The sequence below is a fragment of the Dehalococcoidia bacterium genome (genome assembly GCA_025054935.1).
Taxonomy (GTDB): Bacteria; Chloroflexota; Dehalococcoidia; order SpSt-223; family SpSt-223; genus JANWZD01.
On the sequence record JANWZD010000018.1, the window covers coordinates 1 to 52,882 of the forward strand.

At 66.2% G+C, this 52,882-nt stretch carries 51 protein-coding genes and 1 CRISPR repeat array; of the genes, 28 read left to right on the plus strand and 23 right to left on the minus strand.

Annotation, left to right across the window (positions count from 1 at the left end):
- Positions 1 to 10 precede the first annotated feature (10 nt).
- A CRISPR array of direct repeats spans positions 11 to 330; the repeat unit is 36 nt; unit sequence GTTGCACCTATCTTCGTGATAGGTGAGGATTGAAAC.
- A 73-nt stretch (positions 331 to 403) separates the two neighbouring features.
- Both NZ773_15065 and NZ773_15070 read right to left on the minus strand, forming a co-directional pair.
- Positions 404 to 1,036 (minus strand): TIGR03936 family radical SAM-associated protein, encoded by a 633-nt coding sequence (locus NZ773_15065; GenBank protein ID MCS6803245.1) that lies wholly within the window; start codon positions 1,034 to 1,036, stop codon positions 404 to 406.
- 59 nt (positions 1,037 to 1,095) lie between these two features.
- Positions 1,096 to 3,015 (minus strand): TIGR03960 family B12-binding radical SAM protein, encoded by a 1,920-nt coding sequence (locus NZ773_15070; protein MCS6803246.1) that lies wholly within the window; start codon positions 3,013 to 3,015, stop codon positions 1,096 to 1,098.
- Between the two features lie 58 nt (positions 3,016 to 3,073).
- Here NZ773_15070 and NZ773_15075 point away from each other — a divergent pair, with 58 nt between their 5' ends.
- Positions 3,074 to 4,150 (plus strand): hypothetical protein, encoded by a 1,077-nt coding sequence (locus tag NZ773_15075; GenBank protein ID MCS6803247.1) that lies wholly within the window; start codon positions 3,074 to 3,076, stop codon positions 4,148 to 4,150.
- 72 nt (positions 4,151 to 4,222) lie between these two features.
- Here NZ773_15075 and NZ773_15080 read toward each other — a convergent pair whose 3' ends face one another.
- Entirely contained in the window at positions 4,223 to 4,759 is a 537-nt protein-coding gene (locus tag NZ773_15080; protein MCS6803248.1) for a DoxX family membrane protein, read from the minus strand.
- A gap of 85 nt (positions 4,760 to 4,844) precedes the next feature.
- Here NZ773_15080 and NZ773_15085 point away from each other — a divergent pair, with 85 nt between their 5' ends.
- Positions 4,845 to 5,594 carry a TlpA family protein disulfide reductase gene (locus NZ773_15085; GenBank protein ID MCS6803249.1) on the plus strand — a complete coding sequence of 250 codons (750 nt, stop codon included), beginning with the start codon at positions 4,845 to 4,847 and terminating at the stop codon, positions 5,592 to 5,594.
- A gap of 63 nt (positions 5,595 to 5,657) precedes the next feature.
- Here NZ773_15085 and NZ773_15090 read toward each other — a convergent pair whose 3' ends face one another.
- Both NZ773_15090 and NZ773_15095 read right to left on the minus strand, forming a co-directional pair.
- Complete coding sequence (locus NZ773_15090; GenBank protein MCS6803250.1) at positions 5,658 to 6,827, minus strand: radical SAM protein; 1,170 nt, start codon at positions 6,825 to 6,827, stop codon at positions 5,658 to 5,660.
- The gene (locus NZ773_15095; GenBank protein MCS6803251.1) at positions 6,812 to 7,711 is read right to left on the minus strand and encodes a glycosyltransferase; all 900 of its coding nucleotides are present in this window, start codon (positions 7,709 to 7,711) and stop codon (positions 6,812 to 6,814) included. Before NZ773_15095 ends, NZ773_15090 begins: the two co-directional genes overlap by 16 nt.
- A gap of 77 nt (positions 7,712 to 7,788) precedes the next feature.
- Between NZ773_15095 and NZ773_15100 the strand changes: the two genes are divergently transcribed.
- On the plus strand, positions 7,789 to 8,766 hold the full coding sequence (locus NZ773_15100) for a methyltransferase domain-containing protein (GenBank protein ID MCS6803252.1): 978 nt from the start codon (positions 7,789 to 7,791) through the stop codon (positions 8,764 to 8,766).
- On the opposite strand, the gene NZ773_15105 is transcribed toward NZ773_15100, so the two are convergent.
- The gene (locus tag NZ773_15105; protein MCS6803253.1) at positions 8,699 to 9,352 is read right to left on the minus strand and encodes an NIPSNAP family protein; all 654 of its coding nucleotides are present in this window, start codon (positions 9,350 to 9,352) and stop codon (positions 8,699 to 8,701) included. The two genes, NZ773_15100 and NZ773_15105, sit on opposite strands and share 68 nt — an antisense overlap.
- Before the next feature lie 753 nt (positions 9,353 to 10,105).
- Here NZ773_15105 and NZ773_15110 point away from each other — a divergent pair.
- The 3 genes from NZ773_15110 to NZ773_15120 all read left to right on the plus strand — a co-directional run bounded on the left by NZ773_15110 (position 10,106) and on the right by NZ773_15120 (position 14,365).
- Positions 10,106 to 10,903, plus strand: a complete 798-nt coding sequence (locus NZ773_15110) for a tetratricopeptide repeat protein (protein MCS6803254.1) — start codon at positions 10,106 to 10,108, stop codon at positions 10,901 to 10,903.
- A gap of 46 nt (positions 10,904 to 10,949) precedes the next feature.
- Positions 10,950 to 13,001 carry a prolyl oligopeptidase family serine peptidase gene (locus tag NZ773_15115; protein ID MCS6803255.1) on the plus strand — a complete coding sequence of 684 codons (2,052 nt, stop codon included), beginning with the start codon at positions 10,950 to 10,952 and terminating at the stop codon, positions 12,999 to 13,001.
- Positions 13,002 to 13,291: 290 nt separating this feature from the next.
- A complete protein-coding gene (locus tag NZ773_15120; protein ID MCS6803256.1) occupies positions 13,292 to 14,365 on the plus strand; it encodes a 2-hydroxyacid dehydrogenase in 1,074 nt (357 codons plus the stop codon).
- A gap of 192 nt (positions 14,366 to 14,557) precedes the next feature.
- Here the strand turns inward: NZ773_15120 and NZ773_15125 are convergent, their stop codons facing one another.
- Positions 14,558 to 15,175, minus strand: a complete 618-nt coding sequence (locus NZ773_15125) for a transcriptional regulator (protein MCS6803257.1) — start codon at positions 15,173 to 15,175, stop codon at positions 14,558 to 14,560.
- Positions 15,176 to 15,325: 150 nt separating this feature from the next.
- Between NZ773_15125 and sufC the strand changes: the two genes are divergently transcribed.
- The 14 genes from sufC to NZ773_15195 all read left to right on the plus strand — a co-directional run bounded on the left by sufC (position 15,326) and on the right by NZ773_15195 (position 27,479).
- Positions 15,326 to 16,102 (plus strand): Fe-S cluster assembly ATPase SufC, encoded by a 777-nt coding sequence (gene sufC / locus NZ773_15130; GenBank protein ID MCS6803258.1) that lies wholly within the window; start codon positions 15,326 to 15,328, stop codon positions 16,100 to 16,102.
- Positions 16,099 to 17,523: a Fe-S cluster assembly protein SufB gene (gene sufB / locus NZ773_15135; GenBank protein ID MCS6803259.1), complete on the plus strand. Its 1,425-nt coding sequence runs from the start codon at positions 16,099 to 16,101 to the stop codon at positions 17,521 to 17,523. Before sufC ends, sufB begins: the two co-directional genes overlap by 4 nt.
- 76 nt (positions 17,524 to 17,599) lie before the next feature.
- Complete coding sequence (sufD, locus tag NZ773_15140) at positions 17,600 to 18,934, plus strand: Fe-S cluster assembly protein SufD (protein MCS6803260.1); 1,335 nt, start codon at positions 17,600 to 17,602, stop codon at positions 18,932 to 18,934.
- A complete protein-coding gene (locus NZ773_15145; GenBank protein ID MCS6803261.1) occupies positions 18,931 to 19,239 on the plus strand; it encodes a non-heme iron oxygenase ferredoxin subunit in 309 nt (102 codons plus the stop codon). The genes sufD and NZ773_15145 overlap by 4 nt, the downstream gene beginning before the upstream one ends.
- Positions 19,240 to 19,256: 17 nt before the next feature.
- Entirely contained in the window at positions 19,257 to 20,483 is a 1,227-nt protein-coding gene (locus NZ773_15150; protein MCS6803262.1) for a SufS family cysteine desulfurase, read from the plus strand.
- Positions 20,476 to 20,904, plus strand: coding sequence for an SUF system NifU family Fe-S cluster assembly protein (locus tag NZ773_15155; GenBank protein MCS6803263.1), 429 nt, complete (start codon positions 20,476 to 20,478; stop codon positions 20,902 to 20,904). Before NZ773_15150 ends, NZ773_15155 begins: the two co-directional genes overlap by 8 nt.
- Positions 20,905 to 21,092: 188 nt before the next feature.
- Entirely contained in the window at positions 21,093 to 21,233 is a 141-nt protein-coding gene (rpmH, locus tag NZ773_15160) for a 50S ribosomal protein L34 (GenBank protein MCS6803264.1), read from the plus strand.
- A 9-nt stretch (positions 21,234 to 21,242) separates the two neighbouring features.
- The gene (gene rnpA, locus NZ773_15165) at positions 21,243 to 21,611 is read left to right on the plus strand and encodes a ribonuclease P protein component (GenBank protein ID MCS6803265.1); all 369 of its coding nucleotides are present in this window, start codon (positions 21,243 to 21,245) and stop codon (positions 21,609 to 21,611) included.
- Positions 21,608 to 21,814, plus strand: coding sequence for a membrane protein insertion efficiency factor YidD (yidD, locus tag NZ773_15170; protein MCS6803266.1), 207 nt, complete (start codon positions 21,608 to 21,610; stop codon positions 21,812 to 21,814). Before rnpA ends, yidD begins: the two co-directional genes overlap by 4 nt.
- Positions 21,801 to 22,949 carry a PQQ-binding-like beta-propeller repeat protein gene (locus NZ773_15175; protein MCS6803267.1) on the plus strand — a complete coding sequence of 383 codons (1,149 nt, stop codon included), beginning with the start codon at positions 21,801 to 21,803 and terminating at the stop codon, positions 22,947 to 22,949. The genes yidD and NZ773_15175 overlap by 14 nt, the downstream gene beginning before the upstream one ends.
- An 11-nt stretch (positions 22,950 to 22,960) precedes the next feature.
- Complete coding sequence (locus tag NZ773_15180; protein ID MCS6803268.1) at positions 22,961 to 23,893, plus strand: YidC/Oxa1 family membrane protein insertase; 933 nt, start codon at positions 22,961 to 22,963, stop codon at positions 23,891 to 23,893.
- Positions 23,894 to 23,947: 54 nt separating this feature from the next.
- The gene (locus NZ773_15185; protein ID MCS6803269.1) at positions 23,948 to 24,613 is read left to right on the plus strand and encodes a protein jag; all 666 of its coding nucleotides are present in this window, start codon (positions 23,948 to 23,950) and stop codon (positions 24,611 to 24,613) included.
- Between the two features lie 166 nt (positions 24,614 to 24,779).
- On the plus strand, positions 24,780 to 26,420 hold the full coding sequence (locus NZ773_15190; protein ID MCS6803270.1) for a glycosyltransferase family 39 protein: 1,641 nt from the start codon (positions 24,780 to 24,782) through the stop codon (positions 26,418 to 26,420).
- Positions 26,421 to 26,540: 120 nt separating this feature from the next.
- Positions 26,541 to 27,479, plus strand: a complete 939-nt coding sequence (locus NZ773_15195; protein MCS6803271.1) for a LysR family transcriptional regulator — start codon at positions 26,541 to 26,543, stop codon at positions 27,477 to 27,479.
- A gap of 607 nt (positions 27,480 to 28,086) precedes the next feature.
- On the opposite strand, the gene NZ773_15200 is transcribed toward NZ773_15195, so the two are convergent.
- Complete coding sequence (locus NZ773_15200) at positions 28,087 to 28,242, minus strand: hypothetical protein (protein MCS6803272.1); 156 nt, start codon at positions 28,240 to 28,242, stop codon at positions 28,087 to 28,089.
- Between the two features lie 301 nt (positions 28,243 to 28,543).
- Between NZ773_15200 and NZ773_15205 the strand changes: the two genes are divergently transcribed.
- Together NZ773_15205 and NZ773_15210 are read left to right on the plus strand one after the other, a co-directional pair.
- Positions 28,544 to 28,975 (plus strand): hypothetical protein, encoded by a 432-nt coding sequence (locus NZ773_15205; GenBank protein MCS6803273.1) that lies wholly within the window; start codon positions 28,544 to 28,546, stop codon positions 28,973 to 28,975.
- 109 nt (positions 28,976 to 29,084) lie between these two features.
- Entirely contained in the window at positions 29,085 to 29,873 is a 789-nt protein-coding gene (locus NZ773_15210) for an alpha/beta hydrolase (GenBank protein ID MCS6803274.1), read from the plus strand.
- 78 nt (positions 29,874 to 29,951) lie between these two features.
- On the opposite strand, the gene NZ773_15215 is transcribed toward NZ773_15210, so the two are convergent.
- Genes NZ773_15215 through NZ773_15230 form a run of 4 tightly spaced genes read right to left on the minus strand, consistent with a single transcriptional unit; the run spans position 29,952 to position 33,280 of the window.
- Positions 29,952 to 30,791 carry a glycosyltransferase family 2 protein gene (locus NZ773_15215; protein MCS6803275.1) on the minus strand — a complete coding sequence of 280 codons (840 nt, stop codon included), beginning with the start codon at positions 30,789 to 30,791 and terminating at the stop codon, positions 29,952 to 29,954.
- A gap of 58 nt (positions 30,792 to 30,849) precedes the next feature.
- Entirely contained in the window at positions 30,850 to 31,695 is an 846-nt protein-coding gene (locus NZ773_15220) for a ParB/RepB/Spo0J family partition protein (protein ID MCS6803276.1), read from the minus strand.
- Complete coding sequence (locus NZ773_15225) at positions 31,692 to 32,471, minus strand: ParA family protein (protein ID MCS6803277.1); 780 nt, start codon at positions 32,469 to 32,471, stop codon at positions 31,692 to 31,694. The genes NZ773_15220 and NZ773_15225 overlap by 4 nt, the downstream gene beginning before the upstream one ends.
- Positions 32,468 to 33,280, minus strand: coding sequence for a PfkB family carbohydrate kinase (locus NZ773_15230; GenBank protein MCS6803278.1), 813 nt, complete (start codon positions 33,278 to 33,280; stop codon positions 32,468 to 32,470). Before NZ773_15230 ends, NZ773_15225 begins: the two co-directional genes overlap by 4 nt.
- Positions 33,281 to 33,398: 118 nt before the next feature.
- Here NZ773_15230 and NZ773_15235 point away from each other — a divergent pair, with 118 nt between their 5' ends.
- Entirely contained in the window at positions 33,399 to 33,995 is a 597-nt protein-coding gene (locus NZ773_15235; protein ID MCS6803279.1) for a DinB family protein, read from the plus strand.
- A gap of 18 nt (positions 33,996 to 34,013) precedes the next feature.
- Here NZ773_15235 and NZ773_15240 read toward each other — a convergent pair whose 3' ends face one another.
- The 5 genes from NZ773_15240 to NZ773_15260 all read right to left on the minus strand — a co-directional run bounded on the left by NZ773_15240 (position 34,014) and on the right by NZ773_15260 (position 39,326).
- The gene (locus NZ773_15240) at positions 34,014 to 34,472 is read right to left on the minus strand and encodes a RidA family protein (GenBank protein ID MCS6803280.1); all 459 of its coding nucleotides are present in this window, start codon (positions 34,470 to 34,472) and stop codon (positions 34,014 to 34,016) included.
- Positions 34,473 to 34,503: 31 nt separating this feature from the next.
- A complete protein-coding gene (locus tag NZ773_15245) occupies positions 34,504 to 35,223 on the minus strand; it encodes an ABC transporter ATP-binding protein (GenBank protein MCS6803281.1) in 720 nt (239 codons plus the stop codon).
- Positions 35,220 to 37,067: a branched-chain amino acid ABC transporter ATP-binding protein/permease gene (locus tag NZ773_15250; protein MCS6803282.1), complete on the minus strand. Its 1,848-nt coding sequence runs from the start codon at positions 37,065 to 37,067 to the stop codon at positions 35,220 to 35,222. Before NZ773_15250 ends, NZ773_15245 begins: the two co-directional genes overlap by 4 nt.
- A gap of 12 nt (positions 37,068 to 37,079) precedes the next feature.
- Complete coding sequence (locus tag NZ773_15255) at positions 37,080 to 37,967, minus strand: branched-chain amino acid ABC transporter permease (GenBank protein MCS6803283.1); 888 nt, start codon at positions 37,965 to 37,967, stop codon at positions 37,080 to 37,082.
- Positions 37,968 to 38,072: 105 nt separating this feature from the next.
- Positions 38,073 to 39,326 (minus strand): ABC transporter substrate-binding protein, encoded by a 1,254-nt coding sequence (locus NZ773_15260; GenBank protein ID MCS6803284.1) that lies wholly within the window; start codon positions 39,324 to 39,326, stop codon positions 38,073 to 38,075.
- 163 nt (positions 39,327 to 39,489) lie between these two features.
- On the opposite strand from NZ773_15260, the gene NZ773_15265 reads away from it, so the two are divergent.
- Positions 39,490 to 40,380, plus strand: a complete 891-nt coding sequence (locus NZ773_15265) for a hypothetical protein (GenBank protein ID MCS6803285.1) — start codon at positions 39,490 to 39,492, stop codon at positions 40,378 to 40,380.
- Positions 40,381 to 40,613: 233 nt separating this feature from the next.
- Entirely contained in the window at positions 40,614 to 41,744 is a 1,131-nt protein-coding gene (locus NZ773_15270; protein ID MCS6803286.1) for an LLM class flavin-dependent oxidoreductase, read from the plus strand.
- On the opposite strand, the gene NZ773_15275 is transcribed toward NZ773_15270, so the two are convergent.
- From NZ773_15275 to ald, 4 genes are all read right to left on the minus strand, one after another.
- On the minus strand, positions 41,684 to 42,253 hold the full coding sequence (locus NZ773_15275) for a GNAT family N-acetyltransferase (GenBank protein MCS6803287.1): 570 nt from the start codon (positions 42,251 to 42,253) through the stop codon (positions 41,684 to 41,686). The two genes, NZ773_15270 and NZ773_15275, sit on opposite strands and share 61 nt — an antisense overlap.
- A gap of 69 nt (positions 42,254 to 42,322) precedes the next feature.
- Entirely contained in the window at positions 42,323 to 43,399 is a 1,077-nt protein-coding gene (gcvT, locus tag NZ773_15280; GenBank protein MCS6803288.1) for a glycine cleavage system aminomethyltransferase GcvT, read from the minus strand.
- Positions 43,392 to 43,862: an NUDIX hydrolase gene (locus tag NZ773_15285; GenBank protein MCS6803289.1), complete on the minus strand. Its 471-nt coding sequence runs from the start codon at positions 43,860 to 43,862 to the stop codon at positions 43,392 to 43,394. The genes gcvT and NZ773_15285 overlap by 8 nt, the downstream gene beginning before the upstream one ends.
- Positions 43,859 to 44,971 carry an alanine dehydrogenase gene (gene ald, locus NZ773_15290; GenBank protein ID MCS6803290.1) on the minus strand — a complete coding sequence of 371 codons (1,113 nt, stop codon included), beginning with the start codon at positions 44,969 to 44,971 and terminating at the stop codon, positions 43,859 to 43,861. The genes NZ773_15285 and ald overlap by 4 nt, the downstream gene beginning before the upstream one ends.
- Positions 44,972 to 45,098: 127 nt before the next feature.
- Between ald and NZ773_15295 the strand changes: the two genes are divergently transcribed.
- Positions 45,099 to 47,459: a YfhO family protein gene (locus tag NZ773_15295; GenBank protein ID MCS6803291.1), complete on the plus strand. Its 2,361-nt coding sequence runs from the start codon at positions 45,099 to 45,101 to the stop codon at positions 47,457 to 47,459.
- Positions 47,460 to 47,560: 101 nt separating this feature from the next.
- Complete coding sequence (gene groL / locus NZ773_15300; protein MCS6803292.1) at positions 47,561 to 49,207, plus strand: chaperonin GroEL; 1,647 nt, start codon at positions 47,561 to 47,563, stop codon at positions 49,205 to 49,207.
- 529 nt (positions 49,208 to 49,736) lie between these two features.
- Here groL and NZ773_15305 read toward each other — a convergent pair.
- Positions 49,737 to 50,216: a DinB family protein gene (locus NZ773_15305; protein ID MCS6803293.1), complete on the minus strand. Its 480-nt coding sequence runs from the start codon at positions 50,214 to 50,216 to the stop codon at positions 49,737 to 49,739.
- 133 nt (positions 50,217 to 50,349) lie between these two features.
- On the opposite strand from NZ773_15305, the gene NZ773_15310 reads away from it, so the two are divergent.
- Positions 50,350 to 50,988 (plus strand): MBL fold metallo-hydrolase, encoded by a 639-nt coding sequence (locus tag NZ773_15310; protein MCS6803294.1) that lies wholly within the window; start codon positions 50,350 to 50,352, stop codon positions 50,986 to 50,988.
- Here the strand turns inward: NZ773_15310 and NZ773_15315 are convergent.
- Positions 50,985 to 52,673 carry a hypothetical protein gene (locus NZ773_15315; GenBank protein ID MCS6803295.1) on the minus strand — a complete coding sequence of 563 codons (1,689 nt, stop codon included), beginning with the start codon at positions 52,671 to 52,673 and terminating at the stop codon, positions 50,985 to 50,987. The genes NZ773_15310 and NZ773_15315 overlap by 4 nt on opposite strands.
- Between the last annotated feature and the right edge of the window lie 209 nt (positions 52,674 to 52,882).

Here is a 52,882-nt window from a genome sequence, read left to right on the forward strand (position 1 = left end):
AGCACACCCGGTTGCACCTATCTTCGTGAAAGGTGAGGATTGAAACGGCGGCCAAATCCGTCGCTCGTCGGCACACTCCAGTTGCACCTATCTTCGTGATAGGTGAGGATTGAAACCCCCACCCAGCGCCAACAACGCTGCCAGCCACAACGTTGCACCTATCTTCGTGATAGGTGAGGATTGAAACGTCCAGGAACAGCACTCCCGTGCCGTTCCTGAACAGTTGCACCTATCTTCGTGATAGGTGAGGATTGAAACTCCGCCGGGTTCCCCGCCAGGACGATCGATACACGCGTTGCACCTATCTTCGTGATAGGTAAGTGTTGAGGCACGATGAGAGACGACTCAGATCGCGGAGAGAGGGGGGGCACCTGTCTGGGGGAGAGGGATGAGGAGGAACGGCTCAGCGAATTGGCTCGCGAAAGTGAAGCGCAACTCGGCGATAGCGTGCAGGCGTATCCTCGATGCCGAGCGCGGCAAGCACATCATCAGGGCGACCAGCCCGTCCCTGCTCTGCCACAAGGCGCATCCTGATCTCCGCTTCTCCCTCCTGCCAGTTGCTCAGCTCCAGCGATAGGATCAGCGGGCGGAGATCGAAAGAGCGCCTCTTTCCGCCCCGATCCCGTTCGATCGGGATCGCCTCACGCGCGAGCAGCGCTCCGATCTGCTCCTCCAGTTCGGCTCGAGAACGCGTCGTCTCGAAGCAGACGACATAGTCAGCAGCAACGATCAGTCGCGCCAACGGCTTGCCGCTTGCCGGCCACGCTTCAAGCACTTCCACATCCGGCGGCAGCTGCGGCCGAAGCGCCGCGACCACTTCATCCGCTGACACCGCTTCGCGGAAGCCCAGCTCAACTAGCTCCTGCTCGCCCACAACCCCAACCGCAAGCGGCAGCGCAAACGAGATCGCCGGGCTCGGTGAAAAGCCTCCTGAATAAGCAAGCGGCAGCCCGGCGCGTCGACAGGCGCGCACAAACAGCCGCATCAGATCAAGATGCGAGATATATTTCACCGCCTCGCCGCGCCGAAACAGCAAGCGCAGCCGGCTCTTCGGCGGGGCACCGGCTGGCCCCTGGGGGGGTGCGCCTTTGTCCGTCAGCCGCGCCCCCGGCCGGCCGCCAGCGCCGCTTTCCGCACCGCTACCCGCTCCTCAAGCGTCGCGTTGAACAGCGTCGTGCATGGCTCAAACGTCTTATGCAGCCCACACGCCGAGCACACATCATAGTGACAGTCAGGCGTCGTCTCTTCACGGACACTCCGCCGGTAATCCCAGCGCAAAAAGGCCTCGCTCACCCCAGTATCAATGTGACTCCACGGCAAGGTCTCATCGAGCGGCCGGCGCCGATAGGCATACCACGACAGATCAAGCCCGCACTCAGCCGCAGCCTCATCCCAGATCGCCGGCTTGAAATGTTCACCCCAGGCGTCGAACCGTGCCCCTTTCCGATAGGCACGCTCTATAACCTCCCCAAGGCGCCGATCCCCGCGCGAAAGTGCCGCCTCAAGCCGGCTCTCTCCTGCATCATGCCAAGAGAGCTTCACGCCCGGAATGCGCAGCCCATCCTGCACAATCTTAATCCTTCGCGCGATCTCCTCCGGCTCAGCTTGGGCTGCCCATTGAAACGGCGTATGCGGCTTGGGAACAAATGTCGAGATCGTCACCCGCACCTCCGCGCGCGCGCCGCGGTATTGCCTGCCCAGCGCGTGCACCTTGCGGATGAGCGTCACAATCCCCCGCACGTCATCGTCCGTCTCCGTCGGCAGGCCGATCATGAAATACAGCTTGATCCCGTCCCAGCCGCGCTGAAACGCCAGCTCCACCGAGCGCATCAAGTCCTCTTCCGTCAGCGGCTTGTTGATCACATCGCGCAGCCGCTGCGTCCCCGCCTCAGGAGCAAACGTCAGCCCCGCTTTCTTCCCTTTCGCCACCGCATCGGCAAGCTTTACCGAAAAGCTATCCACCCGCAGACTGCTCAGCGAGATCTGGATATGGTCCTCGGCGTAGCGTTCCGCCAGCCGCGTCGCCACCTCATCAATCGTGCTGTGATCGCTCGTCGAAAGCGAGAGGAGCGTCACTTCGTCATAGCCAGTATTGCGCAGCAGCTCCTCAACCGTCGCAAGGATCTCCTCAGTCGAGCGCTCTCGCACCGGACGGGTCACCATCCCCGGCTGACAGAACCGGCAGCCTCGCGTGCAGCCGCGCATCACCTCAACCGCAACGCGATCATGCACCGTCTCCAGATACGGCACGATCGGTTTGGTCGGCAGCGGCGGCAGCTGCCGAACAATCGCTCGCCGCACCTTCGGCGGTGCTGCCGGGTCGGTCGGCACAATCGCCGCCACCGTCCCGTCCGGGTGATATGTCACCGCATAAAACTGCGGCACATAGACACCGCGCAGCCGTGCCGCCCGCCGCAGGAATTCCACCTTCTCTCGCCCGCCCGCAGCGCGCCACTCCTGATAGAGCGCAAGAAGCTCGGGCAGCGCTTCCTCAGCATCGCCGATCAGAAAGAGGTCAACAAAGAGCGACATCGGCTCAGGGTTGACGGTAGAAGGACCGCCCGCAAGCACGATCGGCGCAGCATCATCCCGCTCCGCTGCGCGCAGCGGCAGGCCGGCAAGGTCAAGGATCGTCAGCGCATTCGTGAAGCACTGCTCGTAGGCGAACGAAAAGCAGATCAGGTCGAAGTCCGCAAGCGGCCGGCGCGACTCAAGCGCATAGAGCGGCAAGCCAACCCGCCGCAGCTCTGCCTCCATATCCGGCCAGGGGGCATACACCCGCTCCGCCAGCCATTCCTCGCGGGCATTGATCAGGTGATAAATAATGCCGAGGCCGAGATTGCTCATCCCAACCTCGTATACGTCCGGAAAGGCAAGCGCAACCTTAACAGCAGCGCGGCTCCAGTCCTTAACGATGCTGTTAAACTCGCCGCCGGTATAGCGCGCCGGTTTCTGGACGCGCGGCAGAATGCGATCCAGTTGCTGAAGCATCGTGGGGTCCCATCTGCGGGGCATGGCCGCCCTCCTTCGGATTATATTGGCGGTGAAACGTGGTCGCCAAAAGGGGGCTCTCATGTCGTTACCCCTCCTTGCCACCCAACTCGTCGGAAGCTACACCAAGCCCCGCTGGCTCTACCGTCGCGAGGCGCTCCTCGGCGGCGAGCCGCACAAAATCTGGGTTCCCCCGCCTGACGTCCTGACCGAAGCGAAACAGGATGCGATCCGTCTCGCCATTCTCGACCAAGAGCGCGCCGGCTTGGATGTGATCACCGACGGCGAACAAGGGCGCGAGAGCTTTGCCAGCTATTTCTACCGACTGGACGGCATCGACCATGAAACTCTCGGCCCGCCCCAACGGGACGGGATCGACCTCTCCTTCGTTTCCGTCAGCACAGAATCACAAATCCAGCGGCCGAACGTTCTCGTGCCGCGCATTGTCGGGCCGCTGCGGTGGCGCGAGCCGATGGCACTGGAGGACCTGCGCTTTCTCAAACAGCACACCGCCAAGCCCGTCAAAATGACCGTGATCGGCCCGATCACGGCGGCCGCCCGCCTTTCCGACGCCTACTACGGCGACCTGCGCTCCGCAGCCCTCGGCATGGCCGAGGCGCTCAATCACGAACTGCGCGCGCTCGACGAAGAGGGGGTCGACCTCCTGCAGATCGACGAGCCGGACGTCCATTTCCTCAGCCGCGTCACCAACCCGTTCGTCGCAGAAGTAATCGACCGCGTGCTGGAGGGCGTCCGCGCCCGCACCATCATCCATATCTGCTACGGCTACTCAATCGCGATGAAGAACAAGCGCGTCGACGCGCGGTTTGGCGAGGTGCTGGAAGCGGTCTCACGCTCGCGGGTCGACTACATCAACATCGAGTACGAAGAACCGGGCCATCAACCCGACCTCCTGACTCACGCCGGAGACCGCGGGATCGTCCTCGGCGTACTCAATCTCGGCGACGAGCGTGTCGCCTCTCCCGAGTATCTCGCGCAGCGGATACGCGCCGCCCTTGCCGTCGTCCCGGCCGAACGGCTGATGCTGTCGCCGGACTGCGGCATGTGGTTCCTGCCGCGGTCTGTCGCCTATGCCAAGATCCGCGCGATGGCGCTTGCCGCCGCAATCGTCCGGGCCGAACTGCAGCCGATGCGCTGAGCCGAGCGCGCTGCCTCCGCCCGCGCGCACCGCTCCCCAGCAGGGACGCGCCGCCTCCCGGGCCGGCAGAAGTCACTCTGCGTCACCGGCCTGACGCTCCCGCCACGCGTCGAGCGAGAGCACGCTGCGCTCCCGCACTGCCACCGGCAGCGCAATGAGGGCGTAGATCAGGTCGCGGACAACATCATGCCAGCCGACAGAACGGCCCCCGAGGATGAGGCTGAGCGCCGGTACCGCCTCAGTGATGCCGCCAAAGCAGCCGCAGTCCTCAAGCGACAACCCCCGCAGCAGCGCCTGGGCGATCAGCGCGCTGAACAGCAGCAAAAGGCCGATCGCTGTCCACGCCGCGGCGCGGGTGAAGGTCCCGCTCAGCAGCAGCAGCCCAAGCAGCACCTCGCCCCACGGGAAGAGGAGCGAGACCCAGTAGACCATCCCGACCGGCAGGATCGCGTAGGCGACGAGCGCCGCTGAGAAAGAACCGGGCTCGGCAAGTTTTGCTCCGCCCGCCAGCAGGAACAGGGCGCCTATTGCCAGCCGACAGGCGACAGTCAGCCAGTCAGACAGGCCGATCGCCGCTGCCGCCTCCCGCTCGCGAAAAACATTTGCCATCAAGGAAACCATCACCGTAGAGTTCGACGTACCGAATCGTAGCGCGCATCATCATGGTGTTCATCACCCACTCTGGAGGACCGCTTTGGCGAAGTCGAAAACCCGGTCGGCAGCGCGCTCCCAAGCGCCAGCGGCCGCACTCTCATCCGTCGCTCCCGCACCGAATACGCCGAAGGTAAGCTCTGCCAAGAGCGCTCCTCGCCGCCCCCGCACCGCGCGCCGGCCAGTCGGGCGTCGCCTCGATTGGCGCTGGATCGCGGTCGGCGCCGTCGCCCTGCTCTTTGCCGCGATCATCACCGCGAATATCGTTGGCAACCGCGGAAGCGGCAGCACCACCGTCGGCGAAATTACCGGGCCGAGCATCGGACCGCTCCAGCGCGCGGCGTCCCCCCTTCCCATTGGAACGCCCGCTCCAAACCTGACCTGGACAATCAACGGACAGGCGGGCTCCCTCGAAGCTTTGCGCGGGCAGCCGGTCCTCCTCGAGTTTTTCGCGACGTGGTGTCCCCACTGCCAGTCCGAGACAGCCGTGCTCCGCTCCCTCCAGAATCGGTACGGCGACCGCGTCCACATCCTCGCTGTCAGCGCCAGCCCAAACGGCATGGATCAGCGTTCTCCCTCCTCCATCGCCGACATCGAGCGCTTCCAGAGCCGGTTTAACACCAACTACCCTCACTATTTCGACCGCGATCTCATCGGTGCCCGGCTCTACGGCGTGACGAGCTTCCCGACGCTCTATCTCATCGATCGCAACGGCGTCATCCGCTATGTCGCCGAAGGCGCGGCGCCAGAGTCGATCCTTGCGGCGGAGATCGACAAGGTGCTCACCAGCTAAGGCGTCAGGAGGGCCTTCCGGCGACCGACCCCCGCGCGGCGTCCCAGAACGGCTGCCGCGCTCCTAGGGCTTCGGCGCCGGCAACACCGTGATGGCGTCCTCGAAGGTTGCGGGACGGTTCGGGAGCGGACGGAGGTGGTCCGGAGGCGGCAGCGTGAACGTGCCGGTGATGAGATAGCGCACGATGTGTGGCCAGAGGCGGGGGTTGGCATAGACATTTTTCTGCTGGAAGCAGGAATGGACGCACCAGCACTCCCCTCGCCTGATGCTCGCCCGGATCTGCTCGGCCTTCTCCGATCGCCACAGCTGCGCGAACGATGCGTCGCGGAGATTGCCGATCGGCTCGCGAATCTCGCAGAAATAGAGATTGGCGCTCGCGTCCACGACCGCGCTCATTGTTCCCGCATAGCACGGAATCAGCTGCTTCTGCTGGCGCATTATCTCGATGTACAGCGTAAAGATGTACCGCTTCAATCCGAGCGCAAGCCACGACTGGAAAGGAGCGTTCTTCCCGTAGAACGCGTAGCGATCCCAGGCCCGGAAGATATGAGGCTTGACCGCTTCGAGTTGCGCGACCGATGGCGCGCCCAGCTGATCGTCAGGGCCGCTGCCGCGCATGATTTCGAAGTTGTGGAAGTCGATCTCAGGAAGCTCGGCCTGCACCCACTCGATCAGCGCCGGGACCTGCTCGATATTCCAGTTGCAGAGAACAGTGCCGACCTTCAGGATTGGCGGCCGGTCAGGGTAGGCGCGCTTGAGGGCGACGAGCGCCTCATAGGTCTCCTTGACCTTCTGGAAATTGCCCGGCACGCCCCGAATCCGGTCATGCAGTTCCCCCAGCCCATCGAGCGAGAGCAGGATCGCAACGCGCGTCTCGCGATGCTGTTCAATCATGGCGCGGACGAGGTCGCGGACCCGCTTCGGCATCAGCCCATTTGTCGGCACCGTGAAATCGGTCAGCCCGCGTTCGGCGAAGAGACCAAAGACCTGCGCTAGATCCTTACGGAGGAACGGCTCCCCGCCGGAGATGCCAACCGAGAGGAGCGCGCCGAGCTCGGCGGCGAGCCGCTCAATCTCCTCAAGTGTCAGCCCCTCTTCGCCTTGGTTGAGCGCTCGCCAGTTGAAGCAGTGCCCGCAGCGAGCGTTGCAGGCATCAGTGATGAAGAGGTTCAACTGGACCGGTCGGTCGAGCGTTTCCTTGCGGGAAAGCGCGAACTTCAGTTGCTCGAGCATGCGCCTCCTGCCAGCCGGCGAGCTGCGCCGACACACCACGCCAGCTTCGCCAGCCAGACGATCGGTGCGGCCTTAATGTAGCGGATCGCGCCCGGGTTGCGGAGGTAGATGGCGGCAGTCGTCGCGGTTGCGATCAGCGGCGCTGCCGCCGCGGTCGCCCACCAGTGGCGCAGCACCCACGGCGTGCCGAGCTCAAGCGCATAGCGTGTCCGGTTGCGGGCCGCATGATAGCCCCACTCGTAGCCGTGGGCGATCACGGCAGCCGGGCTGCGGCGCATCGTGTTGTGCCAGACCACGGCCCGGGGCTCGAAAAGGAGGCGGACGCCGGCGCGGCGGGCGCGCATCGTCCAATCGGTATCCTCGCCGATCCGCAGCCGCTCGTCGAAGGGGCCGATTTCCTCAAACAGCGCGCGGCGCGCCGACAGGTTCGCTGCCGGGACCTGGACCACCGGCCCCGCCGGACGCGACGGCAGGTAGCGGTTGAAGCTGGCAAGATTGTCGGCCAGCGCCCACAGGTTCGCACTCTCGACGCAGATCCCGCCCCCGACCACAACCCGCTCGCCGTGCGTTTCGTGGGCGGCAACTAGGGCAGCAATCCAGTGCGGGCTGGGGACGCAATCGGCATCGAGTGAAGCGATAAGTTCGCCAGAGGCCTCGCGGATCCCGCGGTTGCGCGCTGCTGCCGGCCAGAGCGGGCGGTCGGTTTCGATAAAACGAACCCAGGGGAAGCGCTGCAGGCAGTTGGGGGCATCGCGTCCTACCACGATCGTCTCCACGGCGATCTCTGCCGGCAGCTGCTGCCGGCAGAGCGCTGCCAGCCCCTGGTCGAGAACCGGGCAGTTCAGGTTCGCGATGACGACAGAAACCGAGCGAATGGCCGCCATGCTGCGCCGTCCCCCGGTGCAAGGATAGCAGTCCCGGTTGTGGAACGGGGGGGCAGGCTGTCGCGTATCCTTTCAGCATGACACCACTCCCGCCCGGCCGGACCGGCCGACACCGCATCGGCGCCGTCATCCGCTCCACCCTTCGCGGCGATCGCGACGATCCGACCACCCTCTACTCCTACCTCGGCGGCGGCGCGCTGCTCGCCGCAGATACGGATTATCTCAACCTCGGCTATTGGCAAGAGCAGCCGCGCAGCTACCGCGAGGCGGGCGATGCCCTCGCAGCCGAGCTCGCCCGGTTCGCCGGCTTTGCCGAGCGCCGAGAGGGCCGCCGGCGCGCGCCGAAGATGATCGTCGATGTCGGATTTGGCTTCGGGGAACAGGATGTCCTCTGGGCGCGCCGCTTCGGCCTGACGATCCTCGGGCTCAACCTGACGCCCGCCCAGATTGCGCGTGCCTCAGCGCGCCGCTTGGCCGAGCGCCTCGCCGACCGCATTCACTACGCCCGCGCTACCGCAACCGCGCTCCCCGTTGCCGCAGGCTCCGTCGACGGCGTGCTCGCTCTCGAGAGCGCGTTTCACTTTCGGCTGCGTGACGACTTCTTCCGAGAGGCGTTTCGCGTCTTGAAGCCGGGCGGCGTCCTTGCCGCCGCAGATATCGTAGCGCTGCGGCCGCTCGCGGGATGGTCGCCGGACGACCTGGCGCGGCGGCTGATGATTGGGCTCGGCCGACGCTTCTGGCACATTCCCGCCGAGAACCTCTACGGCCCTGAGGAATATCGCGCGCGGCTCGCCGCGGCGGGCTTCCAGCAGGTGGCGATCCGCTCGATTGGCGCGGCAGTCTTCCCTGGGATCCGCGCGCTGATGCGCCAGCCAGCGACGCTCGCGCGCTTCCCGTGGCGGGAACGGCCGCTCGTCTGGCTAGCTGGCGATGCCTTCTGGCTTCCGTATCGCGCAGGATGGATCGACTACGTGCTCGTGCGGGGAGTTAAGCCGAAGCCGGCCCGAGCGGGGAGAAATCGCACGGCTCAAGCACGCGCGCCCGTGCTCCCGTGAGCACGCCGTCCAGCCGGCGCCTAATCTCGGCATAGCGCGGGTTGGCCAGCAAGCGCGCCAGCTTCTCCTTCCGCTCTTGGTCATTGCGAAAGCCGAGCAGCCAGAGCAAACTCTCTTGTCCGTTCGAGCGGCTGTGCCAGACGCCGACGAGGTCCATGCCGAGCTCCCGCAGCAGCGGCACGGTGTGGTCGCGGCCGATTGCCTCGGCGGCAGGCGCCCCGCCCGGCTGCAGGATCTGCTCGTCAACGACGTAGACGCGATACGGGAGCGGCTGGACGCGTCCTCCCTGAAGACGGGCGCCGAGCGGCGAGAAGTCGAGTTCGGTCAGAATGTGGGAGGCATCCATCGTCCCGAGGCCGCGGTGGCGACCGAGCAGCGCCGGCCAGTCTTCTGCCAAGGCGTCGTCGGTTGGGCGCAGGGCACAGCTGGTCAGCCAGAGGAACCGGTCGTGCCCTTCCGTCCAGCAGCCTGCGATGCAGGGACCATGGCGCTCGGCGAGAGGGAGAAGCCGCGTTCGCCAGAGGTCGAGAAACTGGTCGCGCTGCCCCGGCGCGATCCGAAATTCATGCAGTTGCCACGGGATCATCGTTGACCTCCCCGGTCGCCTCCCCGTCGTTAGTACACTGCAGGCGGGGCACTGTCAAGCGTGAAAATGACAAACGCCGTGGAGCCCCACGGCGTCTCGGCGCTGTGCAGGGAGGCTCAGTTTGTTGCGGAAGGAGTGGCGCGGCGTGACCAGCGGCGAATAATCTCGGGATGCGGCTCGTTCTTAAACTCGTGGCACTTCTGACACTCGTGATGCAGGAGTTTCTCCCCGTCGATGACAATAGGGGTGATAACCCAATGGTGTGGCGGACAGGCACTCACCGAGTTGCTCACTCTTCGCTCGCTTTCTGGCCGGGTGGCCCCGGGATTAAGAATTTCCCTGCGAGTAACTGCAGAAGCCGCGGCCCTCGTTGGAATACCTATAGTATACCACATGCAGCACCACACGGCTACTCCTGCCACCATCCATGGCCGTTCCTGCAGCCGCGATGCGGCGGCGCGCTCCGGTCGCCTGCGGTGGCAGAGCGCTGGTGCGGCGGCGGTACCATGAGAAGGGGGCGACGGGAAAGACCCAGGAAGCCGCGCGCCGGCGGAGGGCGCAGAGGTCGAGAGAGGAGCGGCGCGCCTCCCCCATCCTGCCGCTGCCGCAGAAGGCGTTACGCTGGAAGCGCTGCGCCTGATCGAGGAGCAGGGCGCTTCCCTGCTCTCTTGACGGGCTGCCGAGCAGAGCGCAGCGGCGCAATGGGACGGGAAAGAAGCAAGGCGGCTGTTGGTTGATGGAGGAGGGGCGGTGATGCTGCATGGAACTGCGGAACCGGCGGGCATCCGCTTCTGCGAGCTCGAACCGGACGTGGCGGCGCACTGGCGACTGCCGCGTCGCGTTCCCCTCCTCGCGGCCGAGGCCGACGGCGTGACAGAGGCGAGCCCGGAAGCGATTGTGCGCGGCATCCGGGCGCTGCTGCTCGCTCAACCCGACCATCCCGATGCCGCCGCGTATCTTCGGTTCGCTCAAAAGACGGAGCGCGGGCTGTGGGATGCGGTCGCCGAAGCACGCGCGCGCGGCGACTGGCGGGCGCTGATCCGGGCGTGCGAACTGCTGACTGCCATCGACCCCGACGATGCGCGCGCGCTGTGTGACCTCGCCTTCGCCTATCGCCGGAGCGCTCCCGCGCGGGGGCGCCGGGCCGAGGAATTTTTCCGCCTCGCCGAGGCAACCTATCGGCGGGCGATTGCGCTCGCCCCCGAACTCCCCCAAGCCCAGACCGGGCTCGGCGGGCTCCTCGTCGAGCGCGGACGCCCTGAAGAAGCGGTCCCCTTCCTCGAGCACAGCTTGAAGGTCCGCGCCGACCAGCCGAGCGCCCATCTCTACCTCGGCCGAGCGTATGGCGCGCTTGGCGATGACCGCCGGGCGCGCGACCATCTGCAAGCCGCGATTGCCGCCGCGCCGGATGACCCGCGTCCGCATTTCTACCTCTCGGTGGCGCTGGCTCGTCTCGGAGACCGTGCTGGTGCGGCGGCCGCGCTCGAACGAGCGATGGCGCTCAACCCCGACGTCGTCCAAGCGCTGCTGGCAGCGCACCGCGGGGAATGACGCGTCCTCTCTTCGCTATCCTTTCGGCAGGCGTTCGGAGTTTTCGATGATCCCTACCCGAACCGTCCCAGTGGTTGACCGCTATTACGGCGTCGAGGTCGCCGACCCGTACCGGTGGCTGGAGGAGACGGAGAGCGAGGAAGTCAGCGCCTGGGTCGAGGCGCAGAACCGCGAGACGGAGAGGTGGCTCGCCGGCCCTACCCGCGACGCGCTGCGCGACGAACTGAGGCAGACTTGGAACTATCCGCGCTGGTCGGTCCCGTGGCGCGATGGCGGCCGGACCTTCTTTTTTAAGAACGACGGCCTGCAGAACCACGCCGTTCTCTACGTCCAAGACCGCCCCGATGCTGCGCCCCGGGTCCTTCTCGACCCGAACCTGCTGAGCGACGACGGCACGGTCGCCGTGGTCAATGTCGCCACGAGCCGGGACGGCACGCTCCTCGCCTATGGGCTCTCCCGCAGCGGCAGTGACTGGCAGGAGATCCGGGTCCGGCGCGTCGACAGCGGCGAGGACCTGCCTGAGACGATCCAGTGGGTGCGCTTCAGCAGCATCGCTTGGCGTCCCGATGGCGCGGGCTTCTTCTACAGCCGCTATCCCGAGCCGGGAAGCGTCTCTCCCGAGGATGCATCCCACTACAACCGCGTCTACTGGCACGCTGTCGGCACGCCCCAAGCCCAGGATGTCCTCATCTACGAGCGGCCGGACGACAAGGAGCTCGGTTTCGACCCAGCGGTGACCGACGACGGGCGCTATCTCGTACTGCACGTCTGGCGCGGCACAGACCCGAAGAACCGGGTCGCCTACCAGGACCTCGCGGCGGGTGGGCCGGTCGTTCCGCTGCTCGACGAGGAAGACGCGCGCTACACCGTTATCGATTCTGTCGGCCGGACGTTCTATGTCCACACTGACCGCGGCGCGCCTCGCGGCCGGATTGTCGCTATCGACCTCGACCGGCCGGAGCCGGCACACTGGCGCGAGATTGTCGCCGAGGCTGCCGACGTCATTGAAGCAGCGGCCATCATCGCCGACCGCCTCGTCGTCGTCTATCTCCACGATGCTCACCACGTCGTGCGTCTCTTCTCGCTCGAGGGTGCGCCGGCGGGCGAGATCCCCTTGCCGACGATCGGCTCAGTCGGCGGCGTCTCGGGCCGACGGGAGGATCGCGACGCTTTCCTCGCCTTCACCTCGTTCCTCTTTCCGACCACGATCTTCCGGTACGATTTTCCGAGCGGGGAGCTGACCCCTCTCTTCTCTGCCGCGATCCCGTTCGACCCCGACCAGTTTGAGACGCGCCAAATCGTCACCACCTCAAAGGACGGGACGCGCATTCCGGTGTTTGTCACGCATCGCCGCGGGCTGCCGCTTGACGGCTCGGCGCCGCTCCTGCTCTCCGGCTACGGCGGCTTCAACGTCAGCCTGACGCCGGCCTTCTCGGTGTCGGCGCTCACCTGGCTGCGTCACGGCGGGGTGTACGCCGTCGCAACGCTGCGCGGCGGCGGTGAGTATGGCGAGGAGTGGCACCAGGCGGGCGTCCGGATGCGCAAGCAGAACGTCTTCGACGACTTCATCGCCGCGGCCGAAGGGCTGATCGCCCTCGGCTACACCCGGCCGGAGCGGCTGGCGATCCGGGGGGGCTCGAACGGCGGCTTGCTGGTCGCGGCCTGCGTCGTCCAGCGTCCTGACCTCTTCGGCGCAGTCGTCGCTCAGGTGCCGGTCGCCGACATGCTGCGCTACCACCGCGCCGACATCGCCCGGGAGCCGCACGCCGGCCAGTTCTGGACGCCGGAATACGGCACCCCCGAGGAGAGCGAGGAGATGTTTCGCGCCTTGCTCGCCTATTCGCCCTACCACAACGTCCGGCCAGGGACGCGCTATCCCCCTATTTTGATCACTACCGCCGATCACGACGACCGGGTCGTCCCCGCGCATGCGCTGAAGCTCGCCGCCGCCCTTCAAGCCGCAAACGCGGGCGACACGCCCATCTTGCTGCGCGTCGAGACCAAGGCGGGCCACGGCATGGGCAAGCCGATCTGGAAGACGATTGAGGAAGAGGCGGATGTGCTCGCCTTTCTCTTCCGCGCCGTTCGGATGGGGTGAGGGGATGGCGGCGCTCCGGGCAGGCGTTCAGGAAGCGCGAGCTGCGCGCTGCCCCGCGGCGCAGCACGGTGGAGGGGATGTCTGCGCCCTCGGCGCAGTCGCGCGCGGTGAGGGGGGAGGCGTGACGACCTCGGCCGCCTCGTCGCGCGCCGCGGCAGCGAGATCCTGCGCGCGCTCGCCGCGCTCCCGCACAAACAACTTTGAAGATCTGCGCGGCAAGCAGGGGGCGGCGCTGGCAGGAGCGCTCAGTCCTTGCTCGCCGCGCGCCTCTCGGAGGAGGCGATACCGCGATGAAAATCGCTGTGTTCAGCACCAAGCCCTATGACCGGGCGAGTTTCGAGCGGCACAACGCCGCCTTTGGGCATGAACTGCATTTCTTCGAGGCGCGGCTGCGGCCGGATACGGCGGCGCTCGCCGATGGGTTTCCGGGGGTCTGCGTCTTCGTCAACGACCGCGTCGACTGTGAGGTGATCGCCCGCCTCGCGGCGGGGGGCGTCCGCATCATTGCGACGCGCAGCGCCGGCTACAACCAGATCGATCTCGAAGCAGCCGATCGCCACGGCATCGTGGTCGCTCGCGTCCCTGCCTATTCGCCGAATGCCGTCTCCGAGTTCACGGTTGGCCTTATCCTCACCCTCGGCCGCCAGATCCACCGCGCCTACAACCGCGTCCGCGAGCACAACTTCGAGCTGACTGGCCTCGTCGGCTTTGAGCTGCGCGACAAAACAATCGGGATCATCGGCACCGGCCGGATCGGCACAGCGACCCTGCGCAACCTGAGCGGCTTCGGGGCGCGGCTCCTTGCCTACGACGTGGTCCGCAACGCCGAGGCGGCAGCGTTGGCGGAATACGTCGATGATGTGCTCGACCTCGCCCGTCAGAGCGACATCATCTCCTTGCACGTGCCGCTGACGCCCCAGACCTATCACCTCGTCGATGAGCACTTCCTGCGTCATGTCAAACCGGGCGTCTTTCTTGTCAATACCAGCCGGGGCGCTCTCCTCGAGACGCGCGCCGTCATCGAGGCGCTCAAAGCGGGCACAATCGGCTTCTTGGCGATCGATGTGTACGAAGAGGAGGAAGACCTCTTCTACCAGGATCTTTCAAACCACGTCATCGCCGACGACGTCTTTGCCCGCCTGCTCACGTTCCCGAATGTTCTCGTGACCGGCCATCAAGCCTTTCTCACCGATCACGCACTCCGCGCGATCGCCGAGACGACGCTCGAGAACTTTCGCGAGTTCGAGCAGACCGGCCGCTGCACCAACGCGGTGACGGTTGACGTCATGCGAGGAGGCGAGCCGCCGGTGCAGCGTGTCCTCGAAATCGACGAACTCCTCGAAATCCTCGGCGACGACAGTTGACCTCGTGCGAGGAGACGGGTCGCCGGTCGGAGGGCAGTCATCGTCGGAGCAGCAGACCCCCGACCGCGACCGAGCGGGCCGAAGCTGACGGCGGCTTTCTTAGGCTGCTCTCTTGATCCGTCGAGCAGGGCCGGCGGAGGATGGGCTCCCCGCGCGCCGGCGAAGCGGGAGAACCGTCCCTTCGGGCGCGCGCTACTTCGGAACGCGGTAGGTGCAGCTTTCGTCGCCTTCGACGATCGAGCCTTCCCGGACGACAGGCTTGTTGACGACGGCGGTAAAGAGGTCGGCTTCGCACTGGCAGGCGACGGGGAAGCGCGAGGCGACCTCGTAGATCGGGCAGTTATGTTCGCGGATCACGTAGCTGTCCGGCTGCTCCTCCACGCTCGCCATGTAGCCGTCTTCATTGCGGAGACGGACCAACTCCTGAACGCGCTGAGCGGGGTCGTCGAGCGGCGCGACACGCTCCTGCAGGACGCGGGCGTTGCGGGCGCGCAGGAGCTGTTCCAGCTTCTCTTCGCCATCGAGCGCGACGAGGTCGGCAATGAGGTCGAGCGAGAGCTGGCGATAGCCTTGCGGAAATAGGGCATCAGCGGCGGGGGTGAGCTGGTAGAGGAGCGCCGGCCGTCCCCGCGGCTGCTTCACGGTCGAGACGCGGACGAGCCCCTCCGCTTCCAGCGCTTCAAGATGCTTCCGGACAGCCACCGGCGTGATGCCGAGTGCGTCGGCAAGCGCTTGGGCTGTCTGCCGGCCTCGCAGCTTCAAGGTGCGCAGGATCGCCTCTCGGCCTCGCGGACGATCAGTCGGGTGCATCGGTCGCCCTCGCTCCGAGTATATCGAGGCGTCGTTCCTCCGTCAACATTCTCTAACTCTCTGGTTTTTCAAAACCACTGAGTTGCGAAAAGCGCGCAGATGTGCTAGGGTACAGGGCGAAAAGGAACGAGAAAACGCGAGGGAGCGCGCATGACCGAGGAGAGCGGTCTTGTCATCAACGACCTCCACGTGGCCGTTGATGGCAAGGAGATTGTCAAGGGGCTGTCGCTCACGATCCGGAAGGGCGAAATCCACGCGCTGATGGGCCCGAACGGCTCGGGGAAGAGCACGCTGGCGAACACCCTGATGGGCCATCCCGGCTACGAGGTGACGCAGGGCGAGATTGTGCTCGACGGAGCGAACATTGTCGATGAGCCGCCGGACGAGCGGGCGCGGCGCGGGCTGTTTCTCGCTTTCCAGTATCCGACGTCGGTTCCGGGCGTCAGCATGGGCAACTTCCTCCGCTTAGCGATGAAGGCGGTCCAAGGGCGCGATATCCCCCCGATGGAGTTTCGCCGCACCGTCCAAGAGAAGATGAAGCTGCTCAAGATGGATAGCTCGTTCCTTTCGCGCTACCTGAATGAGGGGTTCTCCGGGGGCGAGAAGAAACGAGCGGAGATCTTGCAGATGGCGCTCTTGCGGCCGAAATACGCAATCCTCGACGAGACCGACTCCGGACTCGACATCGACGCGCTCCGCATCGTCTCGGAAGGGGTGAACGCCCTCGCCGGCCCGGACCTAGGCATCTTGGTGATTACGCACTATCAGCGCTTGCTGCAGTACATCCAGCCGCACTTTGTCCATGTGCTGGTTGATGGGCGCATCGTCCGGTCGGGCGGACAGGAGCTTGCCCATGAACTCGAAGCGCGGGGCTACGACTGGGTGATCCAAGAGGCAGCGGCAATGAGCGGGGAGGCACGACCATGACGCAGGATCTGCAGGCGCGCGAAGCAGCGATCCTTGAGGAGATCAAGCGCGAATACAAGTACGGCTTTCATGACGAGGCCGAGTATGTGTTCAAATCGGAGCGCGGCCTGAACGAGCGGGTCGTCGCGCAGATTTCGGAGATGAAAAACGAGCCGGCGTGGATGCGCCGCTTCCGGCTCCGCGCGCTCGAGATCTTCCGCCAGAAGCCGATGCCGACCTGGGGCGGCGATCTCTCTGAGATCGACTTTGACTCCATCCACTACTATGTCCGGCCGAGCGAGCGCGCCGCGCGCTCGTGGGATGAAGTGCCGGAATACATCAAGAACACCTTTGATCGCCTCGGCATCCCGGAGGCGGAGCGGAAGTTCCTTGCCGGCGTCGGCGCGCAGTATGAGTCGGAGGTCGTCTATCACAACCTCCGCGAAGACCTTGAGAAGCAGGGCGTTATCTTCCTCGATACGGACAGCGCGCTGCGCGAGCACGAAGCTCTGTTCCGGGAATACTTCGGGACGGTGGTGCCGCCAGCGGACAACAAGTTTGCGGCGCTCAACTCGGCGGTCTGGAGCGGCGGCTCGTTTATCTATGTGCCGAAGGGCGTGAAGGTCGAGATCCCGCTGCAGGCCTATTTCCGGATCAACACTGAGAACATGGGCCAGTTCGAGCGCACGCTCATCATCGCTGACGAAGACAGCTACGTCCACTATGTCGAGGGCTGCACCGCTCCGGTCTATTCGACCGACTCGCTCCACAGCGCCGTCGTCGAGATCATTGTCAAGCGGGGCGCTCGGGTGCGCTATACGACCATCCAGAACTGGTCGGTCAATGTCTACAACCTCGTCACCAAGCGCGCCGCCGTCTATGCCGATGGCGTGATGGAATGGGTCGACTGCAATCTCGGCTCGAAGCTGACGATGAAGTATCCGGCGGTCTATCTGATGGAGCCGGGCGCCCGCGGCGACATTCTCTCCGTGGCCTACGCCGGGCGCGGCCAGCATCAGGATGCGGGCGGGAAGATTATTCACGTCGCGCCGCGCACCAGCTCGACCGTCATCTCCAAGTCGATCTCCAAAGATGGCGGGCGGACAAGCTATCGCGGCTTGCTCAAGGTCTATCCTGGCGCCGTCGATGTGAAGTCCAACGTCCGCTGCGACGCGCTGCTGCTCGATGACCAGTCGCGCTCCGACACCTACCCGTATATCGAGGTGGAAGAGAACCGCGTGACGCTCGGTCATGAGGCGACGGTCAGCAAGGTCGGCGAGGAGCAGCTGTTCTACCTGATGAGCCGCGGCCTCTCGGAGCAGGAGGCGACGACCCTAATCGTCAACGGCTTTATCGAGCCGATTACCAAGGAACTGCCGCTCGAATACGCCGTTGAGATGAACCGGCTGATCCAGCTTGAAATGGAAGGGTCGGTCGGGTAAGAACTCGCTCGCCAGCTGCCCCGCCCTGGCGAGCGCAGCGCCTGTTTCACGTGAAACTTCTGAGAGGAGAATGGGCATGAGTGGCGCCCGTGGGCCGGCGCCGGGCCTCCCTTTGACAGGAACGGGGCGGCTGGCCGGCGGCTTCAGCCGGGCCGGTGTCGACGAGCTTTCGCAGCGCAAAGGCGAGCCGGAATGGCTGCGCCAGCGGCGGCTGGCGGCGTGGGAGGTCTTTTCGGCAACCCCGTGGCCAACCGGGAAGGAAGAGGCTTGGCGCCGGATCGATATACACAGCGTCACCCTCGACGGCATCGTGCCGGTCGTTGGGCCGGACGACGGCGCTGTCCCGCCGCCGCTTGAGGAGGGCGATGCGTCAGAAGCGGGAATGATCGCGCTCCACAACGGCGCAGCGGTCGCGTCGCGCGCGGCGCTGCCGCCCGGCGTGATCTTCACGTCGCTCGACGCGGCGGTGCGCGACTACCCCGACCTCGTCGAGCCGTTCCTCGGTACGATCGTTCGGCCTGAAGATGGGATCTTCGCCGCCCTCAACACGGCGTTCTGGTCTGGCGGGGTCTTTCTCTATGTTCCCGCCGGTGTTGAGGTGGCGCTGCCGCTGCGCGCGCTCCATTGGGCGGACGGCGCCGGCGTTGGGGTCGGCGGCCGGTCGCTCGTTGTGGTCGACGCGGGCGGTGCGGCGACGTTCATCGACGACTGCCTGTCCGCCCCCGGGGCCGCAGGGCTCGTTACTGACGTGGTCGAACTGCGCGTGGGCGCGGGCGCCCGCCTGCGCTACATTGCGCTCCACGACCGCGGCCGCGGCGTCGCGAGCTTCTCCTGGCTCCGCGGGATCACCGCCCGGGACGCGACCCTACACTGGTTGCTCGTCGTTCTCGGCAGCCGCCTCGCGCGCGTCGACCTCGCCGCGGTGATGGACGAACCGGGCAGTACTCACGAACTGCTCGGTCTCTGCTTCGGCGATGACGCGCAGCAATTCGACCTGCACACCCTGCAGCTTCACGCTGCGCCGCACGCCACGAGCGACTTGCTCTTCAAGAGCGTTCTCAAAGAGAGCGCGCGCTCGGCGTTCGCCGGGCTGATCCAGGTCGCCAAAGGCGCCCAGCGGACCGACGCCTATCTTGCCAACCGAAATCTGCTCCTTTCTGACAAGGCGCGGGCGGATTCGATCCCGACGCTGGAGATCGAGGCGAATGATGTCCGCTGCACCCATGGAGCGACGGTGGGGCCGATCGACGAAGAGCAGGTCTTCTACCTGATGACACGCGGCATCCCGCGGATCGAGGCCGAGCGGATGATTGTGGAAGGGTTTCTGGAGCCTCTTCTCTCCCGGGTGCCAATCGAGCGCGTTCGCGCGCGCCTCGATCAGTCCATTGCGCGGAAGATGGAGGGACGATGAGCGAGTTCCGTCCGGTCGCCAAACTGAGCCAGCTCCCGGATAATTCCGTCATCCGGGTCGAGCTTGATGGGGAGGCGATCGCTGTGGCGCGCTCGAACGGCGAGGTGTTTGCCTGCCAAGATGCATGCACGCACGAAGAAGCGTCGCTCTCCGACGGCGATGTCTTCGACGGGGTGATCGAGTGTCCGCTCCACGGCGCGCGCTTTGACCTGCGCACCGGCGCAGTCAAGTCGCTGCCAGCAGTCACCCCGATCGCGGTCTTCGAGGTCAAAATCGAGGGAGATGATATCCTTGTGAAGCGGTAGCAGGATCGAGGGCGACGATGCTCAACGAACAGCAGATCCGCGCCGACTTTCCTATCCTGGCGCGAACGGTGCACGGCAAGCCGCTTGTCTATCTCGACAGCGCGGCGACGGCGCAGAAGCCGCGCCAAGTCATTGACGCGCTCGTCGAGTATTACTCGCGGCACAACGCCAACGTCCATCGCGGTCTCCATGCGCTCGGCGATGAAGCGACGGAGCTGTTCGAGCAGGCACGCGCCACCGTCGCCCGCTTCCTCAACGCGCGCGACCCACGGGAGATTATCTTCGTTCGGAATACAACCGAAGCGATCAATCTGGTCGCCCGCGCCTACGGCGGACGCGTGCTCGGGCCAGGCGACGAAGTCTGGACGAGCGCCATCGAGCACCATAGCAATTTGGTCCCGTGGCAGCGCATTGCCGCCGAGCGCGGCGCGACGACACGCTATTTCCCAATGGACGAGGAGCAGTCGCTGCCGCTCGCGTCGCTCGACCTCCTCACCCGGCGCGCCAAGATCGTTGCTCTCGTCCATGTTTCAAACGCGTTCGGCACGATCCATCCGGTTGAGCAGGTGGTCGCTGCGGCACATGCCGCCGGTGCGGTCGTCCTAGTCGACGCCGCGCAGAGCGTCCCGCATATGCCAGTTGATGTCCAGGCCCTTGGCTGCGACTTTCTCGCGTTCTCCGGGCATAAGATGTGCGGCCCGATGGGGATCGGCGTGCTCTGGGGACGGCTCGAGCTGCTCGAAGCGATGGACCCCTTTCTCAGCGGCGGCAGCATGATCCAGGAAGTCTTCTATGACCACGCGCTGTGGGCCGAGCCGCCGCGCAAATTCGAAGCTGGCACGCCCAATGTCGCCGATGCCGTCGGGCTTGCTGCCGCGATCCGCTATCTCGACGGGATCGGGATGGCGAACATCCGCGCTCACGAGCGCGAGCTGGTCGCCTACGGGATGGCGGCGCTGCGTGCTCTGCCCGGCGTGCGCGTCTACGGTCCCGCCGACCCTGACCGGCATGGCGGCGTCCTCTCGTTCACGGTGGACGGGATCCATCCGCACGACCTCGGCACGATCCTCGACCAAGAGGGGATCGCAATCCGGGCCGGCCAGCACTGCTGTCATCCAGCCATGCGCGCCCTCGGTATCAGCGGGACAGCGCGGGCGAGCGTCTACCTCTACACGCTGCGCGACGAACTCGACGCGCTGGTTGCCGGGATCGCGCGCGCGCGCGAGGTGTTTGCTCTTGCTTAATGAACTTTATCGGGAAATCATCCTCGACCACTATCGCAGCCCGCGCAATCGCGGAGAGCTGCCCGACGCCGATACCAAGGTGCGCGGCAGCAACCCAATCTGCGGCGACGAAGTGACGCTCTACCTGAAGATCGGCGACGGCGCAATCGCGGCTGCCCGCTCGACCGGCAATGGGTGCTCAATCAGCCAAGCGTCGACCTCGATCATGACCCAGGCGATCGTTGGCCGTTCGCTTGAGGAGGCGCTCGCTCTTGTCGAGCAGGTCGAGGGGATGATGCGGGGAGGCGGCGTGCCCGAAGGCCCGAACCTCGAGGACCTCGCCGCCCTCGAGGGCGTCCGCAAGTTCCCGGCGCGGGTCAAGTGCGCGCTGCTGCCGTGGGAGACCCTCAAGCAGTCGATCCACGAATACCGCGCACGCTGAGGGCACTGAAGGCCGCCGCGACTGCAGCGCGAACGGTCCGCTGACGAGGAGGATCCAGCGAGGCCGACCTCGCGATCGCGCCGGCGCACGCGACCATTTTAGGGATCGGCTATACTCAAGCGACGTTCGAGCTGATCCCGGCGCTGTTGAAATGCGCTCCGCTCTGAGACCTGAGGACTGAACCCACGATGCCGAAGCGAACGTACCAACCGAAGCGGATCCCCCGCAAGCGCGAACATGGCTTCCTCGCCCGCATGCGGACACGCGGCGGACGCCTTGTCCTGAAGCGTCGGCGGCTGCGTGGCCGCCGAAGGCTGACCGTCGTCTGACGCGCGGCGGTGCGCCGTGAGCACCGGCTTCGCCGAAAGGCAGAGATCGACCGTGTGTATCGAGAAGGTCGACTGGTCTCCGGGCCGCTGGTGACGCTTCGCGTTCGGCCGAATGGGTTGGACACGTTCCGTTTTGCGGTGGTGGCAGGAAAGCGGGTAGGAAGCGCAGTCGTGCGGAACCGGGTGCGACGGCGCCTCCGGGAGATTGGCCGGCAGCTGCCGATCCGACCGGGGCTTGATCTGGTCTTTGGGGCGCGGCCGGAGGCAGCGACAGCGACGTTCAGCGAACTGACGGCGGCGGTGATCGACCTGCTCCGTCGGGCCAAGGCGCTCGGCGGAACGCCGGCCGACCGCCCGATGGCGACTTTTCCTCGATGAAAGCACTGATGATTGGCGCGATCCGGCTCTATCAGAACACGTTCTCGCGGGCGCTGCCGCCCTCGTGCCGCTTTGTGCCCTCCTGTTCCCAGTACGGGATCGAAGCGATCGAAAAGTACGGCGTCGTTCGCGGCATACTCAAAACAGCGTGGCGCATCGCCCGCTGCAATCCGTTTTCGGCGGGCGGCTATGACCCCGCTTAATCATGCCGCTGCCGTGCTGTCACTCTCGGTGGGACGCTTCCGCACTGCCAGAAGGCTGAGGAAGAGAGGAGGCCCCCTGCTTACTCTTGCGGCCGCCGCGCTCCTCACCTCCGCCTGCTTCGGCGCGGTGCCCACGGGGTGGTCGGCAGCGCAGCCGGACCGAACGATGGTTTATGTCTCGCTCGCGAGCGGCCGCGTCGTCGCGGCAGTCGCGGCGACAGGCGAACGGCGGTGGGAGTATCCTCCGGAGAACACGCTCGGCATGCCCTACTATCCGCCCGCCGTGGGGAACGACATCGTCGTCGTGCCCAACACCCACAACAACAGCGCGAAGGCGGTGGCGCTGCGCGCCAGCGATGGCCAGCGGCTATGGGAGCAGGATCTCCGCAATGCCGAGAACCTGCCGATGCCGCCGAAAAGCGCGCCTCTCGTCACGCGGGAGAGTGTCTATTTCGGCCTAGCGGACGGGACGGTCGTTGCGCTCGACCTGACCAACGGAACGCGGCGCACGGCCTTTTCCTTCAAGGCGCGCGATGCGGTCTGGGGCCAGCCGGTGCTCCGCGATGGCGTACTCTACGTCACCTCGATGGATCACACGGTGTATGCGCTCGACCCGGAGACCGGCCAAGTGCGCCGCACCTTTCGGGCCAATGGCGCCATCCCGGGCTCGGTGTCGTTCGGACGCTATCTCTACGTTAGTTCGCTGGACGAGACCGTGTATGCGCTCGACCCGGTGACCCTCGACCTGCGCTGGACGGCGCGCACTGGGGGGTGGGTGTGGAGCGAGCCGCTTGTTGAGGGGGAGACGCTTTATGTCGGCAGCTTCGACCGGAAGCTGTACGCCATCGACGCCCTGAGCGGCGAGATCCGCTGGACGAGCACCGTCGGCGGGCGGATCCGCCCGAAGCCGGTGCGGGCCGGCGAGTGGATTGTCGTCGGGGCGGACGATGGTAAGATTTATGCCATAACACGAAGCGGTCAACAGGAGTGGACGTTCAACGCCGGCGGTCCGGTCGTCAGTCCGCTGGCTGCCGACGGCGACCTCGTCTACGCGAGTGACAACAACAGTCATCGCCTGTTCGCGCTCGATGTGCGGACGCGAACCGTGCGATGGGAACTTCCGTCAAACCGGTAAGGAGAGCAGTCGTGGCGATCGGCGATCTTTGGACCATTCTTCTCCTGCAGCCGATGCTGAACGGGCTGCTCCTCCTCTACGGCCTGCTGTGGAACAGCTTCGGCCTGGCCATTGTCGCCTTTACGATCATCGTCCGCACGCTCATGCTGCCGCTCACCCTTAAGCAGCTTCGTGCTGCCAAGGCGATGTCGGCGCTCCAGCCAAAAATCCAAGAGCTCCAGAAAAAGTACGGGAAGAATCGTGAAGAGCTGTCAAAGGCGACGATGGCGCTCTACCGGGAGCATGGCGTCAACCCGATCGGCTGCGCCGTCCCAACATTGCTCCAGCTTCCTATCTGGATCGGGCTGTATCAATCGATCCATCTCGCGATGGCAGACCGGCCAGACGCCTTGTACGAGCTGGGCAAATACGTCTATTCCGGTTTCAGCAATATCGCCAGCCTGATCCCGATCAACAATCACTTCTTGTGGATGAACCTCGCCTATCCGGATCAGATCTATCTTCTCGCCATCCTCGTTGCGGGCAGCACCTGGGTGCAGCAGAAGATGATGACGATGCCCACCACTGATCCGCAGCAGCAGCAGATCAATCAGATGATGGGCATCATGATGCCGCTGATGATGGGATTTTTCACCATTAGCTTTCCGAGCGGGCTGGCACTCTATTGGTTCGTCTCGAATATCTACAGCATTGTCGTGCAGTACTTTATCACCGGCTGGGGCTCGCTCCGTCTTCCCTTCGTCGAGCTCGCTCCCGCGCCGGCGGCAGCCACCCTCACCGCGAAGCCCGTGAAGGCCACGCGGAGCGACGAGGCGGGGACAGCAGAAGGCGCGGCGTCGACGCGCCTGACGCCTCCTCCAGTCAACAGTGCCCCAAGCGGCCGGCCCACGCGGAAGACCCACGTGCGCAATCGGAGCGCAAAGCGACCGACGCCACGACGCTAGGAGACAACGCGGCCGCGAGCGCTGCGGCCGCATTCTCCGAGGGAAAACAAGACGATGGAAACCCAGGAGTTCACCGGGAAGACAGTCCGCGACGCCCTTGATGCAGCAGCTGCCGCCTTTGGCGTTCCACGCGACGATCTCGAGTACGAAGTCATCTCGGAAGGACGAGCGGGCATCCTCGGCTTCGGCGCCGAAGACGCCCGGATTCGGGTCGTGGTGCCGAGCGAGGAAGAATACGAAGAGGTCTCAGACGAAGAGGTAATCGAGACGCTGCGCGAGATCGTGTCGCGTCTCCTCGCCTTGATGCAGATTGAGGCCACAATCGCCATCGTCCCGACGCCGCCGAGCGTGTACGACTCCTCGGAGTTCACCGTCAACATCTCGGGCGGCGACCTCGGCGTGCTGATCGGCCGGCGGGGCGAGACGCTCGCAGCCCTGCAGTTCATTGTCAATCTCATGCTGGCGAAACGGCTCGGCGTTCCGGTGCGCGTGGCGGTCGATGTCGAGCAGTATCGCGAGCGGCGGATGCGGTCGATCCAAACGCTCGCCCTCCGGGCCGCCGAGCGGGTCGCTGAGACCAACCGCCCGATCACGCTCGAGGCGATGCCGCCCAACGAGCGGCGCATTGTCCATCTTGCGCTGCGGGAGCACCCAACGGTAACCAGCCAGAGCATCGGCGAAGGAGACAGCCGCAAGGTAATGGTGCTCCCCCGCCGCTAGCGGGGTGCGGAGCCGCGCCCTGCGCTGTCAAGGCGCGGCTCCGGTAGGCCGCTGCCGGCTCGGGTGGAGAGCGGGGGCTCCTCCGTCGGGCGGAAGCGCCTCCCGACGTCGCCCCCTCTCTCTTCTCTTCGCGATGCCGCGTGCTAGGGAGTGGAGAAGCCGTGTCATGACGCCGAACCCTCGTCGCCGGCCGAGAGGAGCGGCTCCTGCCGCGCCGACGGCGAGCCTGAAGGACGACCGGCGCCGGGTTGCGGCCTTGATCGGCGGCGTGATTGTGCTCGGCATCGTGCTCTGGGCGCTGACCTATCGGGCGCAAGAAGTGCCGCTTGCCGGGATCGATGCCGAAGACTATGCCCAAATCGGCCGCCAAATCGCGCAAGGGCAGGGGTTCACCACCCTCTTTCTGCCGCTTAACGGGCTTGCCTGGCTGCTGGAAACCGGCCGGTCGGTGATCCCGCCGTGGCCGAACATCAGCCGCTTTCCGCTCCCGCCCCTGTTCATGGCGGGGGTGTTCAAGGTGGTTGGACCAAGTGACCTTGCTGCCTCGAGCTTCTCGCTGTTCGGCTATCTTCTCGGCATCCCCTTTGCCGTGCTGCTCGGGCGACAGCTCGGTGGAGTGACGCTCGCGGCGCTCGCTGGTTTCCTCTACGCCGTTCATCCCGACGCGCTGCAGCTCAGCATCTCCGCCCTCACCGAGCCGCTCAGTGCCAGTCTCCTCCTCGCTGCGGCTTGGCTGGTGCTCCGCCGCGATGCGCGCTCGCATGCGCTCGCCGGCGCGGTTTTCGGCATCGCCTATTGGAACCGAACGACCCTGCTGCTGCTTGCGCTGCCGGCGCTCATTGTTGTGTGGCGACGAGCAGCTGCGCCGGCCCGCAGCGCCGCGCTCTTCTGCGGACTGGCCGCCGCCTTCGCTGCGCCGTGGATGGCGTTCATGTGGGGGATGACCGGCGACCCCCTCTTCAACCTGCAGAACGCGACTGTCATTCCGTTCGGGACGGAGGGCGGCCCGACTGACTTCCCGTGGTATACCTTCGCGTATGCGCCGAGTGTCGCCCTCGGCCCGCTGCTGGCGAAATGGGCCGGGCAAGTGGCGACGGTCTGGGAGTTATGGCCCGACTCGCTCGGCCCGGTCTATCTGCTCGCGCTGGCGGTGGTCGGCTGGGCCGTCTGCCCCCCGGCCGCCCATGCGCTCCGCTGGCTGGCGCTCGCTTGGCTTGTCCTCCAGGTCGTGGTCTACAGCTTCGCAGGCAACATCACCCGCTTCTACACCATCTTTCTGCCGTTTGTCGAACTGTTTGCGTGCCTCGGTGTGATCTGGATTGCCGGCAAGACCGTCGGCGCCCGCTGGGGAGGAGCGCTCGGTGGCGCGCTCATCCTGCTAGTTGCGCTGCCGAGCATTGGCGCCGTGACGGGACTTCGGCCGTTTGAGGGCAGTCCCAGCCGCAGCGACGCGCTCTCCGCAATTGTCGACGTATCGCTTGACGCTGGCCCCGCGATCGCCGCGGCGACCCGCCCGACGGATCTTGTCCTCTCTAACGTGCCTTGGAGCGTAGCCTGGCGGGCACAACGCCCTGCGGCACCGCTGCCGGCAGACCCGAGCGGGCTCGAAGAGTTCGAGCGGCGCACGGGGCTGCGCGTCGCGGCGCTCTATCTCACGCCGCAGGTCTACATCGTCGGAATGCCGGCGAGCTGGCGCGAGTGGACGCTGCTGCGCGATCGCCTCGAGCCGCCGCCCGGCTTCCGCGTCGAGCGGCGGCTCCTCCACGGCGGCGTGCTCTACCTTCGTAACCCTTCGGGGGAGGGATAGCCTGAAAGTCCTAGTCGGAATGGCGCAGTTCGCCGAGACTGCTTGCTCGTTTACACGCCTGCTTGCCACCCATATACTGCCCGTCACCACTGGCGGGGGCGAGGCATGGCGGATCCCAATTTGCACCAGCTTCGAATCTTCGAGACGGTTGCCAGACTGGGAAACTTCTCGCGCGCGGCTCGCGAGCTGTCGATCACTCAGCCGGCGGTGTCGGTGCAAGTGCAGGAGCTCGAGCGCGCCTTTGGTACCCCCTTGCTCCAGCGGCTTGGACGCAAAATCGTCCCAACCGAAGCGGGCGACCTCGTGCTCCGCTACGCCCGCGAAATTTTCGCGCTTGTTGAGGCGCTCAATGTCGGCATTGCAGAACTGCGCGGCTTGCAGCGCGGGACCGTTCGGCTCGGCGCGTCGCCTTCGTTCGTCGACTATTTCCTCCCGCCTCTCGTGGCGCGGTTTCGAGAAGAATTTCCCGGCATCTCGGTGCGGCTGACGATCGCGGACCCCGACGAGGTGGTGAAGCACGTTCTGAACGGCGAGGTGAGCCTCGGTCTCGCTGCCGAGCCGCGTCCGGACCCCCAAATCGTCGCCTATCCGATCGGTCAGGATGAATTTGTCGTCATCGCGCCCCCGGGGCATCGCTATGAGCGGCGGCGTGCCATCCCCGTTCAGGCGCTGCGGAGCGAACCGTGGATCTTTCGCGAAGCCGGCTCCGAGGCGCGCCTCATTATCGAGCGTGTTGCCAGTCAGCGCGGTCTTGTGCCGACACCGACCTTCGAGCTCTCGAGCACCGAAGCGATCAAGCGCGCAGTGATCGCCGGTCTCGGCATCGCGATTGTGCCCGCCGTCAGCATTGCGTATGAGCTGGCGGCCGGCGCACTCTGCGTCCTTGATGTTCCCGAACTGACGATCAAGCGCCAGCTTGCCATTCTTCACCATCGCATGCACCGCCTGAACAAAGCGGAAGCGACCCTCCTCCAGCTCGCTCGACAGTCGGGGCTGAGCGCTGAGCGCACTGAAAGCGATACGTCTCGTCGGAGGGTTGGAGCGGAAGAGCCCCGCTAACAGCAGCGCTGCGGTGATCACGCTCCTCCCCCTTCTGCCTCCGAGCGGGGAGGGGGACCTTCGACGCGATGGCGGGCCGGTGAGAGCGCAGGAAGGCGTTCGCCGAGCCCTTCGGTCAATTGCGGAGGCACGCGCAGCTCTTCAACTGCCCGGCGCTCTTCCTCTCCTGCCGTCCCGAGCGGCGGTATGCGCTCGCAGAAGCGGCACATTGCGGCAAGAGGCTAAGAAGACGACGAAGAGCGCGCGACGGCTTGAGCAGCTGCGGCGAGGCGCCTCTTCCTCAGCGCTGCCGACCATCGCTCTTGTGTCGCCGCCTGCTGACGCGTGCTGTTCTCCTCGTCTTGCGCCGGCTGGAAAGGCGCTCCGTGAGCGCAGCGCGAAGGTTCTCCCACGCTGCGCCGCCTCGGGTGCGCCATCTTTCAGCGGTGGGCGATGGGAACGAAGGTGCGGCGCCCTGTCGGCTCGGGAGCGGGGATCGGCGCGGGGGTCGGAGTCGGCGGCGACACGCTGCCCCAAAATCCCGCGAGCATGCTGGATGGCCCGCCGCTCGAGAGTCCCGCTACGCTCTGGCCGACCGTTCCAGGCACGGGAAAGGAGCCGCCGCTGCTCAAGCCGCCCCCGGAGCGACGACCTCATCGCCCCGGCTGATCGCCCCCGGCGTCAGTACCCCGCGCGGCGCGGCACCCGTTCCGCCGAACAGGACGTGCGCCGCCGTGAGGGCGGCAAGCCCAAGAGCGAAGATGCGCCCGGCAGTGGCCACCATAACTGGTCTCCTAATAGATGAGGACGGTGATTTGACCGTTCTCACGCGTGCCGTCGTGCCTGAACCGCTTGCAGGCTCCGGCGGGAGGTGCTGTTCCTGCGGTGCACTGGCGCTCCGCTCCAGCCGCGGCCTTACGCCAGCTGCCTCGCTTGACGCTTGCTTGTTCCCTTGGTAGGATGGGGGTGACCTAGCGGCGCGGTCGCGCTGCAGCAGTTGGTCGAGTGATGATCTCGCGCGTGCCTTTCGTCGGCTCAACCGTAGCGGTCAGCGTTCCTCGCGAGGACGCCGAGCGGGTTCGCCGATGACCTCATCGTCCTCCCCGTGGCATGTCTGGCTCGGCGCGTCGCTACGGCGGTTTCTCTTGCTGGCGAGCACGCTCGTCAGCATCATCCTCGCAAGCTGCTGGCTGGTGACGGCGCTCACGCTTTCCCCGCGGCCGGCACCCGCCGCGCCGATCCAGCGCTCGCCGAGCGGCACCGATGAGCCCCCAGCCGAACCGGTCCGCTTTCAGGTCGCCAACACCGGCGGGATTGGCGTCTACATCCGACGGACGCCCGTGCTGAGCGATCACATCCGCGCTTGGCCCGAGGGCGCAGTGATGGAGCAGGTCGGCCCCGACGCCTTTGGTGAAGGCATCCGCTTCATCAACGTGCGCGACCCGGATGGCAATGTCGGATGGGTGCCCGCTGCCTACCTCGTTCCGCTCCCTCCGGAGACCGCACACCGGCCCTAAGCCCTCTTCCGGGGGGCGGAGTGGTGCTCTTCTCTGTTGCTCACCCTCCCTAGGAGCCGTATGCTGCGCGAGCGTGCCCGAGGATCGCCGCGACGAGAGGAGAAGAACGATGACGATCGAGCGGGGTTATGTCGGCCGGCCGGGGTGCCAGACGCACTATCGCGCCGCCGGTGCGGGAGCGCCTGTCCTCATTCTCCACATGACGCCAAGTTCGTCCCTCAGTTGGGAGCCGATGCTGCGCGCCCTCGCCCGCCGCGGCTATCGCGCGGTTGCCCTCGACACGCCGGGATATGGCCTGAGCGACCCATCTTCTGCTGCGCCGACGATCGGGGAGTGGGCGGAGCGGCTGGCTGAGGCGGCAGCCCAGCTGGGGATGCGAGAGTACTTTCTCTTCGGCCACCATACTGGGGCGACCATCGCCGCGACTATCGCCGCTGAGTGGCCGGACCGCGTGCGCAAGCTGGCGCTCTGGGGATACACCGCCTGGCCGCCCGAGGTGATGGCGCGCAACCGCGCCGCGCCCCTCAGCAGCTTTTCCGAGAGCGGACAGGAGCTGCTCGACCGCTGGAACGCCTGGAAGCGTATGGTCGGCGACCGGTTCACCCCTGAGATGGGCATCCGCTATGTCCTAGAGGTGCTCCAAGCCGGTCCCCATTGGAACATCGGTCATCGCGCTGTCGCAATGGTCGATCACGAAGCGCTTGCGCGCCGGGTTGCAGCGCGGACACTGGTGCTCTGCGGTGAGCGCGATGTGCTCTGGCCGTATTGCGGCGACTGCGTCTCTTGGTTCCCAAACGCGGAGGGACGCGTCATCGCGGGCGGCGGAGTCGATGTCTTCGACCAGTTCCCCGAGGAGCTTGCCGCTGCGCTCGACCAGTTTTTCCGTCCCGTCGCGTAGCCGTTCCTCACCGTCCGGCAGCTGCTTCTCACTGCCGACGCCGGCCTGGTCCGGGCAGCGAGAAGGACGGACTGGCCGTCAGGCGGGGCGATGGGGAGCAGAGGGACGCGTCGCGCCTGCCGGCAGCGGCTGAGGCAGCGGCGATGGTGTGCCGGGCGCTTTCCGGACACGCAGCCACCACCAGAGACGCGCCAGCCCGACGAGCACCTTCAGGAGATTGGGAAGGTTGAAGAACTGAGAGACGCCGTAGGCGCGGTGGTAGTGGTTCACCGGCACTTCGACGGTACGAAATCCCGCGTATTGGATCTTCGCCATCATCTCGAGGGCGATCACGCCGCTGTTCTGGGTCAGTTTCACCCGATCGAAAATCGAGCGCCGCATCAGCCGAAAATCGCAGTCGACGTCGTGGATCTTCAGCTGGAAGACGAAGGCCATGGTGTGATGATAGGCCCAGCTGATGAAGCGACGATGGAGCGGGTCGCGCCGCGTCAGTTTGTTGCCCATGACGACATCGACACGCCGACCGGCTGCCTCTTCGCGCTCGAACGCTTCAACGAGAGCGCGCAGCTCGCGCACGTCATACTGCCCGTCGCCATCGGTGTAGAAGATCAATTCGTAGCGGCAGGCGGCAAAGCCGGCGCGGAGCGCACCGCCGTAGCCCAGCGGCTCCCCGAAGCGGATGATGCGCACGCGGCCGCGATCGCGGGGGTCCACCCCATTTTCGCCGTAGAGCCGCTCCAGCTCGTCCAAGACATCCCAGGCATAGTCAACGCTGCCGTTTTCAATGACGATCACCTCATACTCGTCTGCCAGTTCACGGAGCACGACGAGCGCTTCAATCACCATCGAGGCGATCGTCCCGGCGTCATTGAAGCAGGGAAAGAAGGCGGAGATCCGGCGCGGCTGTCGGTTCGTCACATCATCCTCCGAGGCCGGCGGAATGATATCGGGTCGCGCGCTTGGCGCGTAGGGGCGCTCACGCCTCGATTCCGAGCCGGCGGGCAAGTCCAGTCAGATCTTCGTCAGAGTAGAAGTGAATGATGAGCCGCCCGCCTTTCTTCCCCCGAGCAAGCTCGACCTTCGTGCCGAGCGCGTCGCGCAGCCGCTCGGCGAGCGTGCTCCAGGCGAGGTCGGGCTCGGCAGGCGGGGCAGGGGGCGCAGGAGGTCGGCGCGCTTCCTGCTCTGCGCGTCGGACTGTCCATCCTTCTGCGACGGCGCGGCGCGCCAGCGCAACGAGCCGCTGCTCGTCGTCGACCATGAGCAAGGCGCGCGCATGCCCCTCGCTCAGCGCGCCGCTGGCAACCAGCTCGCGCGCCTCGGCGGGCAGCCGCAGCAGCCGGAGCGTATTTGCAACGGCGGAGCGCGAGCGGCCGACGCGAGCCGCGACTTGCTCTTGGGTCAAGCCGAACTCCTCGACCAGCTGACGAAACGCGGCAGCTTCTTCAAGCGGGCTGAGGTCGGCGCGCTGGATGTTCTCAACTAGCGCCCACTCAAGCACCTGCTGCTCGCTTGCTTCTTTGATAACGACCGGCACGCGCTCGAGCCCCGCCAGCTTCGCGGCGTGCCAGCGCCGCTCGCCGGCGATGATCTGATAGGTGGCAGGGCGGCCGGGCTCGCGAGCGACTTCGGTGACAATGAGTGGCTGGAGCACCCCATGCTGGCGAATGCTTTCGGCGAGGTCAGCGAGCGCCTCGGGGTCGAGATGAGCGCGCGGCTGGCGCGGGTTGGGCACGATCAGATCGATATCGACGTCGCGGAGCTGGCTCTCCCCGGGCGGCAGGAGAGCGGCCAACCCGCGCCCAAGCCCCCCTTTCGGCTTCACCGCACTCCCCCTGCTGTCCCTTCAAGCCGGGCAACCAGTTCTTCGGCGAGCGCATTGTACGCAGCGGCGCCTCGGCTCGCCGGATCGTATTCGAGGATGGTCTGGCCGAAGCTCGGCGCTTCGCCCAGCCGGATGGTGCGGGGGATGGCGACATGGAAGGTGTTTGGGAAGTGGCTCCGCACTTCGTCCGCCACTTGCTGCGAGAGGTTTGTCCGGCTGTCGTACATTGTCAGCACTAGCCCCGCAACCTGCAGCGCGGGGTTGGCGCGCCGACGGACAAGCTCGATCGTCCGCATCAGCTGGGCGAGCCCTTCGAGGGCAAGGTATTCACACTGGACAGGAATGAGCACGGCGTCAGCGGCGACAAGCGCGTTTGCGGTCAGCACGCCGAGCGACGGGGGGCAGTCGAGGAGTGTGTAGTCCCAGCGCAGCGCGGTCGGCCGGATCAGCTCGCGAAAGCGGGTCTCGAAGGCGCCGGCTTCCACGAGTTCCACCTCAGCGCCGGCAAGGGTGGGCGAAGAGGGCGCAAGGTCGAGCCCCTCGATTGCGGTGCGCAGGATGATCTCCTCAAACGCAAACTCGCCGGTCAGCACTTCATACAGCGAGCGCCCTTCGACCCGCCGCCGGTCGACCCCAAGCGAGGTGGTCGCATTGGCCTGCGGGTCACAGTCGACAACAAGCACCGACCGGCCGAGGCGCGTGAGATAGGCGCCGAGGTTGACCGAGGTCGTCGTCTTGCCGACGCCCCCCTTCTGATTGGCGACTGCAAGGATCATGCCGCCTCCGCTACTCGTGCCGCGATCGCGGCGCGGCGTGGTAAGCCCTCCCCCGCCACCCAGATCGCTGCCGCTGCGTTGCCGAACTGCGCCGCCTCGCGGGGATCGCCGGTCTCCGCGAGCCGGATGGCGAACGCTGCCGCGAAGACATCGCCCGCGCCAGTCGGATGCCGCTCGGCGATGGGAAGAGCGGGCAGCGAGATCGAGACGCCATCGTGAAAGAGGGTGACGCCGCCCCGCCCGCGCGTTACCGCAACGACCCGGCAGCGGCGGGCCACCTCGCGCGCAGCCGCCTCGTCGCCGCCGAGGTCTTCGATCGACAGGGTCGCTGCCGCCGCTTGCTCGAGCGCCACGCTCGCAGGAAGCGGACGGGGAGAGACGTGCCCCTGTTCGTCCCAGGCGCGGAGCCACCCTTGAAGACAGGCGACGACCAAACTGTCGGGGAAGGCGTTTACAAGGGAAGGGGGAAGCTCATCGCACAGTGGCGTCAGCACCACGATCGGCGCCGCGCGCCACGCGAGCGGTACGTCGTCAAGCGTGAGGGGAGCGGCGCGGGCAAGCAGGGTCTGCCGACGGCCCTCCGGCGTGTAGACATTCGCAAAGACGGTGGTCCGGCTCGGCTTGACGGTCATTCGCCCAGGGACTTGGCCGAGGAGGTCGCGCACGTCGCCGCTGGTCACGATGGCCGGTCGTTTTCCAAGGGCATAGGCAGTCTGCGCGGCAAACACCACGCCTCCACCGAGTGTCCATCCCCCGGGCGCGAGGTCGCGCGTAGCGTGGCCGAGAGCAAGGAAGTCCGGCACGTACATCGGGCAGCGGAGGATTATCGCCGCTCGCCGGCAGCAGCCGCAATCCCGCCTTGCCGCCTCAGCGCGCAGTTCAGTACCCTCTTCAGCGCCGACGGTAGATCTTTCAGCTGAGGACGCGATGTTCGACTTTACGCCGATCCACAGGCGCGAGAAGACGGTCGTCGATCTCGCTGCCACGCTAACAAAAGAGGACCTGCGAGTCATCACCAACGAGATGATCGACGACTATCTCGCGGCGATTGCCGATGCCGAGGATGAGGATGTTGTCTTTGTGCCGGAGGATCCAGAAGCGTACGACCCCGGGGCGAAGACGCCGGAGGAGCAGCGGATGCCGTGGACGCTCGGGCATGTGATCGTCCACACGACCGCCGGCTCGGAGGAGGCGGCGTTCCTTGCTGCTGAGCTGGCCCGCGGCGTCGAGCTGCACGGCCGGTCGCGCTACGAAGTGCCTTGGACGACAATGAAAACCGTCGCCCAGCTCCGTCACCGGCTAGAAGAGAGTCGGCGGATGCGCCTCGCCAGTCTCGACATGTGGCCTGATGAGCCGCACCTTGACGTCTACTACGTGGCGCAGCCGCCTTCGCCGAACGCCGGACTGAAGGTGAACGCGGTCGCGCGCTTTCTTCAAGGACTAGTGCACGAAGACTCCCATCGCGCTCAAGTGCGGGAGATTCTCCGCCAAGCCCGGGAAGCGCGCGCTTCCTCGCGGCGCTGAGCCTCCCACAGAGGCAGCTCAGGGGGCATGGACGATTGCCTCGATCTCGACGCACGCGCCGCCGGGCAGAGAAGCAACCCCGACCGCGGCGCGGGCATGGCGCCCTGACTCGCCGAAGAGGGCGATCAGCAAGTCTGATGCCCCGTTGGCAACGCGCGGGTGATCGACCAGGTCGTCGGTGCAGTTCACGAGGCAGAGCAGGCGGACAATGCGCTGGATGCGGCGGAGTTCGCCCAGCTCGGCTTTCAAGCTTGCGAGGATGGCGAGCGCGGCGCGGCGGGCAGCGTCATACCCCTCCTCGACCGTGAGATCGCGCCCTACTTTGCCGGCGACGATGCTGCCGTCGTCGCGGATCGCGACATGGCCGGCGACAAAGAGCAGCTCCCCAAGGCGGACTACGGGGAGATAGCTGGCGCGTGGAGCGCGCATTGGAGGCAGGCTGAGGCCGAGGGCGGCGAGCCGCTCTTCTGGGGTCATCGATTGCCTCCGAGGGCAGAACTCGCTGAGGTCAGGCCACCACGCCGAGATAGCTCTGCACCAGGTCGGGGCTCGCAAGCAGCTCCTGGCCGGTGCCGGAGAGCACAACCCGGCCGCGCTGCAGGACGTAGGCGCGATGCGCCACCTCGAGCGCGGCGGTTGCGAGCTGCTCCACGAGGAGAACCGTGACCCCGCTGGCGTTCAGGCGGCGGATCGCGTCCATCACTTCGCGGACGAGCAGCGGCGCCAAGCCGAGCGACGGTTCATCGAGCGCGATGCAGCGCGGCTCGCTCATCAGCCCCCGCGAGATGGCGAGCATCTGCTGCTCACCGCCGGAGAGGGTGCCGGCGAGCTGGCGGCGGCGCTCGGCGAGGCGGGGAAAGCGGCGAAACTCGCGCTCAAGCAGCGCGGGCAGCTTCGAGCGGTCGCGCAGAGACCAGGCGCCGAGCAGCAGGTTTTCCTCAACCGTCTGGTCGGCGAAGATGCCGCGCCCTTGCGGGACGTGAACAAAGCCTGCGCGAGCGATCCGGCTAGGCCGCCAGCCGGTGATCTCCTGCCCCGCGAAGAAGACCCGCCCCTTCGTTACGGGCGCAAGACCGGTCGCGGCGCGCAAAGTGGTCGTCTTGCCTGCCCCATTCGCTCCGATGAGCGCGACAGTCTCCCCTTCGTTGACCTCGAGGGAGACGTCTTGCAGCGCGGCAATCGGGCCGTAGTGCACGCTGATGCCGTCGAGGGACAGCAGGGTGCTCATCGTGCTGCCGCCTCGCCGACGCCGCCGGTCGGCGCGCCAAGATACGCTTCGATCACTTTCGGGTCGGTAAGCACCTCGGTTGGCGTGCCTTCGGCGATCTTTTTGCCGAAATCGAGCACCGAGACACGGTGGCACAGCGATTCAATAACGTCCATATGATGCTCGATAACGAGTACCGTCACCCCTGCGTCTCGCAGCCGCAGGAGGATATCGATGACGCGGTCGATCTCAGCGGGATTCATGCCGCCCGCCGGCTCGTCGAGGATGAGGAGCACCGGGCCGACAGCAAGGCAGCGCGCGATTTCGAGCAACTTTTGGAGGCCATAGGGCAGACTGCCGGCTGGGGCGAGCGCTCGGTCGGCGAGACCGAAATATTCGAGAATGCCTAGGGCACGCGCTGCTGCTCGCCGCTCTTCCTCGACTGCCCAGCCGGTGCGGAAGAGATGATGGAGAAAGCCCCGCCGCAAGGAGGTGTGGAAGCCGACCATCACGTTTTCGATAACGGTCAAGTCACGGAAAAGCTGAGGCGCTTGGAAGGTGCGGACAACGCCCAGTTTGGCGATCGTATGCGCCGGCAGCCGCTCGATCGACCGGCCGAGCAGGACGACCTTCCCGCCGCTCGGCTGGTAGAAGCCCGTCATGACATTGACGAGTGTGCTCTTGCCGGAGCCATTAGGCCCGATCAGTCCGTGGATCGCGCGCGGCGCGATCGCGAGGTCGACCTCATCGACCGCGCGTAGTCCGCCGAACAGTCGGCTGAGGCGCTTCGCTTCGAGGATCGGTCCGCTCCCATGGCCGTCGGGCTGCCGGACCGCAGGGCTCCACGGCGTCGCGCTTGGGAGATGAAAGCGGCCCGTGAGACGGCTGCCGAGGTCGCGGAAGGCGCCGATGCTGCCGGCGATCCCGCGCGGCAACAGCAGCATCACAAGCACAAGCAGCACCCCCCGGATGCCCTGCTGATACTCATGGATCGGCGCGAGCACCTGGGGGAGCGCGGAGAGAACAATGGTCCCGACGATCGGGCCGTAGACTGTGCCGAGGCCGCCGAGCACCGCTGCCAGCAGATAGTTCAGCGATTCGGCGACGACAAAGCTATCGCTATTCAGGAAGGGATTGCGATAGCCGGTGAACACCCCAGCGAGCCCGGCGAGATATGCCGAGAGGACGAAGGCGCCCACCTTCCAGCGCGCGACGTTGATCCCGAGCGACTCCGCAGCGGCCGGCGATTCGCGGATGGCGATCAGAGTGCGCCCCCAACGCGAGCTGATCACGTTGCTGACGAGGGCGTGGGCGATTAGGGCAGTAAAGGCGACGAGGTAATAGAAGGCGCGCGTGTCGAAACGGAAGTCGCCGATTGTCGGGCGAGGAATGGCCGAGATACCCATGGGTCCGCCCGTGACAGGAACCCACGTGCTCGCGACTTGCCAGACAACAAGGCCGAAGGCAGCCGTGATCATGACAAGGAAGGGGCCGCGCGAGCGGATCGCCGGGATCGCGATCAAGGCGCCGGCGAGCGCCGCTGCCAAGGGGCCAACCAGCAGCCCGACCCAGAAGCTTTGGCCGAAGTTCTTGCCGAGCAGCACCGCAACATACGCCCCGATCGCGACGAAGCCGGCTTGGCCGAAGGAGGCGATCCCGGCATAGCCCATCAGCACGTTGAGACCGAGGACGACGAGATAGGTGATCGCGATGCCCTGAAAAACGGTGAGGTAGTAGTTGTTGTTGAAGATAACGGGCAGCAGGGCGATGATGACCGCCGCGATCACGAAGCGCAGCAGGGCAGCCCGGTCGACGCTGAAGATCGGCAGGAGGGGCGTTTGCTCCGCCCACGCAGGTTTAGCCACACTGGCCTCGCATCAGACTTTCTCTACTGCGGCGCGGCCGAACAGCCCAGCAGGCCGGACGCCGAGGAAGATGATGATCAGCGCCAGCAGCGCGGCCTCGCGCCAAGGACCGATCGCGTAGGAGAGGCCGGCTTCGGTGATGCCAAGCAGGACGGCGGCGACGACGATCCCCCAGGGGTTGCCGATACCGCCGATAATCGCGGCGATAAACGCCTTAATCAGCAAGTTCAAGCCCATGTAGGCGTTGACGTTAGTGATCGGACCGACAAGGCTGCCGGCAAGGCCGGCAAGGGCCCCCGAGAGCGCGTAGGCGCCGACCGCCATCCACCGCGAGTCGATGCCCATCAGCTCGGCAGCCTCGCGGTTGAAAGCGACAGCGCGAAAGGCGCGGCCGAGCTGCGTCCGCTCCAGGACGAGAAGGAGCAGGCCGACCACCATCACGGCGGCGATGATGACGAACACCTCTTGGGCGAGCAGTCCGGCAGGGCCAAGTTGGACTACTCCCTCGCCGAACGGCTTCGGAAAGCGCACGGTCTCGCGCGTCCAAATGACCGACATCGCATTCAGAAAAATGAAGGCGACGCCGGCAGTGCTGACCAGCCACTCGTGGCGCTCGGGGCCGCCGCTCACCGGGGCGACAGCGACGCGCTCGATGATGATGGCTAGCACAGCGCAGCCGACGATCCCGACGAACACGCCGATTGGAAACCCGATCGCCAATGGAGCGGCGAGCGCTCCAATGACCGAGAGCGCTAGAAACGCGCCGAACACGGTCAACTCGCCCTGAGCGAAGTTGAAGGTGCGGGTCGCCGCGAAGGTGATGTAAATCCCTTGGGCGACGACGGCGTAAATCGCCCCGAGCGCCAAACCCGAAAGGATGAACTGAAGGACAATCTCCATGCAGGTCCTTCCCGCGAGCGTCGTTTTCGGCCGGCGGCCCGCTTTCGCGCGCGTCTCAGCGCGCGTTGACGGCGCGTCGTCTCGCGCTGGCGCTAGCGAGGCGCCCTACTGGGCGGTCACGATCACGCCGTTGCGCCACTCGCCCATAAAGTACATCTCCTCCCGGTCGAGCGCCTCGTGGTCGGTCTTCGAGAAGGGCGCGTCATTGACGCGGGTCACCCCCTTGTACCCGGTGAGCGACTCGAGCGCCGCGACGATCTTTGCCCCCTCCGTCGACTGGGCCTTGGCGATCGCTTTCAGCAGCAGCATCGTGCCGTCGTAGCCTTGGGCGCTGTTCAGGGGGAAGAGCGATTCCTTGTACTTCTCGAGCAGCCGCTCGTTCAGCGCGCGCGCTTCGGGGCTGTGGTCGACGGTGAACGACTGGACGAAGGGGATGCCGCGCAGCAGGTCTTCGCCGGCAAGCCGGTAGAGCGCAGGCTGGCTCCAGCCCCAGTTGCCGAAGAACTTGAGCGGGCTGTTGATCTTGCGGGCGCTGTTCAAGATCGCGGTCGTCTCCGGGGCGAAGGTGTAGAGAATGACCGCTTCGCAGCCTGCCGCTTGGATGCGCTGCAGCTGCGCGGTCGCATCGGTATCGCCGGGGGTGATCGTCTCGGTGGCGCAGGGGCGGGCGCCGAGGTCGCTCAAGGAGGCAGTGGCATCGGCGGTGCCCTGCTGGCCGTAGCCGGTCGTGTCGCCGATGATAGCGATGCGGTTCAACTGGACATTGCGCCGGTCGCGCATGAATTTGAAGGCAACGAGCGCTTGCACGCGGTCGAGCATCCGAACGCCGAAGATGTAGTTGATCGGTTCCCTCGCGTAGCGGTTGGTGATCTCGAGAACGCCCCCGCCCGTTGCCATTACGGGCACGCCTGCAGCCTGAGCGACGTCGATCGCGGCGAGTGCCGAGCCGGAGAAGTTGTAGCCGACAATGCCGGCCACACGGTCGACGTTGATCAGCCGCTGCGTCAGTTCGACGGCGCGCTGCGGGCGCATCTCGTCGTCGTAGATGACAGGGATCACCTTCCTGCCGCCGAAGCCGCCGGCGTTATTCCAGTCTTCGATCGCCAGTTCGAAGCCGCGCATGTTGGCGGTGGAGGAGTCGTTGAGGGCGCCGGTCATCGAACTGATGAAGCCGATCTTCACCTCGCCGGGCATCGGCGGGCCAGGCTGGACAGGAACGATCGTCCGGACATTTGGATTGACTGTCGGCACGGTCGCGCCGCCGGTGGTGGTCGTCGGGCCGCCGGGCTGACAAGCGGCGAGCACCACGCCCGCCGCGACAACGCCGCCAAGAAATTGACGCCAACCCCAAGGAACCATCTCTCTTCTCCCCTCATGGAGCCGGGCTCCGTCTCGCTGGTGGCTATTGTATATCGCAGAAACTTCATACAGCAGCTATTTTCGCCGAGAAGGAACGACGACCTAGCTTGACGCGCTCTCTGTATCCGATACACTCGCCTCATCAGCCAGCAAGGAGGGCGAGATGGCGGACCGTGGCAGGATCGGCTCGATGCCGGCGGCGACCGAGCGCGACGACGAAAGCTACCTCGACTTCGTTCAAGGGCTGCGCAGCTACACCATCGGCCCGCTTACGCATGCCGCGGAGCGCCGGGCGACCGACGCGATGGCGCGCTTTGAGGCTGCGACCGGCCGTCCCGCCGGGTCGATGGAGGAGGTCCGCCGCGTCATCGACCGCGTACCGATCATCGCCGCTCTCAACCGTTTGATGCGCACCAGCCAAGAGATGATGTGGCAGGGGGTCATCGCAACCTATCGTAAGCGGCAGGATGCCCTCATCGCCGAGCTCGACCGCGCCGACCGCAGTGGTCCCGGCGCGGTCTGGTGGGACCCCCACTTTCAGCTGCCGGCATACTTCACGGCGCAGGAGTATCACATTCAGCCGGGCAGCTATCACAACGACCCCTTGGCGGGCTACATCTACCATTACGGCACCAAGGTCTTCTTCACCGGCCGCAACGACCACGATGAGATGCACCAGGCGATGGTCGACAGCCTCCCGCTGCCTGCCGACGGCATCGTGCGCCGCATCCTCGACATCGCCTGCTCGGTTGGCCAGGCGACGACGGCGCTGAAAAACGTTTTCCCGAGGCGGAGGTATGGGGGATCGAGGCGGCGGCGCCGATGGTGCGCTACGCCCACAAGCGCGCTGTCGATCTCGGGCTCGAGGTCTATTGCAAGCAGGCGCTCGCCGAAGCGACCGGCTTTCCTGACAATGCGTTCGATCTCGCCCACAGCTTTCTCCTCTTCCACGAGGTGCCGCTCGCGATCGGTGAGCAGATCGCCCGCGAGCTGTGCCGCGTGCTGCGGCCCGGCGGCCTCTTCGCCATTCACGACCTCCCGAACCGGCAGCTGAACGTCCGCGCCCCGCTGCGCGACGCTCTGACCTAGTTCAATCACGATGACAACGGCGAGCCGTATCTCGTCGACTTCACCTTCTCGGACTTTGCGGCGACCCTGCGTCGCGCTGGCTTCAGCGAGGTGAGGGTCGAGCAGCGCCCCGGCGGGCTCCCGCGCTGGATCGCGATCGCGTAAGCTCTCATCGAGCACGAGCGATTGCGGAGGTGCGCGCTGCCGATCCGGTTCACCATGCTGATCAACCGGCCGCCCCAAGCAGCAGGCCGACTGACGCCCGAGCAGGTGGTGGCGGAAGCTCGACGCGGCGAGGCTGCCGGCTTCGACATCCTTTCCTTCGCCGATTGGGCGGTCGGCGACCCTTTCCCGCCGCTGATGCTCGTGGCCCAAGCGACAGAGCGCGCTGCCCTGATGACGCGCGTCGTCGGCAGCGCGACGCGCAGCCCGGTGCTCCTCGCCTCCGGCGCGGGCTGGGTCGACCGGGCCTCGGGCGGACGCTTCATCCTAGGGCTTGGCGCGAGCATTGCCGACGTCGTGAGCGGTCGTCATGGCCTCCCCTGGGGCAAGCCTGCCACCCGGATGGAAGAGACGCTGAAACTGATCCGGGCGCTCTGGGGTGAGGACATCCCCGGCGTGGAGCGCAACCCGGACGGCTCGCTCCGCTTCCCCGGTCGGGAGATCCGCGCCGAGCGTGCCTTCGTCGATATCCTCCCGGCGCGCCGGCCCCCGCTCCTAGTGGCGGCGAGCGGACCGCGGATGCTCCAAATCGCCGGCGCTTGGGCGGATGGCGTTATCCTCGAGCTGACAACGCCGGCGTATGTGCGCTGGGCGGTAGAGCGGGTGCGCGAGGGAGCGGCACAGACCGGGCGCTCCCTCGCCGGCTTTGAGGTGTGCGTTCAGTCGTCGATCACTGTCGAGTCGGACGACCCGGCGACAGCGCGCCAGCGCCAGTGGGCGCTCGACTTTTATATCAACCACTGCGTCTACCCGGAGTTCAAGCATCTTTGGCCGGCAGCGGGGCTCGAGGCAGAGGCAGCGGCAGTCAAGGCGGCCGTTGAAGCGGGCGACCGCGAGCGGGCTGGCCGTCTCGTCCGGGAGACGATCCTGCCGCAGATGGTCGTCTGGGGCGCCAAAGAAGATACGCCGGCGCTGCTCCTTGAGTGGATCGGCGCGCGCATCGATGCCGGCGCGACGATGTTCTCCCTGCCGACGAACGTCGCGGAGGTGGCCGGCATCGACCTCGCCGCGATCCGCCGGGCGGCAGACGCGCGTCAGGCGGCGCTCCTCGCTAAGGGGGCTGCGCGCTACCAGTCGACAGTGTCAGGATCGAAAACCGGCACCGAGCCGTCTTCCGTGGGACGGTAAATCTCCATGACGACGAAGCGGTTGCGGTCGTCGGAGACGCGTGTCACTTCCTTAAAGCCGGCCTTCGCGAAGCTCCGCTGCGCGCGCACGTTCCAGTCCAAGGTGTAGAGATACACCTTATCAATCGGCAGCGTCTTGAAGGCGTAGGCGACAAGCGTCCGGACCGTGTCCGCCCCGTAGCCCTTCGACCAGTAGTTGCGATCTCCGATCATGATGCCGAGCTCTGCTTGCCGCCGCTTGTCGTCAATGTTGAAGAGACTGCAATTGCCGATGTGCTTGCCGTCGAGCGTCTCGATGGCGAAGCGCTTGCGGCGCGGCCCGAGGCTGGCAAGGTCATAGCGGAACTCGCGCAGAAACTCCTCGTAGGTGGCAGTCGTCGGCGCGATGGCGTCGAAACTGGACAGCTCAGGGTCGCGCCGCCAGACGTAGTCTTGCGGCGCGTCGTCGAGGCGCTTTGGCCGCAGCCGGACAAGCTGCCCCTGAATGATCTCCGACTCGATGGTCGTCATAGGCTCCTCGTCAGGGTGACGGCCGGGCTGACGTCGCCGTCGCCAGCCAAATAGGCGGTCCATCTGGCGCTACCGGTCACGTCGGTAGAATGGGCGGGGGACGATGCGCGCCGCCAGCGCCTTATCGCGCACGAGGATCGTCAGCGGGGCGCCGAGAACGGCGTTCGGCGGCGGCACATAGGCCATACCGATCGCGGCATCGATGGTGGGCGCGTAGCTGCCGCTGGTGACAACTCCCACCGGCTGCCCCGCGATCACTACCGGATGCCCATGCCGGGCAATCCCCCGGTCCTCAACCCGGAAGCCGATGAGGGATCGGCGTGGTCCAGCCGCCTTGATAGCGAGCAGCGCCGCTTTGCCGAGAAAAGACGGCTTGGCAAGATTCACCGTCCAGCCTAGGCCCGCTTCATAGGGGGTTGTCGTCCGGTCCAGCTCGTGGCCGTAGAGCGGCAGCCCCGCCTCGAGCCGCAAGGTGTCGCGCGCGCCAAGTCCGCAGGGCGGCACCCCGGCAGCGAGGAGCGCCTCCCAGACAGCGGGCGCATCCTCATTGGCCAAGAACAGCTCAAGCCCATCTTCCCCAGTGTAGCCCGTCCGCGCGGCGAGGGCAGGCCGACCGGCAATACGGGCGGTGCTGATCCCAAAGCGCGGGAGGTCGGGCAGGGAGGTGTCTGCCAAGCCGGCGGCGATCGTGACCGCGTCCGGTCCTTGGAGCGCGATCATTGCCCGGTCGGCGTAGCGCGGCGTGATGGTCACCTCGCCTCGGCGGTGCTCCTCCAGCCATTCGAGGTCGCAGGCGCGGCCGGCAGCGTTAACCACGAGGAGATACTCCTCCTCCGCGAGGCGATAGACCATCAGGTCATCGATCGTGCCGCCATCCTCGGCGAGGAGCAGCGAATAGCGGGCGCGGCCGATGCCGAGGCCGACGATGTCGTTGGGCAGCAGCCAGTCGAGCCAGGGGCCGGCATCGTTCCCGCGCACCTCGATCTGGCCCATGTGGCTAGTGTCGAACATGCCGGCACGGGCGCGCACGGCGCGATGTTCGGCGACGATACTGGTGTAGTGCACCGGCATCTCCCAGCCGGCGAACTCGATGAACCGCGCTCCCGCGGCTTGGTGGCAGGAAAAGAGCGCAGTCCGCTCAGCCACGCTGCACCGCCAAGGTCGCTAACACCTCCTCCGCCCGCCGGACAATCGCCGCCTCGTTCTCGTAGGTCATCTGCTCGGGAGCGAGCCCAATCGGCACCCACTCAACTCGGTCATACTCGTGGTCGTGCTCGGCGGTTGAGCCGCCGACGGCGCGGAAGAGGAAGTGCCGAACGCGCTTGTGGTACCGCACTGCCTCTCCGCGCGAGACGAACCAGTAGTCAATTTCGCCGAGGTCAGCGACCGGCTCGACTTGCAGGCCGGTCTCCTCTGCGACCTCGCGCGCTGCGGCCTGCTCAAGAGTCTCTCCTTCGTGCGGCGCTCCCTTCGGCAGCGCCCAAATTCCCGGCCCGTCGCGGACGACGAGCGCGATCTCGGCGCCTTCCGGCCCCTCTCGAAAGACAACGCCCCCCGCCGAGATCGTCTCTTTCACGGGAAGCGCGGAGCGCCGCCGCGCGCGCTTCACGGAAGCGCCTCCGCGAGCGGGGTCACTGGGAGGCCAAACGCCTCGCCGACAGCCGGGCAGGTCAAGCGGCCGCCGACGATATTGACGCCGGAGGCGAGGGCTGGCATGCGCGCGATCGCCTCGGCGAGCGGAAAAGAGGCGAGAGTGAGGGCGTAGGGGAGCGTGACATTCGACAGCGCATAAGTCGAGGTGCGGGGCACTGCGCCCGGCATGTTCGCGACGCAGTAGTGGATCACCCCATCGACAGTGTAGACCGGGTCGGAATGCGTGGTTGGACGGGCGGTTTCGACGCAGCCTCCTTGGTCAACGGCGACATCGATAATGACGGTTCCCGGCTTCATCGTCGCAACCATCTCGCGGGTGACAACGCGAGGCGCCTTCGCTCCCGGCACAAGCACCGCGCCGATCAGCACGTCGGCGTAGCGCACCGCCTCGGCGACCGACCGTCGGTTCGACGCGATCGTCTCGAATGACCCGATCAAGCGCTCATCGAGCGCGCGCAGCCGGTCGACGTTGATATCAAGCAGGGTGACGTGCGCGCCCATCCCAAGCGCGATTTGAGCGGCATTCGACCCGACAACCCCCGCACCAATGATCACCACGTCTGCCGGCCGGACGCCCGGCACGCCGCCAAGCAGCTTGCCGCGCCCGCCGTTCATCCGCTCAAGGTAGTGCGCGCCCACTTGGACGCTCATGCGGCCAGCGATCTCGCTCATCGGCGTCAGCAGCGGGAGGCGGCCGTCGCCTGTCTGGACGGTCTCGTACGCGATGGCGGTGATGCCGCTCTCAAGCAGGGCACGGGTGAGCTGCTCGTTGGCGGCGAGATGCAGATAGGTGAAGAGAATGAGGCCAGGCCGGAGATACGGATACTCCGCGGGCAGCGGCTCCTTAACTTTGAGAATCAGGGCGGCGTTCTGCCAGACCTCAGCGGCGCTGCAAAGACGCGCGCCGGCGCGTTCGTATTCGGCGTCCGAGAAGCCGCTGCCCTCGCCTGCTTGGCGCTCCACGAGCACCTGATGACCCGCCGCGACGAGCGACTCAACGCCCGCCGGCGTCGCCGCGACGCGGAATTCATTGTCCTTGATCTCACGCGGAACGCCGACAATCACGGCAGCCATCCTGCAGGAGCCTGCAGGCGATTGTAGCATGGTCTCCTGCTTCTTCAGGGCGCCGCCCGCGACCATTGTCGGCCGGAACGCCGCTCTGCTAGGCTGCGCCGCGGCGCAGGAGGCGCAGGTGCTCGGTTTTGTCGCGGCAGGCACCGCCGTTGTCGGTGCGCTGCTCGCCCTCTCGTTGTGGCAACAGCGTCACGCCCGGGCGTGGTGGCGCGATGGCCTCGCCGTTGGCGTCATCGCGCTCGCAGTGGTGGGCTGCTTCTGGCGCGTCTTCTTCGTCCCGAACTACTGGCTGCCGGAAGGGGGCGGCGATAACGCCTCCACCCTGCTGCCGTTCTATCGCTTCGCCGCCGAGGAATTCCGCGCCGGCCGGCTTCCCCTCTGGAACCCCTATCTCTACGGCGGGGCTCCCTTTGCGGCCGATATCCAAGCGGCCGTTTTCTACCCCCCCTACTGGGTCCTCTATGCGCTGACCGGCGAGATCACGTTCGAACTGATAACAGCGCTGGTGCTCGGCCACCTTGCTGTCGCCGGTGTCGGCATGTATGCCCTTGGCGTCTTCGGCCGCTGGGAAGGCGTTGGGCCGCTCTCGCGGCCGGCGGCGCTGGTGGCGGCGCTGGCATACATGCTGTGCGACTATTTCATCGTCCACCTCGGCAACCTGAACCTAGTCGCGGGGGCGGCGTGGCTGCCGTGGGCGACGCTCGGCCTCGTTCGCGGCCTCACCGAGCGGCGGCTGCTTCCGTTCGCGCTCGGTGGGGCGGCGCTGGCGTTCGGGCTCCTTGCCGGCCATATTCAGCCGTTCCTCTACGGTCTTCTCCTCGCTGGAGCGCTTGCGGGGGTCAGCATCGTTCGCGCACTCGCCAGAGCGGGATGGCGGAGCGCGCTCGGCCTTGCGCTGCGGGCGCTTGCTTTCCCAATCGCTGCGGCAGGTCTCGCGGCGGTCCAGATCCTGCTGACCCTCGAGCTGCGGGGGCTGACGGCCCGAGCGGTGCTCCCCTACGACACCGCTATCGAATACTCGCTGCCCCCAGCAATGCTGCTCAGCTTCCTCGTGCCCGATCTCTGGGGCCGGGGACCCGGCAGCTACTGGGGGCCGTGGCCGCGCGTGGAGATGGGCTACTTCGGCGTCCTGCCGCTCGTCGCAGTGGCGGTCGCGCTCGCCACGCGACGCGCTGCCGGTGTGTGGGCGCTCGCCGCGGTCGGGGTGGCTGCCCTCGTGCTCGCCCTCGGCGGCTACACCGTCGTCTACGGCTGGTTCTATCAGTTCGTCCCCGGTTTCGGGGGGATCCGTGCGCCGGCGCGGGCGATCGTCCTCTTCAATCTCGTCGCGGCGTGGCTGGCGGGGGTGGGAATAGAAGCTGCCCGCCAAGCGGCCGACGAAGCGACGCGGCGCGCGCTCCGCCGGGTGGTCCGCTGGACCGGCTTCGTGCTGCTTGGAGTGCTCTTTGGGGCGCTGCCGCCGTTCGTCTTCTTTCTCGCGGTGGGCCAAGGGCAGCGCGGCGCAATGATCCCGCGGCTAACGGCGATTGTCGATGGACTGCTGCTGGCGGCGCTGCTCCTTGGCGGGACGATCCTGCTGTTTGGGCTGCGCGCTTTCGGCCGTCTCGACAGACGCTGGTTTGCGCTCCTTGCCGTGCTCTGGGCAGCGTTCGACCTCTTAACGATCGGCTTCGATGTTGAGGGCGGCGGCAGCGACCCCGTGGCGAACTACCGGCGCGAGGGAGTGGTGGCGATGCTGCGTGCCGACCCCGACCCCTTCTTCCGGATCGACAGTGAGACCGGCGTCTGGGAGGTGTGGCAGCCGGCAGCAGGACTGTATCACCGCATAGCAGAGGTGCGCGGCGTTGACAACCCGCTGATGATCGCCGCGGTTCAGCGCTACTGGGCGGAACTGGGCGGCCGCAACGGGACGCCCTACGACCTCCTCAATGTCCGCTATGTCTTGGGCAAGCCCGATGTCCGTCTCGAGCCGGCGAAGTTCGAGCGGGTCTATGCTGACGAACTGATAGCCGTCTACCGCAACCGGAGCGCACTGCCCCGCGTATGGATTGTCCCCTCCGCCGAGATCGTTCCAAGTCACGAGGCTGCATTTCGGGCGGTCCATCGTCCGGGGTTTGACCCTCGCCGGACGGTCATTCTCGAGGAGGGAGCAGCGAGAGCGGGGGGAATGGGGACAGCGGCGATCGTTGCGTCAAGCAACGCTGCCCTGACCATCGAGGCCCGCGCGCCGGAGGGCGGCTATCTTGTGCTGAGCGAAACGTTCTACCCCGGCTGGGAAGCGACCATCGCGGGCCAGCCGGCGGCAGTGCTGCGCGCAAACTACCTCTTTCGGGCGGTGTGGCTGCCCCCCGGCGATCACCGGGTCGAGCTGCGCTACCGGCCGGCGCCGCTGGCGTGGGGGGCGCTCCTCAGCGGCGGCACCGCGCTCATGCTCCTCGCGCTCTGGATCGCAGCGCTGGCGCGCCGGCGCGCGGTCTAATGGAACTCTAACCCTCCTCTAACAGCGGTCAAATCTGTCAGTAGCACACAATACCCTCGGTCTCGACGAACTACAGCGGCCAGGTTGCGGCCGCGACGTTGATGAGGAGGATTGTAGCCGTGCCGGCGAAGCAGCTTATTTTCGACGAAAGCGCGCGTCGGGCGCTCAAGAACGGGATCGATATCGTCGCAGAAGCGGTGAAGGCCACGCTTGGGCCGCGGGGCCGAAACGTCGCCCTCGACAAGAAGTGGGGCGCTCCGACAGTGACGCATGACGGTGTCACTGTGGCGAAGGAGATTGAACTCGAAGACCCCTTCGAGAACATGGGCGCGCAGCTGATCAAGCAAGCGGCGTCGAAGACCCAAGACGTCGCCGGTGATGGGACGACGACCGCGACGGTGATCGCCCAAGCGATCGTCCACGAAGGGCTGAAGAACGTTGCTGCCGGCGCCAACCCCATGCTGCTGAAGCGTGGGCTGGAAAAGGCGGTTGAGGCGGTCGTCGAGGAGATTAAGCGTCAGGCCACGCCGCTGAAGGGGCGAGAGGATATCGCTCATGTGGCGACTATCTCCGCGGCCGACCCCACGATCGGCGAGCTGATCGCTGAGGTGATGGACAAGGTCGGCAAGGATGGCGTGGTCACCGTTGAGGAAGGGAAGAGCCTCAATCTCGAGGTGGAATACACCGAAGGGATGGAGTTTGACCGAGGCTACATCAGCCCCTATTTCATCACCAACCCCGACCGGCAGGAAGCTGTTCTCGAGGACCCCTACATTCTGATCACCGATAAGAAGGTGTCCTCGGTCCAAGACCTGCTTCCCATCCTTGAGAAGGTGATCCAAAGCGGCAACAAGAACATCGTTGTTATCGCCGAGGATGTCGACGGGGAGGCGCTTGCGACGCTTGTCGTCAACAAGCTGCGCGGGACGCTCAACGCGCTGGCGGTCAAAGCGCCGGCCTATGGCGATCGCCGCAAGGAGATGCTGAAGGACATCGCGATCCTAACCGGCGGGCAGGTGATAAGCGAGGAGACCGGGCGCAAGCTGGAGAACGCCACCCTGGCAGATCTTGGCCGCGCGCGCCGCGTGATCGCGGATAAGGACAACACCACGATCGTTGAGGGCGCGGGGAAGCAGAGCGACATCGACGCCCGTATCAAGGCGATCAAGGCCCAGATCGAAGAGACGACGTCGGATTTCGACCGCGAGAAGCTGCAGGAGCGACTGGCGAAGCTGTCTGGCGGCGTTGCGGTTATCAAGGTCGGCGCAGCCTCTGAGGTGGAGGCGAAGAACCGCAAGAGCCGCGTCGAGGATGCGCTGGCGGCAACCCGCGCGGCGATCGAAGAAGGAATCGTGCCGGGCGGCGGCGTTGCACTGCTGAATGCCGCGAAGGCGCTTGACAATCTGAAGCTCGAAGGCGACGAGCAGGTTGGCGTTTCGATCCTGCGCCGTGCCCTTGAAGAGCCGCTGCGCCAGATCGTCGCCAACGCTGGGCTGGAAGGCTCGGTGGTTGTCGAGGCGATCCGCCGTGAGCACGCTGCCGGGAAGTCGCTGAACTGGGGCTTCGATGTTCAGCGCGAGCAGTACTGCGACCTCGTCGAGGCGGGGATTATCGACCCGGCGAAGGTGACGCGCTCGGCACTGGAGAATGGCGCCAGCATCGCGGGGATGATCCTGACTACCGAGGCGCTCGTCACGGAGGTCAAGGAGAAGGAGCGCCAGCCGGCGCCGTCGGTGCCCGAGTACTAATCCTGCCGGGCGGCGATGCCGCCCTCTCCCGGGTGGAGGCCGCGAGCCGTGGCGGGAACGCCCGCCGCCAGCGCGGCCTTTTCGATTCTGGGAGGGATCCCTCCGTCATCAGCGGATGGCTGTTCGGCGCGGCCATGTCACCGGCCGAGATTGCCGCGCTCGCTCCACTCGCTCGCAATGACGGCGAGGAGAGGGCGCGCCCTTGCTCCTGCTGCATGGCAGCACGGTAAACCCGCAGGTGGCTGCCCGCGGCACCTCGCTGGCGAAGGCGAGGGGCTCTCATGGCGTCGTTCGGATGACGGCGAGGCGGTCGTTCGTGGCGTCGTTGCGAGGCGGCCGCAGGCCGCCGCGGCAACCCCGGCCGCTGCACCCTCCGCGTGGAGCCGGCAGCGGCCGGCTTAGGTTCGGCCGGGATTGCCGCCCTCGCTCGCAGTGGCGGGGAGGAACGTGAAGAAGAGAGAGCATGCTTCTCGCCTGAGCCTGCTCTCCTCTGCCGGCTCCCTGAGGCTGCTCAGCGCAGTAGCCGACGTCACCCCGCTCGGCGCGCCAGCCAGTCCGCAATCTGGGCGAGATGCTCCTCCGTATGGCTGATGACCGCCTGCACGTTCTCAGCGGTCGAGAGCTCCAGCTGGCGTCCGCTCGGCATCGTCACGGTATACCGCGCTGTCAGCGCCTCATCCGAAAGGCTGCGGATGAATGCCTGGTAGTCTCGGAAGTCGGCGGCGGTCTCCGCGAGGATCGCCGCCGCTGACTTGCCGGCGCAGGCCTGCATGGCGGCGGTGTACTCGCCGAAGCGAGTAGGGGGAAACTGGCCGCTCTCGCGAGCGCGCTCCAGATCAAGGCGAAAGCGGGCGCCCGTTCCGATGTGGCGCAAGATCCAGTCGATCGGCCACTCGTCGCCGCCGGGGGCGTAACGCAGCGCCTCTGGTGGGATCGCCCGTGCTGCCTCTTCAACTCGCTGGAGGGTGTCTTCCAGCGCTTGTGCTGCCTCTTCTGCCCGGCTTCCCATTATTCGTGCTCCTTGCGCTCGAAGTCGGCGCCTAGGATATCTCACGCAGTCGCCGCATGAGGAGGCGAGCGGCTACGATTCGGCAGGCGCGATCTCCGAAGAACTGCCCGTCGCCTCGGGTGAGGAAGCGACGATGGAACTGACGTGGTTTGGGCACTCGTGCTTTCGGCTGCGTGCCCGGGAAGCGACGGTTGTTACCGATCCGTACGAGACGACTTCCGGCTATCCGCCGCTCAAGCTGACAGCCACGATTGTTTCGGTCAGCCATGATGATCCGTGGCACAATGCGGCCCATCTCATTGGGGGCTCGCCTCGCGTGGTCAACCGGCCGGGGGAGTATGAGATCGCCGGCGTGCCGATCATCGGCATCCGTACCTACCGCGACCGCGAGAGAGGGGCAACGCTCGGCAAGAATGTCTCCTTTGTCTTCACGCTCGAGGAGATGCAGATAGGCCACCTTGGCAATCTGGGCCATGTGCCGAACGCCGAGCAGGCCGAAGCGCTCACGGGATTGGATATCCTGCTGATCCCCGTTGGCGGCAGGCAGACCATCGATGCCAAGCTTGCTGCCGAGACGATCAGCCTGCTTCAGCCGCGGCTGGTCATCCCGATGCATTTCGCGACACCGCGCGAACAGGAAGAGCTCGACGGGGTTGAACGTTTTCTGCGCGAGATGGGGGCGCCGGCGGCAGCGCCGCAGCCGCGGCTTACGGTAACGAAATCGTCTTTGCCTGAGTCGGTGCAGGTGGTTGTCCTCGCGCCGCCGCCCTAACGGTGGAGAACGGGCTGATCAAAGGCATAGCGCGGGTCACGAGGGGCGAGCGCGAGGGTCTCAATGATGCGCCGCGCGGTCGGCATTGTCGGCTCGTCTGCGAGGCCTGCCTGCCATGCCGCAACATGTTCAACGCCAATCGCCCAGCGCTCGGCATCCCACACCGGCTCCGGAGCCGAGCGAGCTGAGAAGTCTTGCCAGAGCCGGATTGCCAGCACCTGGACGAGGATCGGGCGCGCGGCAAGGTAAAGCCGTTTGAGTGCGACGCCGAGCACGGGGTCACTGCCGGCGGGGCCGATTGGCGCCCACTGCCAATCGCCGTGCCAGAGGGCGGCCAGTTCAGGAGTGGTGAGGGCATCCGCTGGCTGCTCGCCGAGCCGGCCGGGACGGATCGCTTCGAGCATCCAGCCAGTCGGGGTCTCGCGCAGCCGCGCTTGGGCGTAGCGGGTCGGCACGCCGGGCTGCTCATACCGGAGCTCAACGCCAGCGAGGTCGCCGGTGAGGAGAACATCGTTCAGACCGATCTGGCCGGGATGGTGCAGCCCAGCAAGAAGCCCGAACGGCTCGCGGTCGAACTGTTCAAGGAGCACGGCTGCCTCGCTGCCAGGGAGCGCATGCTGGAGCGCATCGAGACGGCGGTTGGCGGCAAGTGCTTGGAGGATGCCGCCGACGATCAAGCCGGCCGCGCGCGCCCGTGCGACCGCGTCAGGGTTCTGAACAGGCGCGCCGATCGTCTCCTCGAGGACGCGCGCCTCACCGAGGAGCGGCAGCACGCGCGCGCGGGCGCGGTCGAGCCGCTGCGGGGTGAGAGTCTCGATGGTCACTTCGTCGTCGCGGAGACGGATAACCGCGAGATCGACTTTGCCGACGCGATCGCGGGTTGACAACCCGGGCGGAATGCCCTGCCAGACCAGCCACTGTTCGCCGGGCGGCGCGTCAGGAAGAACCTGCAGGAACGGTTGTGCCCGGAGTGCTGCAGCGGCGCGGGCCGGGTCGGCGAGCTGATAGCGGACGCGGCTAGGGCGGACGGGGTCGCCCTCTTCGGTCATCGGCACGGCGGGCTGTTCGGCGGCGATCCGGCGGACGGCGCGCCACAGTTCGATCGCGCGGGCGCGTCGGTCGGCAGCGGGCGGCTCTCGCCCGATGAAATCGGCGGGCAGACGGTCGGCCAGCGGCGGCAAGAGGTGACGCGGCGGCGCAGCAAAGCCCCACACCTCTCCGACCGGCACGAGACGGCCGATCAGGTAGTCCCACCGAAGTCCATGGCGCGACAGCGGCACATTCGGCACGGTTAGCTGGGCTCCGTCTTTCAGGTCGCGCAGCACCGCGCCCCCGCCGTGCCCGACGGACTCGACCGCAAACACCCCGAGCCGGTCGTTCTGCCACGTCTCGGCGAGCGCCCGCTGCTCCGGCGGCAGTGTCCTTGCCGGTCCAGCAAGGAAGAGCTCGAAGGGCGTCTTGCCGTTCTCGACGAGCCGATAGTCGAAGAGAAACCAATCATCGTAGGCGTCCCAATCAGGGTGGTCGTCGGGCAGTTGGCCGATCGGGATGAGCGGGCCGAAGAACTGCTGCCAAGCGAGCGCCCGTGCCGATTGGAAGCGTCCTTCCTCGTCGTCAACGCCGTATTCGTAGAGCGCTTCGCGCAGCGCGTCTGCTGCTGCCAGCGCACGACGCAGATCATCCATAGCCACAAGGGAATGATCGGCCCTGAGCGGGGCTTCGGCAAGCGCTCGCACGGTCATCCGTCGCCGTGCCGCTTGCACTGGAATTGTCTCTCATAAGGCCCGGGCGATGCGACTGGCCGGGCGAGAGGAACAGCGAGGCGGTCGTTCATGGCGTCGTTCGGGCGATGGCGAGGCGGTCGTTCATGGCGTCGTTCGGGCGATGGCGAGGC

Coding starts and splice junctions, on each gene's coding strand:
- NZ773_15070 (MCS6803246.1), bottom strand. CDS start 3,015: ATGCCCCGCAGATGGGACCCCACGATGCTTCAGCAACTGGATCGCATT.
- NZ773_15075 (MCS6803247.1), top strand. CDS start 3,074: ATGTCGTTACCCCTCCTTGCCACCCAACTCGTCGGAAGCTACACCAAG.
- NZ773_15080 (MCS6803248.1), bottom strand. CDS start 4,759: ATGGCAAATGTTTTTCGCGAGCGGGAGGCGGCAGCGGCGATCGGCCTG.
- NZ773_15090 (MCS6803250.1), bottom strand. CDS start 6,827: ATGCTCGAGCAACTGAAGTTCGCGCTTTCCCGCAAGGAAACGCTCGAC.
- NZ773_15095 (MCS6803251.1), bottom strand. CDS start 7,711: ATGGCGGCCATTCGCTCGGTTTCTGTCGTCATCGCGAACCTGAACTGC.
- NZ773_15100 (MCS6803252.1), top strand. CDS start 7,789: ATGACACCACTCCCGCCCGGCCGGACCGGCCGACACCGCATCGGCGCC.
- NZ773_15105 (MCS6803253.1), bottom strand. CDS start 9,352: ATGATCCCGTGGCAACTGCATGAATTTCGGATCGCGCCGGGGCAGCGC.
- NZ773_15110 (MCS6803254.1), top strand. CDS start 10,106: ATGCTGCATGGAACTGCGGAACCGGCGGGCATCCGCTTCTGCGAGCTC.
- NZ773_15115 (MCS6803255.1), top strand. CDS start 10,950: ATGATCCCTACCCGAACCGTCCCAGTGGTTGACCGCTATTACGGCGTC.
- NZ773_15120 (MCS6803256.1), top strand. CDS start 13,292: ATGAAAATCGCTGTGTTCAGCACCAAGCCCTATGACCGGGCGAGTTTC.
- NZ773_15125 (MCS6803257.1), bottom strand. CDS start 15,175: ATGCACCCGACTGATCGTCCGCGAGGCCGAGAGGCGATCCTGCGCACC.
- sufC (MCS6803258.1), top strand. CDS start 15,326: ATGACCGAGGAGAGCGGTCTTGTCATCAACGACCTCCACGTGGCCGTT.
- sufB (MCS6803259.1), top strand. CDS start 16,099: ATGACGCAGGATCTGCAGGCGCGCGAAGCAGCGATCCTTGAGGAGATC.
- sufD (MCS6803260.1), top strand. CDS start 17,600: ATGAGTGGCGCCCGTGGGCCGGCGCCGGGCCTCCCTTTGACAGGAACG.
- NZ773_15145 (MCS6803261.1), top strand. CDS start 18,931: ATGAGCGAGTTCCGTCCGGTCGCCAAACTGAGCCAGCTCCCGGATAAT.
- NZ773_15150 (MCS6803262.1), top strand. CDS start 19,257: ATGCTCAACGAACAGCAGATCCGCGCCGACTTTCCTATCCTGGCGCGA.
- rpmH (MCS6803264.1), top strand. CDS start 21,093: ATGCCGAAGCGAACGTACCAACCGAAGCGGATCCCCCGCAAGCGCGAA.
- yidD (MCS6803266.1), top strand. CDS start 21,608: ATGAAAGCACTGATGATTGGCGCGATCCGGCTCTATCAGAACACGTTC.
- NZ773_15175 (MCS6803267.1), top strand. CDS start 21,801: ATGACCCCGCTTAATCATGCCGCTGCCGTGCTGTCACTCTCGGTGGGA.
- NZ773_15185 (MCS6803269.1), top strand. CDS start 23,948: ATGGAAACCCAGGAGTTCACCGGGAAGACAGTCCGCGACGCCCTTGAT.
- NZ773_15190 (MCS6803270.1), top strand. CDS start 24,780: ATGACGCCGAACCCTCGTCGCCGGCCGAGAGGAGCGGCTCCTGCCGCG.
- NZ773_15200 (MCS6803272.1), bottom strand. CDS start 28,242: ATGGTGGCCACTGCCGGGCGCATCTTCGCTCTTGGGCTTGCCGCCCTC.
- NZ773_15205 (MCS6803273.1), top strand. CDS start 28,544: ATGACCTCATCGTCCTCCCCGTGGCATGTCTGGCTCGGCGCGTCGCTA.
- NZ773_15210 (MCS6803274.1), top strand. CDS start 29,085: ATGACGATCGAGCGGGGTTATGTCGGCCGGCCGGGGTGCCAGACGCAC.
- NZ773_15225 (MCS6803277.1), bottom strand. CDS start 32,471: ATGATCCTTGCAGTCGCCAATCAGAAGGGGGGCGTCGGCAAGACGACG.
- NZ773_15230 (MCS6803278.1), bottom strand. CDS start 33,280: ATGTACGTGCCGGACTTCCTTGCTCTCGGCCACGCTACGCGCGACCTC.
- NZ773_15235 (MCS6803279.1), top strand. CDS start 33,399: ATGTTCGACTTTACGCCGATCCACAGGCGCGAGAAGACGGTCGTCGAT.
- NZ773_15240 (MCS6803280.1), bottom strand. CDS start 34,472: ATGACCCCAGAAGAGCGGCTCGCCGCCCTCGGCCTCAGCCTGCCTCCA.
- NZ773_15245 (MCS6803281.1), bottom strand. CDS start 35,223: ATGAGCACCCTGCTGTCCCTCGACGGCATCAGCGTGCACTACGGCCCG.
- NZ773_15255 (MCS6803283.1), bottom strand. CDS start 37,967: ATGGAGATTGTCCTTCAGTTCATCCTTTCGGGTTTGGCGCTCGGGGCG.
- NZ773_15260 (MCS6803284.1), bottom strand. CDS start 39,326: ATGGTTCCTTGGGGTTGGCGTCAATTTCTTGGCGGCGTTGTCGCGGCG.
- NZ773_15265 (MCS6803285.1), top strand. CDS start 39,490: ATGGCGGACCGTGGCAGGATCGGCTCGATGCCGGCGGCGACCGAGCGC.
- NZ773_15270 (MCS6803286.1), top strand. CDS start 40,614: ATGCTGATCAACCGGCCGCCCCAAGCAGCAGGCCGACTGACGCCCGAG.
- NZ773_15275 (MCS6803287.1), bottom strand. CDS start 42,253: ATGACGACCATCGAGTCGGAGATCATTCAGGGGCAGCTTGTCCGGCTG.
- groL (MCS6803292.1), top strand. CDS start 47,561: ATGAGGAGGATTGTAGCCGTGCCGGCGAAGCAGCTTATTTTCGACGAA.
- NZ773_15305 (MCS6803293.1), bottom strand. CDS start 50,216: ATGGGAAGCCGGGCAGAAGAGGCAGCACAAGCGCTGGAAGACACCCTC.
- NZ773_15310 (MCS6803294.1), top strand. CDS start 50,350: ATGGAACTGACGTGGTTTGGGCACTCGTGCTTTCGGCTGCGTGCCCGG.
- NZ773_15315 (MCS6803295.1), bottom strand. CDS start 52,673: ATGGATGATCTGCGTCGTGCGCTGGCAGCAGCAGACGCGCTGCGCGAA.